This is a genomic window from Microbacterium sp., from assembly GCF_041641055.1.
In the GTDB taxonomy this organism is placed as follows: domain Bacteria; phylum Actinomycetota; class Actinomycetes; order Actinomycetales; family Microbacteriaceae; genus Microbacterium.
On sequence record NZ_JBEPZB010000006.1, the window covers coordinates 112,041 to 167,525 of the forward strand.

Genomic DNA, 55,485 nt, shown 5'->3' on the forward strand with positions numbered 1-55,485 from the left:
AGGCCTCAGTCGAAGATGGGCGAGAGGCCGTGCGCCGGGCGCTTCGCCGCGACGGGCTGCGCGTGTTCACCTGGTCGGATGCCGCCCTTGCCCTGCGCCGCCGCCTCTCCCTGCTTCGGCGCGAACTCGGCGGCCCTTGGCCCGATGTCTCGGATTCCGGTCTCGTCGAAAACCTCGACGCCTGGTTGGCGACAGAGCTCGATGCCCTGGCGGGCGGCACCCCCGCCAGCCGGTTGGAGCTGTCATCCGCGCTGCGTCGGCTGCTGCCCTGGCCCGAGGCGGCACGCCTCGACGAGCTCGCCCCCGAGCGTCTGGAGGTGCCCAGCGGTTCACGCGTCCGCATCGACTATCCGGACACCGACGACGACACGGCGCCCCCTGTCGTCGCGGTCAAGCTACAGGAGTGCTTCGGCTGGGCCGACACCCCTCGGCTCGTCGATGGGCGGGTCCCCGTCCTGTTCCACCTGCTGTCCCCGGCGGGGCGTCCGCTCGCGGTGACGGACGACCTCGCCTCGTTCTGGTCCGGCCCCTACTCGCAGGTGCGCGCCGAGATGCGCGGACGCTACCCCAAGCATCCGTGGCCCGAGGATCCCTGGGCAGCCGCGCCGACCAGGCACACCAAGAACCGCTCCGCGCGCTGAGCCCGACGCCGGCGTTCAGCCGAGGCGTGCCACCGGCAGCGCTCATGCAGTACGGCGTCGCAGGGTCAGCGAGGCGAGCACCAGCGCGCCCACCCCGAAGGCGACGACCACGAGCACCGGGCCGTACACGTCGCCGCCCTCCTCCCCTGCGGTGACGGCGTTGATCGCGTCGATGGCGTGACTCAACGGCAGCCAGTCAGAGACCGCGTGCAGCACGTCGGGCATCTGGTCGCGCGGCATGAAGAGGCCGCCGAGGATGATCTGCGGGAACACCAGCAGCGGCATGAACTGCACAGCCTGGAACTCGGTCTGCGCGAACGCGCTGGCGAGGAGTCCGAGTGCGGTGCCGAGCACTGCATCCACGACGGCGACGAGTCCGAGCTGCCACAGCTCCCCCTCGACCTCCAGGCCGCAGACCCCGACGGCGAACGACACGGTGATCACGGCCTGCAGGAACGCCATGAGCCCGAAGGCGAGCGCGTAGCCGAGGATGAAGTCGGCCTTGGCGAGCGGTGTGGTCATGAGCCGCTCGAGGGTTCCCGAACGGCGCTCGCGGAGGGTGGTGATCGAGGTGATCAGGAACATCACGATGAACGGGAACAGGGCGAGGATCGCGCCGCCGAACTGATCGAACACGCCCTCCTGATCGCTGAACAGCCACGCGAAGAGGCCGACCAGCAGACTGGGGGCGATGAGCATCAGCGCGATCGACCGCGGGTCGTGCCGCAGCTGCCCGAGCACCCGCCGCGCGGTCGCCAGCATCCGGAGGCCGTTCATTCCGAGGCCTCCCGCCGTGCTCGACGCGAGCGCAGGGGCGGGGGCGGGGTCTGGGGATCCGCCGCCCGCCGGCTGTCTCGTTCGACGAGAGCAAGGAATGCCGCTTCCGGGTCGGCGGCTCCGGTCTGCTCCCGCAACCCGGCCGGCGTCGTGTCGGCGATGATCCGCCCCGCGCGCATGAGCACCAGCCGATCGCACCGCAAAGCCTCGTCCATCACGTGGCTGGACACGATCATGGTCACGCCTCGCTCCGCGAGCCCGCGGAACAGCCCCCACAGCTCCCTCCTCAGCACGGGGTCGAGGCCGACGGTCGGCTCATCCAGGACGATGAGCTCGGGTGATCCGACGAGCGCCATGGCGAGCGACACCCTCGTGAGCTGGCCGCCGCTCAGCGAGCCGACGAGCTGCCGCGCCTGTCCGCCGAGTCCCACCTCGTCGATGACGCGATCGACGTCGCCCTTCGGCGCCTTCAGCACGGCCGCCAGGTACGACAGGTTCTGACGCACGGTGAGGTCGTCGTAGACGGCGGCTCCCTGCGTGCCGTAGGCGACCCGATGGCGGAGCTGCTTCGACCCACCCGGCTCGCCGAGCACCACGACCGTCCCGGAGGCGATGCGCTGCACCCCGACGATCGAGCGCATGAGCGTCGTCTTGCCGCATCCTGACGGACCCAGAAGTCCGGTGATCTCGCCGCGAGGGATCTCGAGATCGACGCCGTCGAAGACCTGGGTCGCACCGCGGCGCACCCGGAGTCCCGAGATCGCGACAGCCGGAGTATTCATCATGTGATGAATTATGCGCGCAGCGGCTGGCGTGGTCAATGGTCACTCGTCTCGACCGGGCACAGCTTCGGACTTCGGCACCGACACGCCGCCCGCGGACGGGACGGGTCCGGGTGTCGAGCCCCGGCTCCGAAGCTGTGCCCGGATGGGGAGGGCAGGGGGCAGGGGGCAGGAGGAAGGGGGAAGGGCAGGGGGAAGGGCAGGGGGGCAGGGGGCTTGGTCAGTCGAAGAGGTACCGCTGCACGGTCGGCCCCACGCGTGCGGTGAGCTCGTCGACGGATGCCGCGGCGATCGGCGCCAGCCTGAGGACGTATCGGGTGATCAGCAGTCCGGCGACCTGAGACGCCACGAGCGTCGCGCGCAGTTCGGCGTCCGGCACCTCGAGCGTCTTCGCGATCTTGCCGATCAGCTCTCGCGACAGGAAGCCCGCCAGCAGCGGGGTCGTGAGACGACTGCCGATCGCGGTGCGGATCAGCATGACTCCCCGCCGTCGGATGTCGGGCTGCTCGAACGCATCGAGGATGTAGCGGACGAGCCGCTGCCCGACCTCGTCGCGCGGACCGGCGACGATGCCCGGCACGTCGATGTCCGGTCGGAGAGGGATGCCGACGGCCTCGGCGAACAGGTCGGCCTTGGTACCGAAGTAGTGATGCACGAGCGCCGAATCGACCCCGGCCCTGGTGGCGATCGAGCGGATCGTCGAGGCGTCGTACCCGCTCTCGCCGAACTCGTCGACGGCCGATGCGATGATGCGCTCACGGGAGTCGGAGCCGCCGCGAGGGCGACCGCGCTTCCTCGGAGCACGCTGGTCGGTCATGGCGTCAGCCTACGACCCGCGCCGCCCTCGCCGCCGCGCCCCCTCAATCGAGGAGGTGCCGGAGATAGCGCGCCGGATCCTGCAGGAACGAGCGCCAGTGGTTCACCAGTTCGAGGTCTCCCCACTCCGCCGGCCGGATGCCCCAGTCCCCCACCTCGAGGATGTGCGCGCCCGGCAGCGCCGCCAGCACCGGCGAATGCGTCGCGCACAGCACCTGACCGCCGTCGTCGACGATGCGCTGCAGCACGGCGATGAGGGCGAGCGTGGACTGGAACGAGAGCGCGGCCTCCGGCTCGTCAAGACAGTAGAAGCCCGGCGAGTCGAAGCGACTGTCGAGGAGGGCCAGGAAGGACTCGCCATGACTCATCTCATGGAACGGGACGTCCGGCCCGCTGGTCGAGGGGTTCGCCTCGAGATACGTGTAGAACGAGTGCATCGTCTCGGCGCGAAGGAAGAAGCCCCACCGGTCGGCGCCGACGCCCCGTTGCAGTCGCAGCCACTCGGACAACGGCGATTCGGTCGGTCTGGTGCTGTGCATCGCCTGCCTCGACCCGCCCTCCGGCGAGAGCCCGTACGCCCCGGCGATGCCCTCGACGATGGTCGATTTGCCGCTGCCGTTCTCGCCGACGAGGAATGTGACGCCGGGCGCGAGATCGATCCCCTCCCGCAGCACCTGGGCGACAGCCGGGATGCTCGTGGGCCAGAGCCGCCCCGGCTCCGGCGCATCGTCCGCCGCCCTGACCGCGACGATCGGCTGCTCGCGCCGACGACGACTGCCCGAAGCCCAGATCGATTCCATGCGCACCTCCTCCGATCGGAGGCTACCCGGTGCCACCGACGCCGCGACAACGGCAGGAGCGCGTCAGCATTCGATGACGTTCACCGCGAGACCGCCCTCGCTGGTCTCCTTGTACTTCGTCGACATGTCGATGCCGGTCTGCCGCATGGTCTCGACGACCGCGTCGAGCGAGACGTAGTGACTGCCGTCGCCACGCAGGGCGAGGCGGGCGGCCGTGACCGCGGTCGAGGCAGCGATGGCGTTGCGCTCGATGCAGGGGATCTGCACGAGCCCGCCGATGGGGTCGCACGTGAGTCCGAGATGGTGCTCCATGGCGATCTCGGCGGCGTTCTCGATCTGCCTGTTCGTACCGCCCATGACGGCCGTGAGTCCGCCGGCGGCCATCGCGCAGGCGGAGCCGACCTCGGCCTGGCATCCGCCCTCGGCCCCCGAGATCGAGGCGTTCGCCTTGAAGAGCGACCCCAGCGCGGTCGCAGTGAGGAGGAAGCGTCGGATGCCGCGGCGGCGGTTCGCCTCCGCGACGGCCTCGTCGCCCTCCGACTGGTCGGACTCGATCGCGCGAGTGCCGTCGAAGCCGAGCAGCGCGCTGCCCACGAGCTCTCCGTACGGGGTCACGGCGTTGCCTGCTCCGAGCCCGGAGTCGGCGAGGAACCGCCACCAGTACATCGCGACGGCCGGGAGGATGCCGGCAGCACCGTTCGTGGGCGCCGTGACGACGCGACCACCCGCCGCGTTCTCCTCGTTGACAGCGAGTGCGAAGGCGCCGAGCCACTCTCCGGGAAGCTCGCGGTGCCCGTCCGCCTCCGCCTCTTCGAGCTGTCCGCGGATCGCACTGGCGCGACGCTTGACCTTGAGCATCCCCGGGAGCACGCCGTCCGAGTGCAGGCCGTTCTCGACGCAGGCGGCCATGGCGTCCCAGATCGCATCGAGCCCCGCGGCGACATCCTCTTCCGAGCGCTCGGCGGTCTCGTTGAGCCGGGCGACCTCCGCGATCGACAGGCCGTGCTCGTCGCACAGCGCCAGCAGCGACGCGGCATCCGCGTACGAGTAGGGAAGCGGGGCGGCGGCGAGCTTCGCCTCCTCCCCGTCGCGCCGGATGAAGCCGCCGCCCACCGAGTAGTAGGTCTCCTCCGCCACGGCGACGCCGTCAGCATCCCACGCGGTGATCGTCATGGCGTTCGGGTGGCCGGGCAGACGGGTGCGCGGCTCGAACACGATGTCCGTCTTCGAGAACGGGATCTCGTGGACGCCGTCGATCCGCACGGTCGCCCCCTCGCGAAGGTCGGTCCAGGCGGCGCGCACGTCGGCGGGGTCGCACGACTCGGGCGCGAGACCTCGAAGGCCCGCGACGACGGCATCCGGCGTTCCGTGTCCGATCCCGGTGGCGCCCAGCGACCCGTAGAGCGTGCATCCGATGCGGGCGACGCGATCGACGGCTCCTGTCGAGCGCAGTCGGCGCGCGAACTCGAGTGCCGCCCGCATCGGCCCGACCGTGTGGGAACTCGAGGGGCCTACTCCGATGGAGAAGAGGTCGAAGGCCGAGACGTACGCTGTCACCCGTCCAGCGTACGTCCTGCGTCGCACGGCGGGGGATCCGGATGCCGCCGTCAAGGCCCTTCGCGGTTCCGGCTCGTATGGCCATCCTGGTGATGCACTCGATGCGAAAGGGAAGACCATGACGAACAGCACTCCAGAGCAGGACCCGACCTCCGACCTCTCCCCCGAGGCTCAGACGCCCACACCGACCCCCTCGTCGGGTGACGCGGGCGAGCTCACCGATCCTTCGCAGACCGCCGAGAAGCCCGAGCAGGCGGAGTCCCCGGAGGATGCCGACCCGGACGAGGTCCCCAGCAACGACGAGCTCGAGGAGCCGAGCACTGAGAAGGAGCCGTCCGAGGAGCCGAAGGCCCCCGCACGCAACGACCCCGAGCCCGACCATGAGGCGGTCGGGATCGGGGTCATCGACGGTCCGGAGACCGACGAGAACGACTGAGCGACTCCTACCTCGCTCCGCCGTCCTCCTCCCCCGAGGCGTCCTGCCGCCCCGGGGGTGGGTTCGCGTGACTACTCGACGAGCTTGCCCTCGGTGTCGACGTCGCGCATGAGCTCGGCGATCTCGGCGGGGATCTCCGGAATCGGCTCATGGGTCACGCCGCCGGACGGCGACCACACCAGGTTGACCTGCAGAGTCGGATCGGTGTCGGGATAGTCGCTGCGGTTGTGGCATCCGCGGGTCTCGCGACGCTCGAGCGCGGCCTCGAGGGTGGCGCGTGCCGCCAGTGCGGAGGCCTTGAGGTCGAAGGCATGCGCGAGGTCCTGGAACCCGGCGATGTCGGGGTGGATGCCGATGTCCTCCATGCGTCCCTCGATCATGTCGAGGTCCGCGAGGCCGGCGCGCAGACCTTCCTCGGAGCGGACGACGCCTGCGTGCTCTGTCATCGTGTTGCGGATCGCGCGCTGCAGCGCGCGCACGTTCTCGCGTCCGTCCGCGGCGAGGAGGTCGTCGATCTCCGCGCGGGCCTGCGCGACGGCATGCGCTGACCGACGCTGCGCGTCCAGTCCTGCGGCGTGAGCCATGGCCGCCTGACCGACGATGCGGCCGTAGACGAGGAGTTCGATGAGCGAGTTGCCGCCGAGGCGATTCGCTCCGTGCAGTCCGCTGGATGCCTCGCCGATCGCGTACAGTCCGTCGACGTCGGTCTGGTGGTCCTCCGGACGAACCCACACACCTCCCATCGAGTAGTGCGCGGTGGGCGCGATCTCGATCGGATCGGTGGTGATGTCGAGCATCTGCAGCTCCATCATCGTCTGATAGACGCGGGGCAGACGGGTCATGATGGTCTCGCGCGGCAGATGCGAGACGTCGAGCCAGACACCGCCGTTCTCGGTGCCCCGCCCCTCGGCGATCTCGGTGTAGGCGGCGAGCGCGACGCGGTCGCGGGTCGAGAGCTCCATCCGCTCCGGGTCGTACTTCGACATGAACCGCTCGCCGAGAGCGTTGCGCAGGATGCCGCCCTCGCCGCGGGCCGCCTCGGAGATGAGCGTGCCTGCCGCGTTCTCGGGCTCGATGATGCCGGACGGGTGGAACTGCACGAGCTCGGGGTCGCGCAGGCGGGCTCCGGCGTCGACCGCGAGGCGGAACGAGTCTCCGGTGTTCTCGTCGCGCCGCGAGGAGGTGCGACGCCAGATGCGGTTGTGTCCGCCGGCGGCGAGGATCACGGCATCCGCGTGGATCAGGTAGCGCGTGCCGTCGGCCTGGTCGAAGCCGTAGGCGCCGAAGACGACGTTGTCGCGCACGAGCAGGCGGGTGATGTAGACGTGATCGAGGATCGGCACCTCGAGCTGCTCGGCCTTCGCGACCAGGGTGCGCTGGATCTCGAGGCCCGTGTAGTCGCCGGCGAACGCGGTGCGGCGGAAGGTGTGCGCTCCGAAGAAGCGCTGCGAGATGCGTCCGTCGTCCTCGCGGGCGAAGTCCATCCCCCAGCGCTCCAGATCGCGGATGCCGCACTCAGCCCCTTGCGTCACGATCTCGACGGTGTGCGGGTTGGCGAGCAGGTAGCTCTCCTTGATGGTGTCGGCCGCGTGCTGCTGCCAGGTGTCGTCGTGGTCCATGGTCCCGAGCGCCGCGTTGATGCCGCCGGCGGCGAGAGAGGTATGCGCATCCTGACGCGGGCGCTTGCCGACCGCGAGGACGTCGATTCCGTGCTCGGCGACCTCGATGGCCGCGCGCAGGCCCGACCCGCCGGTGCCGATGACGAGGACCGTGGTGGAGATCTGGCGTTCGCGTGTGCTCATGGATTCCACGCTAGGCACGGCGATCCGATAACTCCAATGCATTGTTCTACTGGTATCGATACACTGCAGGCATGAACCTCGAGCAGCTCCGCGGGTTCGTCGAGGTCGCCCGCCTCGGCCATTTCACCCGCGCCTCCGAGCACCTGCACCTCGCCCAGCCGTCGCTGAGCCGACAGATCTCGACGCTCGAGCGCGAGCTCGGGGCCGAGCTCTTCCATCGCGCGCGCGGGCACATCAACCTCACCGCCGCCGGGGAAGCACTGCTCCCCCGCGCCCAGCGGATGCTCGCCGAGTCGGAGGCGATCCGCGAGGAGATGGCGGAACTCGCCGGGCTCCGACGCGGCCGGGTTCGCCTGGGCGCACCCCCCACCCTCTGCATCAGCCTCGTCGCCGAGGCGATCAGCACGTTCCATGCGGCGCACCCTGGCGTCGATCTGCACCTGACCGAGAGCGGATCGCGCCTGCTGGTGGAACAGCTGGCCGTCGGGGCGGTCGACATCGCCCTGATCACCGAATCCGAGGGGCCTCCGCCCTCCGGCTTCAGCCTCGCCAGGATGCCGCTGCTCACCGAGGAGCTGGTCGTCGTCTCCGCCGCATCCGAGCCGCCGGTGTCGACCCTGCCGTCGATGAGCCTCGACCACCTCGCGACGCTCCCCCTGATCGCCCTCGACGAGACGTACGAGCTGCGGGCGACGACCGATGCTGCCTTCCGATCGGCGGGGCTGACCCCGAACTTCGTCCTGGAGGGTGCTGAGATGGACGCCCTGCTCCGCTTCGTCGAACGAGGCGTCGGCGTGGCCGTGGTCCCGGCGATGGTGCTGCTCGATCAGCCGGCGCTGCGGTCGGTCAGGATCTCGCATCCGATGATGAGGCGCACCGTGAGCCTGGCCCACCGTGCGGATGTCACTCCGGCCGTCGCCGTGGCCGCGATGCGTCATGTGATCGTCGGCACGGCGGGAGAAGTCGCCCGCCGAGACCCCGCCATCACGAGCCTGCTCGACTGAGGTCGCTCAGCCGCGCTTCCGCGAACTCTCCCATCGAAGGAGATCTCACTCAACGAAGGACCGGATTCCCCATTCGCTCCTTCGCAGCGAGAGTTCTCCTTCGCAGCGCGTGGGAAACGACAGCCCGGGGAGCGGCGTACTCGTGAGACACGGTCGCCAGGATGCCGCACACCAGACCGGTCACATGCCACACCCGGTTGCTCTGGGTCTGCTCGGGAAGCGTCGTGAGCACGAGCCTATCGAGCACAATGGCGCGACGGGCGGGCAGGACCCTTCGTCGGTTCAGACGGTTGAGAGCGCGATTCTGCCGATACGCCGGTGGTCCTGCTCGAAGGTCACAGGGTAGTCACCGGCACGATCCCGTCGCCCTTCCAGCAAGACAGCAGCAAGTCCTCCCAGTCGCCGCCCCCGTGGTCCGTGACAAAACCCCGAAAGCGCGTGTAGTTCTTGCCGATATTCTTTCCTCCGAGCGTGACGAGCCGGTCGCCGAGCGGCACGCCGCGTGAACGACCGCCAAGCTGATCCTGCGCATCCAGAAGCTCCACATCTGCACCTGCTTCACGAAGTCGCCATGCGGAGGCGATACCGGCCCAACCACCGCCGACGACAACCGCATGCCTACCTGCCAATGGCCTACCGTTCATCGGAACTCCTCCGTTCGTGATCAGCAGGAGCGATGAAGTCGGGGTCGGACAACCACTCGATAATCTGCGGGACCACGCCCGGCACGTCCCGAGCCCAGGTGAAGTGCGAACCCGGTCTTCTCCTCGCCCGGCGGGGGGAGTATGTGGCCCGTCGCAACACCGCGGCGCCCGTACGATCGGTGAGGCGAGTTGTCGTCGATGGTGGAGCGAGAAGGTCCCCGGCTATATTGATCACCGCCAATGGCCCGCGGAAACCCCGGAGAGCAACGCCATAGTCGAACGACGAGTTCCGCGAACCATACCGACCGGTGCGGACGTTGCGCGCCCAGTCGCACATGGTGCGCCTGGTCTGACGCCCGGCGAATCCGAGCCTGTGTCCCGGCCATGATCCGAGCAGCACCGACAGACCGGCAATCGCTTGCGACACGATCAGGTAGACCCATTTACGTGGGGCTGCGAATCCTCCGAAGAACGCGGATCCGCTACCGATCAGAATCACCGGTACCTCGGGCTCGAATCCGCCCGCGAAGACGAGTCCGAGTTGGCCCCCGAGACTATGTCCCAGCACAACGACGCGACCTGTCGGGACCGACGCCTCCGCCACGCGAAACCTACTACGGATCCGGTCTTCCACAATCTCTGCATACCCACCTCGACCCGCCGAACCGGTCGCTTTCGAGGAGATATCGCAGTCGACGAACGTGACGGGGTAACCCCGAAACTCGAGTTGCTCAACAAACGGCCTGTAGTACGTCGCTGGCACCCCCATCGCTGGCACGAAAAGTAGGGCTGGAGAGTGGCTGGATACGTGGTCTTCCGACGACGCCGATCGCGTGAACATCTTGCCCCCATACGTTACGTATAAGTATGGAACGCAACCCTCTTGGCGAGCTATAGCCGTCGGTGGAACATATTGGTCCGACGATTACGCTGAGGTGGCACTCGCGCGCAGGTCTGCGAGCGCCGCGTTCACCGTAGCCGCCGCCAGATCTTCGTCAAGCGGCCCGATCTTGGGAAACGTGCAACGCATCACCAGCGGACCTGACATCAGGTCGCACACCCAGTCCACGTCGACCGGCCGCGGAATCTCCCCGCGAGCGACCCCTCGCAACAGCGCGTCGCGCGTGACCGCCCGCCTCGGCGCGAAGAACCCGGCATGGAAAACCTCCAGGAGGTTCGCATCCGTCTGCAGTGAATCGAGAAATCCGGATAGACACCGGCGAACCAAAGGATGATTGAAGAGTCGCACCTGTTCGCTCTGAATCACCAGCAGATCGCCGTAGACGGAGCCCGTGTCAGTGATGGGACCGTCTCCGAACTTGCGAAACAGCATCTCGAGCAGCAGTGCCGGGATTCCCGCATACCTGCGATAGAAAGCGGGCCTCGAAGTTCCGGCGCGATGAACGATCGCATCAATCGTCAAACTCGAGTAACCCGACTCGAGAAGGATCGCTTCGGCAGCTTCGAGGATCTTTGCGTCCAGCGTCGAGTCCCGAGGCCGACCGGTCACCGCTGAGCTAGACATACAGGCGAGTGTAGTAGTTGCCGAGCGTTCCGGCGCCCCGGGCTCCGCCTTGATAGACACGCTGTGCCTCACAAGAAACACGAAACCCCCGCCGCTTTCGCGACGGGGGTTTCTCTCGTGATGTGCGCCCGAAGGGACTCGAACCCCTAACCTTCTGATCCGTAGTCAGATGCTCTATCCATTGAGCTACGGGCGCTCCTGGACCGCTCAGCGGGCCGTAGAACAGCCTACAACAGTCGCGACGGGAATGCGAAACGAGGGGTCAGTCGTCCGCGTCGGCCGACTTCTGCTTCTTCTTCCGCTTCGCCTTCGCACGTTGCAGCGACGACAGCGCCTGCAGGTCGACGAGCCGCAGCGCCTGCATCCGCGCCTCGCGCATCCGCTCGTAGTCGGGGTCCTGGTCGGGGCGCATGCCCTCGACGCGCAGCCGACGGTCGAGGTTGTGGCGCACATCGGCCCATGCCCCCTCGCGCGCCTCCTCGACGATGACCCGGAGTGCCTCGTCGTCTTCCATCATGTCGCGCAGCTTCGTCGCGACGCCGTGGGACTGCTTGGCGCGTCGGCGCAGATTGCGGACATCGCGGTCACGGTAGTCGTGGGTGCCCGACGGGTCGGAATGACGTCCGCGGGCGCGCTTGCGCAGCTGCGTGAGGTTGCGTTCGACCTCTTCGGACTCCTCGGCCATCGCCCGCAGCGCCTCGCGCGCGTCGGCGACGTACTTGTCCGTGTCGAAGATCCCGTTCTCGGCGATCGTGCCGATGAGGATGTGATTCTTCACGGCGAGGCGCGCCGCAGCGGTCGCGATCGCAACGCCCTCGGCGATGGCATCCGCAGTTCGTCCCACTGCTACCTCCTCCCTTCGAGAGTACCGGTACCGCTCCCCGATCCACTCGGCCAGAATGGATCGGAATCGCCCGGCTCCGACGACCCAGGAGGACTGCAATGAAGCGTCTCACCCTCTCCGGGAGCACGACCGTCATCACCGGTGCCGCGAGCGGCATGGGTGCGGCCATCGCCCGGCTGCTGGCTGCGGACGGCGTGCACCTCGCCCTCCTCGATCACGATGCCGCCGGGCTCGCCGCCCTGATCGGCACCCTCCCGTCCACCGCCGTCACGACGCACATCGTGGATCTGCGCGACGACGAGGCCGTCTTCTCCGCGGCGGAGGAGATCATCGCCGCGCACCCGCGCATCAACGCCCTCATCACGTGCGCGGGTTCATCGATGCTGGGGACGCTCGAACAGCTGACCATGGAGGAGATGCGCTGGCTCACGGATGTGAATCTCTGGGGCACCGTCTCGATCACGAAGGCGCTGCTGCCTGCGCTCCGCGCGATGCCCGCCGCGCACATCACCCACCTCGCGAGCGTCTATGCGCTGGCCGCTCCCGCCGGCCGCATCCCGTACTCGCTGAGCAAGTTCGCGGTGCGCGGGTTCTCCGAGGCCCTGCGACACGAGCTGGAGGGCACCTCGGTGTCGGTCGGCGCGGTGTACCCGGCGGGCGTGCGCACCGGGATCATCCTGCACGGACGCTACGCCGCCGCGATCGATCCGGCCGTCGCCGCACGTGCCGCCGCCGCGCAGGCCGCGATGTATCACACCGAGCCGGCCGACGCCGCGGCACAGATCGTGCGCGCGACAGAGCGGCGCCGGGCGCGCACCATGGTCGGACGGGAGGCACGCCTCATCGACACGCTCGTACGTCTGGCACCGAGCGGCTACTGGCGCGTGATGCGGCGACCGCTCCGTGAGGCGATCGACACGACCACGCCCGTACGGTGACTCACCGAACGGTCCCCACCCAGATCGCAGACGCCCAGGCCTGCTGCGAGGCGTCGCATCCGACCGAGCCGGGATAGCCGCGCACCACGGCCATGCAGTTCGCCAGGAACTCGGGGTCGCCGCCGAACAGGGAGTGATAACTCGCGGACGACGTCAGCGCACCCCAGACGCGGAACTGGTAGATGTGCCCGAGTTCGTGCGCCATGGCCCAGTTCAGGCGGTCGGCGCTCCACTGCGCGATGTCCGCGCGGTACTTGATGAAGCCGTTGCTGTTCGCACACGCGGGAGCGGTGCCCCCCGCGCACGAGGCCGATTCGTACAGTCCCACTCCTGCGCCACCGACCCGGTCGAGTGCCGCGCGCACCCGCGCGAAGCCCTCAGGACCGCTGGAGGACCACGCGGGTCCACCGGGCGCCGCGTACTGCGCCGTCTCCCACCCCGAGACATCGTCGCCCACCTTGTCGATCAGCGAGTGCACGGTCGCAGTCGCCGCCACGACGGTCGCCGGGTCGTCGCGTTCGGCGAGCACCACCTCCTGCGCATCGATCGCCGCAGCCCGGTGCGTGGAGGTGTCGACCTTTCCCTCCGCGCCGGTCATCGCCGCATTCAGTGCGTCGATCTCGTCGACGAACGCGCCGCGAACCTCGAGCACCGCGGCGCGCGCAGCGGTGTCCTCCTCCGCAGCGGCGACCGCGCCGTCGAGGTGATCGGTGCGCATCTGCGCCGACCTGGTCGACTCCGACAGTGTCTGCAGCTCGGCGATCGCATCCGCCCTGTCCTGGTCCAGCCCGACGGCCCGCGCCGCGACGCCGGAGGCGAGCAGCACCGCCGTCACGACGGTGACGGCGAGCGCCCTCCTCATCACGAGAGCCCCGTCATTCCAAGAATCCCGTGGTGTCCTCGAGCTGCGCGTCCTGCTCGGCGATCGTCGCACGCAGGGCCGTCAGGCGCTCCGCCAGGCGATAGTTCTCGGCTCGGGTCGCGTCGAGCTGCTCCTCCGCCTGCACGACGGCGGCTCGCGCCTCATCGAGCGCCTCGACGCGCTGCTGGTCGGCGACGACGAGGAGCACCGTTCCCCCGACGAGGAGGAGTCCTCCGGTGACGACCGCGAGAGCCCTCATGTCGCTCCCCAGACCAAGACGCAATGTCGGAACGATTCCGCAGTGTCAATATATCTCGGCGCGGGGGCCGCTTCCAGATCACCGCACAGGAGCGGCGCTGCGGAACCGACGCAGTCGAAGGCTGTTCAGCACCACGAACACACTCGAGAACGCCATGGCGGCGCCGGCGAGCATCGGGTTCAGCAGCCCGAGTGCGGCCAGCGGGATGGCCGCGACGTTGTACGCGAGCGCCCAGAAGAGGTTGCCCCGGATCGTCGCCAGCGTGCGCCGGGCGAGACGGATCGAATCGACCGCTCCCCACAGGTCGCCCCTCACCAGGGTCAGATCGGATGCTTCGATCGCGGCATCCGTGCCCGTGCCCATCGCGATCCCGAGGTCCGCCCGCGCGAGCGCTGCGGCGTCGTTGACGCCGTCGCCGACCATCGCGACGACCCTCCCCTGCCGCTGCAGCGAGATGACCTCCTCGACCTTGCCCTCGGGGAGGACGCCGGCTCGGACCTGTTCGATCCCGATGCTCTCGGCCGTGCGCCGTGCCGCGCGCTCATTGTCTCCCGTGAGCAGCACCGGCCGCAGTCCGAGGCCCCGCAGGGCACCGATGGCCGCTGCGCTGGTGGGCTTGATCTGATCCGCGACGACGAGCACTCCGCGCACCCGCCCATCCCAGGCGACGGCGATCGCGGTGCGGGCATCGTCTTCTGCGGAGTCGAACGCCGACGCGAGCTCTGCATCGAGTTCCAGCGCCCAGTCGGCGAGGAACGACGGCCGCCCCGCGATGACCGCGTGCGAGTCGACGATGCCGGTGACACCGCGCCCCCGCACGTTCTGGAACTCGTGGACGACCGGCAGCTCGCCGATGCGTTCCGTGGCCGCGCGGACGACGGCCTGGGCGATCGGATGCTCCGAGGCGTCCTCCACCGCGGCGGCGAGGCGCAGCACCTCGGCGGCGTCCTCGCCCTCCGCGGGGACGATGTCGAGGAGCGTCATGCGCCCGGTGGTGACGGTTCCGGTCTTGTCGAGCACGATGGTGTCGACCCGACGCGTGGATTCGAGCACTTCAGGCCCCTTGATGAGCACGCCGAGCTGGGCGCCGCGTCCCGTCCCGACGAGCAGCGCCATCGGGGTGGCGAGACCGAGCGCGCAGGGGCAGGCGATGATCAGCACGGCGACGGCCGCGGTGAACGCCGCAGCGGCGCCCCCGCCGGCCAGCAGCCAGGCGACGAGCGTGAGCGCGGAGATCGCGAACACGATGGGGACGAACACGGAGGAGAGCCGGTCGGCGAGGCGCTGAGCCTCGGCCTTCCCCGACTGCGCCTCCTCGACCAGGCGTGCCATGCGCGCGAGCTGCGTGTCGGCGCCGATCCGAGTGGCCGTCACCAGCAGTCGTCCGCCGACGTTGACGGTGGCTCCTGTGACGGCGTCGCCGGCACACACCTCCACCGGCACCGGCTCCCCCGTGAGCATGGAGGCGTCGACGGCGGATACGCCCTCCGCGACGACGCCGTCCGTGGCGATCTTCTCGCCGGGGCGCACGACGAAGACGTCGCCGACGGCCAGGCGGTCCAGCGGCATCCGCTCTTCGCGCCCGTCTCGGAGGACCGAGACGTCCTTGGCTCCCAGCTCGCCGAGCGCCCGCAGCGCGGCACCGGCGCGGCGCTTGGAACGCTGTTCGAGGAATCGCCCGAGCAGGAGGAACAGGGTCACGCCTGCCGCGACCTCGAGGTAGATGCTGCCGAGGCCGTCTCCCCGTTCGATCGTGAACCGGAACGGATGGGTGATGCCCCACATCCCGGCAGTCCCGAAGAAGAGGGCGTAGATCGACCAGAGGAAGGCGGCCGTCACTCCGACCGAGATGAGCGTGTCCATGGTGACAGCACGGTGGCGGGCGTTCAGCACGGCGGCTCGGTGGAAGGGCCAGGCCGCCCAGGTGACGACCGGGGTGGCCAGGACCAGTGACGCCCACTGCCACCCGGGGAACTGCAGCTGCTCGAACATCGCCAGGGCGATCACCGGGATCGCGAGCACCGCAGCGATCACGAGACGCAGACGCAGACGCCGGTAGGCGGGGTCGGTGCCGACCGCCTCCTCCTCACGCGGCAGCGCGGCCGAATACCCGGTGCGCACCACCTCGGAGATGAGGTCTTCGACGGCGATGCCGTCAGCGACCTCGACGTGGGCCTTCTCCGTCGCATAGTTGACGGAGGCAGCGACACCGTCGATGCGGTTGAGCCGCTTCTCGACGCGCGCCGCACACGACGCGCACGTCATTCCCCCGATCTCGAGATCGTACGATGCAGTCCCGCCCGACACGGCCATCTCAGGCGCGGGTGGCGCTGTAGCCGGCCTCGTCGACGGCGGCCAGCACGGCGGCGTCGTCGAGCGCGGAGTCGGAGGTCACCACGAGGGTTCCGGACGCGGCGCTGACGTCGATGGCGGTGACTCCGTCGAGCTTGGCGACCTCACTGCGGACCGATCCTTCGCAGTGCCCGCAGGTCATCCCGGTGACGGCGTAGGTGGTGGTGCTCATGATGTGTCCTCTCGAAGTGCGATAGTTCCTGTCGGAATACCCCCCTGGGGTATCCCTCCGAGGATAACCATACCCCCCGATCCGCTATTCCCTCAACGGGGGATCCTCAGAGGGATGCTCAGATCGAGCGCGATGCGGAGCTGAGGCGGCGCTCTGCGGCCGCCTGCCCGCTGGCGAGGTGACGCGGGATGATCTCGCGGAGTGCGTCCACATCCCGCGCGGCTACCGCCTCGAGGATGATGCGGTGCTCCTCCGCCATCGCGAGGAGGTCGTCGTGCTGGCCGAACAGCCACCTCAGGCGCGTCACGAAGACGCCGATCAGCTCGCCGAGCATCTCGTTGCCGGCCAGCTCCGCCGAGATCTCGTGGAACTCACCGGCCGCGATGCGGGCGGCTTCCGTGCGCCCTTCAGTCGCGGCCGCGTGCTCGCGCTCGTAGGCGTCGCGCAATCGGGCGATGCCGTCAGAGGAATGCCGTTCGGCGGCGAAGACGAAGATCAGCGTCTCGATGGCCTCTCTGACCTCCCCGAAATCCTGGATGTCGCGGTGGGTGAACTCGCGCACGACCGCCCAGGTCCGCGGCCGCGCCACCACGACGCCCTCGCCCACCAGGGTCCGGATCGCCTCGCGCACCGGGAGACGCGAGACGTTGAGCTCGGCGGCGATGTCACGCTCGACCAGCCGGGAGCCCGGCGCGCGACGACCGAGGATGATGTCGTCGCGCAGAATGCGCGTCACCCTGACCGACTCGAGTTCGCCGGCTGCCCCCACCCCCGCCATATCGGGATTCTCTCACCCTGGCCACCCCACGACAAGTTTGGTATCCCAACGGAGCGCATATATTACGACCGCGCCCCGGTCGGGACCGCGCGACACGCAGACGAGGGGCGGATGCCGCAGCATCCGCCCCTCGTCTGTGCGCGATGTTCAGGGCAGGCGATTCGCCTTCGCCAGGTTCGCCGTGAGCTCCTCGGCGTTCTGCTTCACCACGTAGGCGGGACGGTCGCGCTCGACGCGCCACGACTCGCTCAGCGGACCGACGTTCACGGTGTCGAATCCCGCCTCGTCGTAGAAGCGGGTGACGAAGGCCACCGCCTCCGCATCGTCGCCGGCCGTCGCCAGCGCGCGCCGACCGGGAGTGCCCGCAGGCGTGCCGTCGGTCGTGATGTCGGCGGCGAGGATGTGGTTGAAGGCCTTCGCGATCCGCGACGTCGGCAGCTGCTTCTGGAGCAGCTCCGAGGTCGTCGTCTCCCCCTTGTCGAGTGCTTCGATGTGGCCATCGCGCTCGAAGTAGTAGTTGTTCGTGTCGAGGACGATCTTCCCCGCCAGCTGCTCGGTGGGCAGCTGGTCGATGGCGCCGAGCGGCACCGTGACGACGACCGCTTCCCCTGCCTCTGCGGCCTCGACGGCGGTGGCCGCCTTCGCCTGCGGGCCGAGCTCCGTCACGAGGTCGGCGAGTGTCTCCGGTCCGCGCGAGTTCGCGATCACGACGTCGTATCCGTTCGCCACCGCGACGCGCGCGATCTGGCTGCCGATGTGTCCTGCACCGATGATTCCGAGAGTTGTCATGTTCGCCTCAACGTGTGCGGGCTGACGCTATTCCCGAAGTGTCGCCACGTGTCCGGTCACACCGAGAGGAGGAAGCGCTCCTCCAGACGGCGGTAACCGAGGCTCTCGTACAGTCGGATCGCACCGGTGTTGAACCCGAAGACGTGCAGACCGATCGACTCGGCCCCGAGGCGGACAGCCTCCCTTTCCGCTGCCTGCATCATCGCGCGCCCATACCCCCGGCGACGGTGCTCGGCGCCGACCTCGATGTCGAGGATGAAGGCGTGCGGACGACTTCCGCGGGTGCGCATGCCGAACCACAGCACACCCACCTCGACCCCGTCGACCTCGGCCACGAACAGCTCCTGCCCCGGCGATGCGACGCCGTCGGGGAGTTCCAGCATCATCTGCCGGTGCGACTCGACCGCGGCATCCTCCGGGGAATAGCGGCCGGACGCCACGAGGTCGTCGGCGAAGGCGGCCTCCGACGCCGCCGCGAAGCTGGTGAAGCGCTCCGGCGTCATCGGCACGACTCTGACCTCCGGCACGGTGTCACGGTGCGGCACGGGTTCGAGAAGCATCTGGATCGAGGCCACCTCGAACCCGCGGCCCACGGCGAACGCCCGCCCTCCGGCATCCGAGGCGAAGACCGCGATGCTGATGCGGTCGACCCGATGCTCCGCAGCGAGGCTGCGGAGCGCCGCGAGCAGTCCGTCGCGCTGCCGCTCGTCCGGCGTCACCTCCCACGCGAGATCGACGACGAACAGGATGCCGTTGTTCGCCGCGATCCACGCCGTGCCCAGTCGACGTCCGCCATCGTCGACCGTCAGGATCACCGACGTCAGGGTCTCGAGCCCCTGAGCGAGCATCTCTCCGAGGAACAGGTCGACTGCGGCATCCGCATCCGTGCCGACGAGGGATCCGGAGTCGTGCCGGAGTGCGATCAGTCGCTCGCGAGTCGCCGCGAACCAGTCGTCGTAGCGGTCGGACGGCAGGGGCGCGAGCTGGACTGTCATACCTCCATCCTCTGCGCTCGAGCATCCGTCGTCGAGTCGACCGAACGGCGACCCGACGCGGCAGGGACGCGGCGCACACGGCGCCGCCGCCGTCAGGCCCTGTGCAGCGCGTCCTCGACCGCGACCCAGGCGAGCATCGCGCACTTCACCCGCGCGACGTAGCGGGAGACGCCGCCGAGTGCGGCGACGTCACCGAGCAGCTCCTCGTCGGGCTCGATCGTGCCGCGGGAGCGCATCGCCTCTCGGAAGGCGGCGATGCGGATCTCCAGTTCCGGCACCGAGAGTCCCTCGGCGAGCTCGGCGAGAAGCGATGCGGACGCCTGGGAGATGGCACAGCCGTGCCCCTCCCACGCGATCGCCTCGATGCTGCCGTCTTCGGCGCGATGCACCTGCAGCGTCACCTCGTCGCCGCAGGTCGGGTTCACCTGATGCGACTGCGCGGCGATCTCCTCTCGCAGCCCGAACCCGTGCGGCGTGCGCGAGTGATCGAGGATGAGTTCCTGGTACAGATTCTGCAGGTCGCTCATGCGCCCCTCCGGAAGAATTCGATGGCCGCCTGCACCCCGCCGATGACGGCATCGACTTCGGCCTCGGTCGTGTAGAGATACGTGCTCGCCCGCGTCGAGGAGATGATCCCCAGGCGGCGGTGCAGTGGCTGCGCGCAGTGGTGCCCCACCCGTACCGCGATTCCCCGATCGTCGAGGAACTGACCGACGTCGTGCGAATGGATCCCGGCGACATCGAAGCTCGCGAGTCCCACCCGTGGCAGGTCGATCCCCGCTCCGAGCACGCGCACACCGTCGATGCTCGAGAGGCCGTCGACGAGGCGTCGGCCGAACGCGGCTTCGTGCGCGGCGATGCGAGGCATCCCCACGGCTGTCAGATAGTCGATCGCGGCGGCCAGCGCGACGGCCTGCGACACCCGCTGAGTGCCCGCCTCGAAGCGCTGAGGCGGCGGCAGGTACTCGGCTTCTGTGGTGGTGACAGTCGTGATCATGGAGCCACCCGTGAGGAACGGCGGCATCGCCTCGAGCAGCTCCCGGCGACCGTACAGCGCGCCGATCCCGGTCGGACCCAGCATCTTGTGGCCGGACAGCACCGCGAAGTCGACATCGAGCGCGCGGACGTCCAGCGGCAGGTGCGGCGCGGACTGGCAGGCGTCCAGCACGACGAGCGCGCCCACCTCGCGCGCCAGGGACACGACCGTCGAGACCGGATTGATGACGCCGAGCACGTTCGAGACGTGAGTGAGGGCGATGAGCCTGGTCCGCGAGCCGATGAGCTCGGCCGCGACGTCGAGCCGGAGGGCGCCGTCGTCGTCGAGCGGGATGACCCGCAGGGTCGCGCCGGTCCTCGCCGCGAGCTCCTGCCACGGGATCAGATTCGCGTGATGCTCCATCTCGGTCGTGACGATGTCGTCGCCCTCTCGGAGCCGGAATCGCTCGGCGGCCGCTCCCCCACGACCGGAGGAGGCGTTGGAGAGGGAATAGGCGATCAGATTGATGGCCTCGGTGGCGTTCGATGTCCAGACGATCTCGCCGTCATCCGCTCCGATGAATCGAGCGACCGCGGCTCGGGCGTCCTCGAACACCTCGGTGGCCTCGGCGGCCAGGGTGTGCGCCCCACGGTGCACGGCGGCATTGAGCGTGGTGGCGAAATCGCGTTCCGCATCGAGCACGGCGAGCGGCCGTTGCGAGGTCGCGCCGGAGTCGAGGTAGGCGAGCGGATGCCCGTTGACCTGCGTCTGCAGGATCGGGAAGTCCTCTCGCAGACGTCGCACCTCGGGATCCGTCAGTGCGGTGTCTCTGCGCGCGGCCACGTCGGTCCCACCGGAGATGCTCATCCTTCTAGCTTCTCATCCGAGGAGCCGATCAGGGTCACCCACGGCTCCGTCACACATGCTCAGGGAACCACGACGATCCGCTGCGGCGCTCCCAGACCGAGGTCTCCGGTGACCGGGTCGACGTAGCGCACCACGACGTCGTGGTGGCCGAGCGGCACGTCGAGCACCGTCGCGGTCGCGGACCCGGTGGTCGACAGCGCGTTCGTCGAGGACACGCCGCCGATCGTGACGGCGACGGTCGCACCCGCGATGCCCTGAAGCGTCACCTCGACATCGTCGGCTCGGCCATCGCCGTCCGCATCGCTACGGGTCGTGTGGATGTCGGAGGCGACGATGATCGGCACGGCGAACTCCCACGGCCCGACCGCATCGCTCGTGGTCTGCGCCCCCGTGAGGGGTGAGGTCTGTCTGGCCGAGATCGACATCCCCTGATACAGGCTGTCCGCATCCGGGCGCACCGAGAAGTCGCCGGCTCCATCGGCCGTCGTGGTCGCGATGACGGCCCCCGCGTCGTCGAGGATCTCGATCTGCGCGCCGGGGGTCGCCGTCCCCGTGATCTCCGGTGGCACCGCAGACGCTGCGGTCACCGGCCACACGATCGTCACGACACGCTCGAGCGGCTTCGGGATCACAGGGGCGGTCGGCCCCGACGCCGGCGGGATGCTCGGTCCGACCGGACCGGAGGGCACGCCCGGCACGGTCAGGAGGTCGGACAGGAGGTCGCGCGCGGGCGGGTCCTCCCTCTGTGGGACCAGCGGCGAGGGAGGCGTCGGTTCGGCGATCGGTGCAGGCTCGACGCTCGGTGCAGCTTCCGCCACCGGTGCAGGTTCTGCGACCGGTGCCGGCTCTGCGACCGGTGCCGGTTCTGCGACCGGTGCCGAGATCGACGACGGCGATTCGACGACGAGCGCCGACGACGTGCCTTCGTCGACCGGCGCGGCGTGACCGACGATCTGGGCGGCGACGGCCACGACGCCCACAGCGAGTGCCCCAGCCAGGATCACGCCCCCGGTCACGACGCCCCAACGGGTCGCTGTTCCTGCGGGGTCGACGGCAGCGTGTGCGGGCGCGGGACTGCCCGCCGAGTACGCCGCAGCCGCCGACCCGCCGAGGACCGCCGGCAGCAGCACAGCCCTGAGCTTGCTCGATGCCTGAGCCACCTCGGCGCTCGCCATGGTGCAGCGGCGACAGTCGGCGAGGTGCGCCTCGAAGCGCCGTCGGTCGGCGCGAGCGATCTGTCGCCTGCGCTCCTGAGCGACGATGCGCTCGCACGCCCAGCGGCACTCCGCATCCCTCCCCTCGTCCTTGATGTGCGCGTGGAGCCATGCGACCTTGAAGCCCTCGCGCGCCCGCGCGGCCAGCACCGACACGGCATTGGGCGTCATGCCCATGAGCGGAGCGATCTCTCGGGGCTTCATGCCCTCCACCTCGAGGTACCACAGCAGCGTCCGCCACCGCTCGGGCAGGTCCTTGAACGCGGTCGACAGCAGCGACCTGTCCGAGAGCAGGTCCAGGGAGTCCTCGGAGGCGTCGACCGGCAGGTCGTCGATGTACTCGAGGGGGATGTCCTTCTGCTTGCCTCCCCAGGTCGCCGCCGCGCTGCGGACTGCGGCGAAGAGATACGGGCGGAAGGCGTCGGTCGGACCACCGCCGTTCCGGATGGCGCTGAACGTCTTCGCGAACGCCTCGCTGACGAGATCCTCGGGGTCGATGGAGCTCGTGATGGCCCGAGCAGCGCGCTTGGCGGCGGGCGCATGGCGATCCCAGAGGACGCCGTACGCGCCACTGTCACCGGCTCGGGTGGCGATCACGAGCTGGTCGTCGCTCGCATCCCGGGCGATTCGAGTGCGGGTGGGGACGTGCGATGCGGTCGTCATGAGCCGTCCTGCCTGAGTGAGGGATTCATCCGGACCCGCCGTCCACGAGGACCGTCACGCCCGTCCGGCCCGTGAGCGGATCGATGTACCGCGCAGCGATGCACGAGGCGGGCGCCTCGAGCACGACGGGTTCGCCCTCGCGTCCGCCCGGAGGTGCGTGCAGCACGTGGGTGTCGCCGTCGGCCTCGACGATCTCGACCCACGCGCCACGCTCGACGCGGACCTGCGTGCAGCCGTGCGCCGCACTGTGCGCGCACTGTTCCGGTCCGGTGGTCGAGAGTTCGGGAGCGGCGAACCGGAGCGGCCCGACGGTCTCGGCCAGGCGTAGCGCCCCGGGTTCGGGTCCGCTCTCCGCGGTGCTCACCGTCATGCCCTGGTGCAGTCGAGCACCGGAGACGTCGAGCGAGAAGGTGCCGTCCTCCCCGACCGCCGTCGCGGCGAGCGTGGCGCCCGTCTCGTCGAAGGCGACGACGATGGCCCCCGGAAGACCGATGCCCTCGATGAGCGCAGGCACCAGCGAGTTCTGCGCGATGTTCCGGGTGATCTGGAGGACCATTCTGCGCTGAGCGTCGTACGCGGACTCCGACTCCTCCGTCCCGGGCTCCGAATCCGTCGGCTGCGGGGCTGGAGTCGAGGTCGATGCCGGCGCTGGTGCTGCAGGGGCTGGCGCCGGATTCGGAACGTGCCGGTCGCTCTCGATATCCAGCGGGACGTGCCGCAGCTCGTCGGCATCCGTTCGCTCGGTGTGGTGCTGCTCGGACGACTCGGCCGGGGGCGGCGTGATCGGAGTCGCCGCGGGTGGGGCATCGGAATCGAGCCGATCGCCCGGCGCGGGGGACTGCGCGTGGATGACGGGAGCATCGTCCGACTCGGGGGGCGCCGCAGGAGCGCCGAGGACGCTCCCGGCGAGGACGACGGATGCCGTGACCACGATCGCAGCTGCGGCGAGGGCGATGACGCCGCCGATCGGGACCGCGACGGAGGCCGCGGCATGCGACCCGGTGACGGCGGCACCCACTGCCGAGGCTCCGGCCGCTCCACCCGCCGCCGATGCCGTATCCGGTGCACCCACGTACACCCCGGCGGCCGCCCCGCCGAGCAGCGCAGCCGGGAGGATGAACCTCAGTCGATGCGTGAGGTCGTCGATCTCCGCCGCGACGATCCGACAGCCGCGACACTCGGCGAGATGCGCTCGGAATCGCGTCGCGTCGCCGCCGCGAGTGGACGGCCCCCGCCGCGACACCAGATGTCCGCAGAACCAGCGGCACTCCTCCGATCGTGAGGGGTCGTGGATGTGAGCCTCCAACCACGCGCGTCGGAAGCTATCGCGCGCACGATGAGCCAGCGCGGACACGGCGTTGGGCGTGATCCCCATCAGCGGGGCGAGTTCTCGCGGCTTCATCCCCTCGACCTCGAGGTACCAGAGCAGCGTCCGGTGGCGGGTCGACAGAGTGGTGAAGACCGCCGCCACGCTCGACTGCTCTGCCATCCGCTCGATGGGGTCGACGAAGTCAGGGGCGAGGTCCGCTTCGGCCACGACCTCGATCGAGACCGTGCGGGCCGCGCGCCCCCAGCGGACGGCCGTGTTGCGCAGCACGGCGAACAGGTAGGGGCGGAAGACGTCGCGTGGGCCGCCTCCGGCCTTGGTCACTCGGAGGATCGATGCGAAGGCCTCACTGACGAGGTCGTCGGGTTCGGTCGTCGGCGCGATCGCTTTCGCGGCGCGATGTGCAGCGGCGACGTGACGGCGCCAGAGCAGGGCGAAGTCGCCGATGTCGCCCGTGCGCACGGCAGCGAGGATCTGCTCGTCGGACGGCTCGGGCGGCAGCTCGCCCTCGCTGTCGGTCCTCGTCGATGCGTTCATGCGATGCCGATCTCGGATGACCACCGTGTCACCCGTGCCGCGGAGCGCGCGGCGGACGGAAGCGGGACGAGGCGTTGGGGGCGCCTCGTCCCGTCGACTCTCGTGAGGGTCGAATCCGCCGGACGGGATTCGGCCGGGGAGGAACGAATCACGCGAAGCGGGGCGCCGGCCGGGTGACCGACGCGAGGCCTGGGGCCATATCTACAGGACCCGGGCACTCCGGAATCGTGACGGGGATCGAGCAACTTTCTCCCCGCGACGCTCATCGGTCGCCCTCCGAGGAGGACTCCGCGGGCGCGAGCGCGAGGAACCGCATCCTGTTCTCGCCGTAGAAGCAGGTCTGGACCATGAACTCACCCGACATCCCGACGAGCGCGTCGATGTTCGACCACTTCGGCGTATGACGCTCCTCGACCACCTCGTACACCGTGTCGGAACCCGCCACACTGACCCGCTGGCCGAGCTCCCAGCCGAGGATGACGTCGCCGCCGCAGTTGTTGTGGGCGGCGAACAGCGGGGGGACGCCCTCGATCCGGTACGTGATCATCTCGGTGAACGTCCCGTCGCAGTGGTCGAGTTCGACCATCCCGCCTTCGCCGCCGAGCCGGATCTCCGGCAGCTCGTCAGGCGCCAGCAGCTGATGCAGCTGCTCCTGCACCGCGACCTTGATGTCGCCCGTGGTCCGGTCGACCAGGTCGGGCGCGAACACCGACGCGCCCAGGAACACCGCCCCGAGCGTCACCAGCGCGATGCTGGTCGGCAGCAGTGGCGTCAGACGTCTGCGCACGCGACGGGCGGCCCTCGGGCTGTCGTCCACCGGAGGCGAGTCCTCGGTGACGACCGGTGTCGTACGAACGTCCGTCGTCATGATCCCGTCCGTCCCTCGAGGTGCGTGGTCCGGCGCGTCGCGCCCCGTCGACGGGCCCGCCGAGCAGATGCACGGGACGGGCGCGACCGGCGTGGGGTGAGGATGACGACGGTGAGCGCAGAAACGCCGATCACGAGCAGCGCCCACCAGGGGAACCCGGCGGGGTCCGTCGTGTCGGCGATCGTGGTGACGCCGGAGGCCTCCGCGGGGGCCTCGACGCGCTCCGCCCGCACCAGGAGGCGATGCGTGTTGACCCCGGTGGGCGTGCACGTCACGAGCGTGATGTAGTCCTTGCCCGGCACCTGGCGAAGCGCCTCCGTGTCATCCGGCAGCACCGTGTCGATCTGATCGACCTCGTAGTAGAGGTCCTCGCCGAGGGTCGTCACGATGATGACGTCACCGGGCACGAGCTGGTCGATGTCATCGAACAGCGTCGCCTGCACGAATCCGTTGTGACCGGTCAGCACCGCATGGGTTCCAGCCCCGCCCACGGGCAGCGACGACCCGTAGAGGTGTCCGATCCCCCGGGACAGCGTCTTCTCATCGGTTCCGTGGAAGATCGGCAGATCGACGTGGATCCGAGGGATCCGCACGCGCGACATCGCGTCGGTCCCGTCGAGGTGGAGCGTGTCGAAGTATGCCGAGGCGCCCTCGCCGATCGCCGTCTGCTGCCCGTCGGCGCCGAGTGCGTACGGGTCGCGCAGCGGACCGGCAGGGAGGTCCTGGTTGTATGCCTGCGCCTCGGCGAGCATCTCCGAGATCGCCCCCTCGGGCGCCTGCTCGATCGACTGCACATATCCGTCGACATCCGTGTCGTGGCTCCACGCGGAGAACCAGGATGCGGCCGTCGGGTACACGAGCACCACGATCCCCGCCGTCGCGATGAGCATGACGATGGTCTGACTCCACCCCCAGCGAGCGCGCTGTGCGCGGTCGGTCGACGGAGGCGGCGCGGGGGCATCCGGAGAGGCGGTGTCGAGAAGGGTCATCAGGGCTTTCGGGGTGGGGGGGTGGAACGCGAATGGGCCGTGCGGGGGAAGGAACCTCTTCACCTCCCCCGCACGGCCGGTCTGCGGCTTACGCCTCGATGGCGGCCTTGCGGCGGCTGCGGATGGCGAGCAGGACCGCTCCACCGAGCAGCAGCACTCCGCCGGCGATGAACAGCGTGGTGCCGGCGCCACCGGTCAGCGGCAGCTTGAATCCGGCGTTGGAGGGCACGTTCACGACCTCGAGGTCGACGCCGACGGCGGTGGTGGCTGCGGTGACGGTGAACTCGATCGGCTCGGCGAGGAGCTCGAACCCGTCGGGCGCGACGATCTCGGCGAGCCAGTACGTCTGGTACCCGGCTTCGCCCGCGGCGACTGCGGCGTTGTTCGCCCAGTCGGAGTAGCGCAGACCCGAGACGGTGACGGTGCCGTCAGCAGCGACGGCGAACTCCGTCGCGCCGCCGAGCGCGATCGCGTTGGTGCCGTCCACGGCATCCTGCTGGGTCGGGTACACCGAGAACACGGCACCGGTCAGCGATGCACCGGCCTTGTCGGTCTTCTCGATCGTGATGTCGCCCCACTTGGTGATGACCTCGGGGGTCACCGTGGGGCCGCCGGGCTCACCGGGGGTGACGGTGAAGGATCCGAGGTTCGGGTACAGCACCGCCGTGTTGGCGATCTCGCCGACCTCGTTCACGGCCGCCGTGATGACGACCTGGACCTCGGTGGTGCTGTGCGCGGCGAGGACTGCGCGGCCGGCGGCCGTGAACTCGACGGTCACGGCGTTGGTGGCCGGGTCGTGCGTGATCGTGTAGTCGGCCGCGGCGAGCGCCGTGCCGTCAGCGAGGGTGACGGCAGCACTCACGTAGTCGAGCTTGCTGTCGAGCGTGTCGACCACCTTGTAGCCGTCGATGACCTCGACGTTGGGGATGTCAGCGGTGATCGTGAAGTCGATCTCGTCGCCGAGCTTCACGTCGGCCGAGTCCTCGACGGTCTTCGTCGCGGCGGTGAGAGCGTTCTTCGGGTAGACGTGCACGTCGTAGAGCCATGCGTCGTCATCGGCCGGGTCGGTGAGCGGCACCGTCACGAGGAACGGAGCGACTCCGGTGGAGCCCGCAAGCGGCGAGGTCTCGACCACGAAGTAGACGCCGAGGTCGAGGTCGGTCAGTGCGATCTCGCCGTTCGCGTCCGTCAGCGTCTCGCCACCGACGGCGCTGGCGGTGTAGCCGGCCGCGGTGATGTCGGCGACGCTGTCCGGGTCAAGGTCGGCGAGATCGCTCGCATCGATCCAGCCCTGGTTGCTCGTGAGATCGATGGTGTCGACCTTGTAGACCGTGAAGCCGACGCCCGCGAGCGGCGGCAGTGCCACGTTCTGTTCGGTTCCGTCATTCGGCAGACCTGTGGGGGTCTCCGGCGCCTCGTACTTGTGGATCGTCAGCGATCCCACGGCGTCGGGGTCGACGAGGTTGGGCGTCGCCGCACTCGCGGGAGCCGACAGGGCCAGTGCGGCGATGCCTGCGACGAGCAGGCCGGCCGCGACGCGGGAACCGCGTGGGGTGTTCGGAGTGTTCACTGTGTCTCTCTCTCGGTGGCCAGGTCTCCCTGGCAGGTGTTCAGCTGGTGATGGTCGGGTCGTGCAGATCAGCCCTGCGGATCGTGCGTCTCTGCGCGGACACGTCGACGGCGGATGCGGAAGGCCAATCCACCGGCGAGCAGGACGGTGAGGGAGCCCGCGAGGAGGTAGGGCGCGGGCCCTGATCCTCCGGTCGTCGGAAGGAGCATCGCGGGGACATCGCGCACGGTGATGAGCTGTCCGGCGGCGGTGACGGATTCGCCTCCGCCCGAGACGATGCTCACGGTGCGGTCGGCGTTGATGACGAACTTCACCGGAGCGGCCAGCAGCGCGAATCCGTCGGGCGCGGTCACTTCGCTCAGCCAGTAGGTGCCCGCCGGGATGCCGTCGATCTGGAACAGTCCGGTCTCGACGTCGTCGAGCGTGAAGGGAAGCGTCGTGCCCGGCTCGCCGTTCACGTCGTCGAGGATCGCGAAGGACGAGCCGTCCATGCGCACCCACGTGTCGTCGCTCGACTCACCGATCTTCTCGATCTGCAGCGGGATCCGGAACGCCTCTACCGGCGTTCGGGTGCTGTCGTCATTGGAGCGCACGGGCCCGCCGTCGGGATCGGTGCCGGTCGAGTGGGCCGTGTTCAGAACCTCTCCCGCATCGACGTCGGCCTGCGTGAGGACGTACGGGGCGTTCGCGACGCAATGTGCGATCTGGGTCGGTGCGATCGTGGTCGGAGCGCAGGTCACCGTGATGCCGCGCTGCGTGAGCCGGTCGTCGACCACGGTGATTCCTGCGACCGTGACGTTGCCGGTGTTGGTGACGTCGAAGGCGTACCGGAGGTGGTCGCCGAGCCCCGTTGCCCCGTCCTGGTCGACATCGACGATCGACGCCGTCTTGTCGAGCAGCAGTGCCGGAGTCCACACGGCGGGGATGATCTCGTCGTCGGTGTCGGTGACGTTCGGGCCCGTGACCGGAGTGCCCGTGGCACGCGCCACGTTCGTCAGCGGTGCGTTGTCGAGGTCGCCCTGCTGCACGACATAGGTCGCCGTGCAGGTCAGCTTCGCCCCGCTCGCGAGCGTGACGGGGGCGGGCTTGTCGCACACCAGAGTGCTGATGTCGCCGATACCCGAGAACGAGTCCTCGGTGATCTTCACATTGGTGAGGCTGGTGTTCGCGACCGTGTTCGTGACCGCCTTCGGAGTGGTGTTGGTGGCGACGAACGTGTACGTGGCGATGTCCCCGACGGAGTCGTAGTCGGCGATGTTCGAGGTCTTCACCAGGTCGATGGACGGCTTGATGAACTCGACCGATGCGTTCTGGGGTGGGTTCAGATTCGTCGTGATGTTCGCGGGCCCGTTGACGAAGGTGCCGTTGACCGTCGACGTCACGTCCACGGTGATCGTGCAGGACGCCTGGTTGAGGGCGAGGTCGCCGCCGCTGACGGAGACTGTCGTGCCGCCGGCCGGCGCCGTGACCGCGTACGGGGCGCCGGTGCGCTGGACGCAGGTGCCGCCGACATTCGGCACGGCCGCGATCTTCAGATTGGTCGGAAGGGCATCCGTGATGAACCAGTCGTTCTTGGCCATCAGGTCGTTCGTGTTCGTGACCGTCAGCGTCATCTTCGAGGTCGAGCCGGTGGTGACCACCGCCGGGCTGAACGCCTTGTCGAGCTGGGGCGTCACGTCGACGATCTGCGGCAGATCGAAGGCGACGTCGTTGCCCGATCCCGTCGCGGTCGCGTTGAACAGCGAGAGTCCGAGGTTCGCGGTCGTCCCCACCGGCACCTGGTACGCCGCGGACTGGAGCTTCGCCGTCTGGGTCTCCCAGACCGTGCTGTTGGTGCACGGATTGAGGCCGGCGCTGAGCACGGTCGGCGTGCCGTTCACGATGAGGCTGAAGGTCTCCTTCGGCTGGTTCGCACCCCCCGCCGCAGGGCAGTTGACAGCGGCGAAGTAGGCGGACACCGCGTAGTAGTGCCCGCCGACGGCGGGGATCGTGTTGACGGTGCGGAACTGGGTTCCGGCGGCGATGGCACCGGTCGGCGAGTTCGTGTACGACGTCAGCACCTGATTCGTCGCGGCCTGGGCCGTCGTCTGTCCCTGGGCCACACCGAGTGCGCGCGCCATCTGCTGCAGCCCCGGCCAGGTCGTCGTGGCGTTGTTGGCGCAACCCAGGTCGCTGACCGGCACGGTCGGCGTCGCGCCGCTCATGACCCAGCCGTTGCACTGGTTGCCCGCGGGCGTGTACTGCGTCGATGCCGTGTACGTCGAGTTCGCGGCCGCCGGTCCACCGGTGTAGTTGAGGATGCTGATCGGCACCAATGCGGCACTCTGGTTCGAGAAGTTCTCGGTGTAGACGGGCGTACCGGGCTGCGGCGTCCCCGGAGTCCCCGGCACCGTGGCCGCGGCCGTCATGCCCGAGTCGGGAGCGAAGGTCGTTCCGGCCACCAGCACGCCCGCGACGGCGAGAAGGCCGAGCAGCCGCGTGATCGCCCGTCGACGAGCGGCAGCAGTGCGGGGTGGCGTCCCCCGTCGATGTGAGCGAGTGCTCATGTGCGTCCCGATTCCGGCGATCCTCCGCCCGCCGTGTACGACGAGACGGCGATGCGATCGCCTGTCCCCAAAATTGCGTCCAGTCCCCAGTGCAAGACAGGTGGCCGAGGCTGCCCGTCATATATCCAGACTCGAGTGGGGGAGTTTTATGACGGGGGCACCGATATTCCGTTGATCGGATCGTGTCGGGGAGCCGTAGGCTCACAGCATGTTCAGCATCGAGACCCTCGCCGCCTTCGTCGTGGCGGCGTTCATCATGGTCGTGATCCCCGGGCCGACGGTGCTGTTCACCATCGGAAGGGCGATGGCGCTCGGCCGCATGGGCGGGTTCCTCAGCATCCTGGGCACCGCGCTCGGTTCGATCGTGCTGGTGGTCGGGGTCGCTCTGGGGGTCGGAACCGTCGTCGCTCAGTCGATCGTCCTCTTCACCATCGTGAAGGTGCTGGGCGCCGGATACCTGGTCTTCCTCGGCATCCAGGCGATCAGGCATCGGAGGGATGCGGCGGCCGCAGTGGCCGGCGCTCCGCAGAAGCGGTCCGGTGTCCGTCTGCTCGGCGAAGGGTTCGTCGTCGGGGTCACGAACCCGAAATCGATCGCCTTCTTCCTCGCGATCCTGCCCCAGTTCGTCGACCTGCACGCGGGCTCGGTGCCGATGCAGCTGTTCGTCCTGGGCGCGATCGTGGTCGCGATCGGGGTCTCGTGCGACGCCGTCTGGGTGCTCCTCGCGAGCGGCGCACGCGAGTGGTTCGGCCGCTCACCTCGCCGCCTCGAGGCGATGAGCGCCACCGGCGGCGGGCTGATGATCGGACTCGGAGCGTTCCTGCTCGTGTGGAGCGAGAAGCCGGCGACCGCCTGAGCCGCGGCGCCTCACATCCGGGCGAAGCGCGCCCGGACGAAGGAGAAGACGCCGTAGATCGCGAGGCCCACTCCGACGAGCCAGAGGATCGCGCGCCCCAGCGGCAGATCGATGAGGCTGCGCAGCGCGGCATCCAGTCCCGCCGCCTTCTGCGGGTCCTGCGTCCACGCCGCGACGATGAAGAGCACTCCCGTGACCGCCACCGCCACACCCTTCGCGATGTAGCCGGCGACGCCGAGACCGACGATCGCCGGTCGCGACGCCCCCTCGGGCACGTCCATGGTCTTCTCGAATCCGCGGGTGAATCCGATCACGATGAAGCCGATGCCCACCCCGCCCACGGTGAGACCGAGGATGATGAGCGCCACCACGCCGCCGGGCGCCGCGAGCACGACGGCGCTCAGGGTCTGCGAGGTCTGCTCCGATTCGACGTGCCCGCCGAATGCGAAGATCAGCGCCAGCCCGGCGATCACGAGGTATGCGGCCGCGATGCCGATCAGCTTGATCCGCATCCCCCACTTGCGGGCCTCCTTGCCCGCAGCGAGCAGTCCGCTCGCGATCTGCCAGCCGGCGAGCGCGATCAGCGCGACAGCGATCACACCGAGCAGGAGTCCGCCGACGGGCGTCGAGCGGATCTGCTCCATCGCGCCGTCCTGATCGGCATCCCCGCCGCCGCCCGAGGCGATGGACACTGCGATGGCACCGATGATGATGTGCACGATCCCGACGACCACGAAGCCGGCGCGTGCGATACGGCGGAAGGAATCGGAGCGCTGCGCCGTGCGCGCGGCGTCCTTGGGGGTACTCATCTGTGCAGGATATCGACCGCGAGGATCTTCCTCAGGGGGCTTGCGCGACACGAGGTCGGAACGCAATGGACATCAGGAGTCAGACGACGCGCTCGACCGGCTGTCGCAGGATCGTGCGCAGCTTCGACGCATCGACCCGTCGGACGTCGCTGAGATAGACCTCGTGGTGCAGACCCGTCATCCGCAGTCCGCTCTCGGGGATGAATCCGTGGTGCAACCTCTCGAGCACCGGCGCCTCGTCGTCGTACGAGCCGACATGCAGCGTCTGCACGCAGAGCCCCTCGGCGAGGGTCTCCAGTCGCACCGAGCGCAGCGATGACGAGGACTTCTTCTTCGCGGTGAGCTTCGCCTCGACCGTGTCGACCGCCGACGCGAACATCGCGGGGGTGACATGGTCGGGGACCAGGATCATGAGCGTCCACAGCCAGGCCGACTTGTCGCGCCGCGAGGTGAACGACTCCATGTCGGGGGCGTGCCAGAGCCCCTCCAGCGGCATGACGACCGTGTCGATGCCCAGCTGCTCCCTGCTCGCGAACTTCAGGGTGTACGCGATCGGGAAGAGCGCGGCGACCGCGTCCGCATACGCAGGCGAGCTGTTCGGGTCGCCGGCGCCGTCGATCATCAGGTACTGCATCGGGGGGACATCGAGGACGCGGAACTCGCCCGCCTTCGCCCGATACGCATCGATCGTCTTCTTCGGATCGATCGCCATCGTGTCTCCTTCTCCCGGGCGGACCGCAGCGGACCGTCGCCGAACCGCAGGCTGTCGGCACAGTGTGGCACGGACGCCCGACATCGAGTGGCGGCGCGTCTCGCGCCGCCACTCGACCGGGTTCAGGCCGGTTCGATCGCCAGCCGCAGTTCGCACGACGCGTGTATGCCGGTGAACTCGAGATAGCGGACGATCGACGGCCCCGGGCGCAGTCGCCACGAATTGGACGGGAACCATTCGGTCGCCGTCGCCGCCCAGAGGCTCTGCAGCGTCTCGGGGAACGGACCGGTGGCGGCGAAGACCGCCCATGCCCCCGGCTCCACCCGCAGGACGTCGAGATCCGTCGGCACCGGCGTCGTCGGCCGCAGCGAGACGCCGTGCAGATACGTCAGCTCGGTGCCCTCCGGGGCGTCGGGAGCGACGTCGGCGGTCACGGCGAGGATGCCGCGCAGCTCCGTATCGTTCAGCTGCTTGAGCCTGGAGTGCTCCTGCGGCGGGATCGAGGCGATATGGGCCTGGATATGCGGATTCGCTCCCTCATGGATGAGCGGAACCCGTGCGGCGTGGCCGACGAGGACCAGTTCGGGGGTGGTGGTGATGGTGACGTCCATCGGGATGCTCCCTTCGACGCTCAGGCGGAACCGGAGCGTGGGTTGTGTGCGGAGAGGACCCCCGTCTCGTCGCGCGTCGGCGGGACCGATGCCGTGCACGGCACGGAACGCCCGACCGAACGCCTCGATCGAGCCGTATCCGTGGCGCACCGCGACATCCAGGATGTGCGGGGCCCCGGCTGCGAGCTCCGCACCGGCGAGGGTCATCCGCCGACGACGGACGTACTCCGACAGCGGCATGCCCGCCAGCGCGGAGAACATCCGCCGCAGGTGGTACTCGGTCGTGCCGTGCGCGCGGGCGAACCCGCCGACGTCGAGGTCCTCCGCTCGGTCGGTCTCGACGAGATCGACCAGGGCGTTGAGCGTTCCGATCATGGGATCCTCCTTTCCTGACCATCGTGCCGACCGCGCAGGGCCACCCACCCGACTTCTCCGGTCCGATCCGATCATCCTCGCGAGAGGATCAGCTCCGCGAGGATCAGCTGCGCTCGCCCGGATCCGCGAGCAGGTCGGCGAAAGCCAGTTCCGCCGCACCGATCAGCAGACGGTCGGCGCCCAGGGCCGCCTGCCGGATCTGCAGCCCTTCGGCGCTCTCGGCCATGGCGAGATCGCCGACGGCATCCGCGATCTGCGCACCGCGCAGCTCCACGAGGGTCGCGAGGAACCCTCCGAGCACGATGAGTGCGGGGTTGAGCACGTTCACAGCGTTCGCGAGCGCGCTCGCGAGCACGTGCGACTGCCGGGTGATCTCTTCGGTGACCGTCGACGACTCGGCCGCAGACAGCGCGGTGTCGAGCGTCTCGTCGTCAGCAGCCTCCAGGCCCACCGCGTCGAGCAGCAGCCGACGGCTCACCTCCGCCTCCAGCACGCCGTCGGCGGTGCGGCGGTCCTCGTCGGCGGAGATGCGCGGGCGGTTCTGGCCGAACTCCCCGGCGTATCCGCCGGCGCCGGCGACCGGCCGACCGTGGATGACGAGACCGCCGCCGATGCCCGACGCCCCGCCGTTGAGGTAGACGATGTCGTCGATGCCACGGCCGGCGCCGTACCGGTGCTCCGCGATGGCTCCGAGGGTCGCATCGTTGTCGACGACCGTCGGCAGCGAGGTCGCGGTCGCAACGAGCTCGGCCAGCGGCACGTCGGCCCATTCGAGGTGAGGGGCGTTGCGCACCACTCCGTCGGAGGAGCGGACGAGCCCCGGCACCGCGATCCCGATCGCTTCGACCCGGGAACCGGCGAGCGGACCGCGTCGCCAGGCGGCGATCCGATCGACGATCGTCGCGGCCACGGCGTCGGGAGTGGGCAGCGCCTCGTTCAGCAGGCGCTCGCGGACGAGGATGCTGCGGTCGAGCCCCACCGCGGCGATCTCGATCGCATCCACCTCGGGGTTCACCGCGACGGCGACGACCTGCGCCGACGCCGTCACGACGGGAGACGGTCGTCCGACGCGACCCGCGACATCGGGGACACGCTCGTCGACGAGCCCCCGCCGCACCAGCTCTGCCACGAGGTCGGCGATGGTCGAGCGATTCAGTCCCGTGCGCTCGGTCAGCGCCGCTCTGGACTGCGCGCCGTCCTCGTGCACGAGGCGCAGGACACGCGCGAGATTGTTCGCACGGGTGCCCGGTGCGGGAGTCGGCGAGGACGGCATCCCTTCACTGTAAGGGCTGGACGACCCCCGTGTCATGAGATATGTTGTGAAGCACAACTTATCCGATGACCTGCACAGGAGCAGCCATGCCCACTCCCACTCGCGACGACAAGTTCTCCTTCGGCCTCTGGACCGTCGGCTACAACGGCGCAGACCCGTTCGGCGGACCGACGAGGCCCGCACTCGACGTGGTGCACGCCGTCGAGAAGCTCGCCGAGCTCGGGGCCTACGGCCTGACCTTCCACGACGACGACCTCTTCGCCTTCGGGTCGACGGATGCCGAGCGCCAGAGCCAGATCGACCGCCTGAAGGGCGCACTCGCCGACACGGGTCTCGTCGTGCCGATGGTGACCACCAATCTGTTCAGCGCACCGATCTTCAAGGACGGCGGCTTCACCTCGAACGACCGCGATGTGCGCCGCTACGCCCTTCGCAAGGTGTTCCGCCAGCTCGACCTCGGCGCCGAACTGGGCGCCAAGACGTTCGTGATGTGGGGTGGCCGCGAGGGAGCGGAGTACGACTCCGCCAAGGACATCCGTCAGGCTCTGGAACGCTACCGCGAGGCCGTCAACCTGCTCGGCGACTACGTGACCGACAAGGGATACGACATCCGCTTCGCGATCGAGCCGAAGCCCAACGAGCCCCGCGGCGACATCCTGCTGCCGACGCTCGGGCACGCGATCGCGTTCATCGACTCGCTCGAGCGTCCGGAACTGGTCGGGGTGAACCCCGAGGTCGGCCACGAGCAGATGGCCGGGCTCAACTTCACCGCCGGCATCGCGCAGGCGCTGTTCCACGGCAAGCTCTTCCACATCGACCTCAACGGCCAGCGCGGCATCAAGTACGACCAGGACCTCGTGTTCGGCCACGGCGACCTGCACAACGCGTTCTCGCTCGTCGATCTGCTCGAGAACGGAGGCCCCGGTGGCGTGCCCGCCTACGACGGCCCCCGCCACTTCGACTACAAGCCGAGCCGCACCGAAGACGAGAACGGCGTCTGGGAGTCCGCCGCAGCCAACATGCGCACCTACCTGCTGCTCAAGGAGCGCGCCGCGGCGTTCCGCGCCGACCCCGAGGTGCAGGAGGCGCTCGCCGCCGCCCGCGTCGATGAGCTCTCGACGCCGACTCTCAATCCGGGTGAGACGTACGACGACTTCCTCGCCGACCGCTCGGCCTACGAGGACTTCGACGCGGACGCCTACTTCGGCGGCAAGGGCTTCGGCTTCGTCCGCCTGCAGCAGCTCGCCACCGAGCACCTGCTCGGCGCTCGCTGACGGCCGTGGCGCTGGTCCTCGGGGTCGACTCGTCGACCCAGTCGTGCAAGGTCGTGGTGGTCGACACCGCGACCGGATCCGTCGTCCGCTCGGGCCGGGCGTCGCATCCGGACGGGACGTCCGTCGACCCCGAGGCCTGGTGGCACGCGCTGCATGCGGCGATCGGCGACGCCGGCACACTCGACGACATCGCCGCCTGGTCTATCGGCGGACAGCAGCACGGACTCGTCGCACTGGACCAGTCCGGTCGCGTCATCCGCGACGCGCTGCTGTGGAACGACACCCGCTCCGCCGGTGCGGCGCAGGACCTCATCGACGAGTTCGGCGCGAATGTGCTCGCGGAGCGCACGGGTCTCGTTCCCGTGGCATCCTTCACGATCACGAAGCTGCGCTGGCTGCGCGATCACGAGCCGGAGAACGCGGCGAGAGTGGCCGCCGTGGCGCTGCCGCACGACTGGCTGACCTGGCGGCTGCGCGGCTTCGGACCGGACGACCCCGCGCTCGATGAGCTCGTCACCGACCGGTCGGATGCGTCAGGCACCGGCTACTGGAATCCGCGGACCGGGGAGTACGACCGCGAGCTGCTGGTCGCCGCCCTCGGCCACGACGTCGTGCTTCCCCGCGTGCTCGCGCATGACGAGGCGGTGACGGACGCCGCAGGGCGACGGGTCGGTCCCGGTGCGGGTGACAACGCCGCGGCGGCGTTCGGACTCGGCGCCTCCCCCGGCGACGTCGTCGTGTCGATCGGGACCTCCGGCACGGTGTGCGCGATCAGTACGGACCCGGTCGGCGACCCGAGCGGGACCGTCGCCGGATTCGCCGACGCCACGGGGAACTTCCTGCCGCTCGTCGCGACACTCAACGCCGCGCGCGTCGTCGACGCGACAGCGGCGCTGCTGGGCGTGAACCATTCCGAGTTCAGCGATCTGGCGCTGCGGGCAGAATCGGGCGCGGGCGGGCTGACGCTGCTGCCCTACTTCGAGGGCGAGCGGACGCCGAACCTGCCGGATGCCACCGCATCCCTCACCGGCATGACGCTCGCCTCGACGACCAGGGAGAACCTTGCCAGGGCTGCCGTCGAGGGGATGCTGCGCGGGCTCGGCGCCGGCCTCGACGCGCTGCGGGCGCTCGGCATCCCGCTCGGAAGAGCTCTGCTGATCGGCGGCGGCGCGCAGTCCGAGGCCGTGCGACGGATCGCGCCCGAGGTGCTCGGGCTGTCCGTCGAGGTGCCGGAGCCCGGCGAGTACGTCGCGCTCGGCGCCGCACGCCAGGCCGCCGCGCTCGTCGACTGACAGCATCCTGTCGCGTGCAGCGAAGGAGATCTCACGCTGCGCAGGAGTTCTCCTTCTGCGAAACCTGTCGCGGGCAGCGAAGGAGATCTCACGCAACGAAGGAGATTCTGACTCAAATCGACCTTCGGAGTGCGAGATCTCCTTCTCAGCGTGAGCGACCGGATGCCGCCAGCGCGAGGGACCGGATGCCGTCAGCGTGGGAGATCTCCTTCTCAGCGCGAGGGACCGGATGCCGTCAGCCGGCGAGCACCCTGGCGTCGCGCTGCGCGATGATGCTCAGCTCTGCCGCAGCGAACGCGTGCGATTGGGTCATCGCATGCTCCGTGCGGTCGAGGCAGTCGCGGATCAGCTGCCCGAAGAAGGGGAACCCGGTCTTCCCGGTCGCGTCGAAGCGGAACTGCCCGTCCTGATCGACGAGCAGCACCTGTCCGCCGCCGTTGTCGGTCGTGATGTCGGTGTACTTGCGCAGCTCGATATACCCGTCGGTGCCAAGCAGTACCGTGCGCCCGTCCCCGAACACGTCGAGCCCGGCCGGGGTGAACCAGTCCACGCGCACGTAGCCCGTCGCGCCGTTGTCGAGCACGACGTGCGCGTCGCCGAAATCCTGCAGGCCCGGCGTCTCGGGATGCGCGTAGTTGGCCACCGTGGAGCTGACGATCTCGCCCGACGCCGCGCCCGTGTAGTGGAGCATCTGCTCGAAGTTGTGACTGCCGATGTCGCAGATGATGCCGCCGTACTGCTGAGGATCGTAGAACCAGTCCGGTCGCCCGGAGCCGATCCGGTGCGGACCGAACGACGCGACCTGGAGCACCCGGCCGATCGCCCCCTGATCGATCAGCTGTCCCGCGAGGATCGCCGCCTCGGAATGCACCCGCTCGCCGTAGTACACGGCGAACTTCCGACCGGTGCGGTCGACGGCGTCGCGCGCGGCCGCGAGATCCTCCATCGTCGTGATCGCGGGCTTGTCGGCGAAGAAGTCCTTGCCCGCATCGAGCACGCGGACCCCGAGCGGAGCGCGCTGATTCGCGATGGATGCGCTCGCCACCAGCCGCACGTCGAAATCGTCGAGCACCTCGCGCTCGCTCGCGGCCGCGCGTGCCTGCGGGAATCGCGCGATGAAGTCCGCGACCTTCACAGGATCCGGGTCGAAGACCAGTGAGAGGGTGGCGCCGGCCTCGATCAGCTGCTCGACCATGCCGACGATATGGCCGTGGTCGAGCCCCACGGCGGCGAAGACGAACTCGCCGGGGCCGACGACAGGCTCGGGCAGCGGATCGAAGGTGTAGTCGCGGGTCATCGGTCGGTCTCCTCGTCGCTCAGGTCGTAGGTGCGCAGTCGTCCGCACATCCCGAATCCCCGCTCCCCCACCGAGGGTACGGCCTCGTGCACGCGGGCGTCGGCGAGGTGGAGGACGGAGCCGGATGCCACGGACTCGGCGAGTTCGAGAGATCGCTCGGCCTGGGCGAGCGGACGCGCGCGCACGAGGTCGCCCCATCCTCCCGCCCTGTCGCGCACCAGCGCACCGGCGGCACGATGGAAGGCGTCGAGCTCGGTGCGGTCACCGGTGAGAACGGCATCCCGCAGCGCCTCGAAGCCGGCGACCGCCAGGTCACGGCGACGCGAGGCGCGCTCGGCCCGGCCGTCCGAGTCGCCCAGAGACGCTGCGGCCGCGTAGGCCGCGGCGTCGGCGACGATGTCGGCGGGGAAGGTCATCACGGCGTCGCCTGCTTCCGGCAGCCCGGCGTCGCTCATCAGCACGACCACCTGCAGGTCCCCGTGGTTCACGGCTCGGTGGATCGTGCCGGGGGTGAACCACACGACGGCGCCCGGCGCGAGCGGTGTCTCGCGGAACCCGTCGGCGTCGATCGACTGCAGCGCCCCACGGCCCGCGATCACCACGTAGGCCTCTGTCGAGACGAGATGCATGTGCGGGCTGCCGCCGCAGACCCCGTCGGCGGCGGCATCCGCATAGACGTCGAGATGCGACAGCGACGTGCCTCCGGGGAAGGAGGATGCGGTCATGACGCCGCCTCGATCAGCGACGTGCTCTTCTCGAAGAAGTGCGGGGCGACCGAGACGAGGTGACCGGCGCGATAGTAGGGATCGGATGCGGCGATGGGCAGCGAGACGAACCGCCGCTCGAACCCGGCCTGGTAGATGGCCGTCACGACCTCGACGGCAGTCCGGCCATCCGCACCGTCGGCGATCGGACGCCGCCCCTCCCGCATCGCAGCCAGCAGATCCCCGATCTGGCCCGCATGGCCGACGTGCGTCAGCGGAGTGCGCCCCTCGACCAGAGCGCGGATGCGAGAGACGACGTCGGGGTCCCCACCGTCCTCCGGGAACCCATCTGCCCGTGCACGCTCCGCTGCCACGGCGAAGGGCAGGGACACGCGAGCGTTCGCCCCCTGGATCACGATGCCCTGCTCCTGGCCGTGATGCACGACCGAGCTGGTCAGCTGCGCGAGCGCCCGGTCGTAGCGGAGTATCGCGACCGAGAGATCCTCGACCTCGGCGTTGTCATGCTGCGCGTTCGCGAGCATCGCGGTGATCTCGGTCGGACGGCCGAGCAGCCACAGCAGCAGATCGATGTGGTGGATGGCGTGGTTGAGCGTGCATCCGCCGCCCTCCTTCTCCCACGTGCCGCGCCACCAGAGGTCGTAGTAGGCCAGCCCCCGCCACCAGGCCGAGTCGACGTCGACGTGCGAGATCGAGCCGAGGAGGCCGGAGTCGACGACGTCCTTCAGCGCGGCGAGGTCGTCGCGGAACCGGTTCTGCGCGACGACCGAGAGCATCCTGCCCGACCGCTCCTGAGCGGCGAGCATCGCGTCGCACTCCTCGAGCGAGGGGGCCATCGGCTTCTCCACGAGCACGTCGATGCCGGCGTCGAGTGCCGCGATCGCGAGGGCCGCGTGAGTCGAGGGAGGCGTCGCGATGCTGACCAGGTCGAGGTCGGCCCGAGCGAGCATCTCCAGGGGGTCGTCGAACGCCACCGCGCCGACGAGCCCGAGGTCGGCCGCCTTCTGCGCGGCCTTGCCCGGCACCACGTCCGCGAGCGCTGTGATCTCGCACTCCTCCGGGAAGGCGAGATACCCGGCGATGTGGGCGTCGGCTATGCCGCCGGTGCCGATGATCCCGACCTTGCGCATGCTGCACTCCTCACTGAGTCGATTCTCGGATTACTACGTATTACTAAGACGTAGTAGATACTATCGATACGCCGCCGCGTTCCGTCAAGCCCGAGAGGAGGATGCCGTGGAGAAGCGTCCGACCAGCCACGACGTGGCCCACCTCGCCGGGGTCTCGCAGTCGACCGTCTCCTTCGTCTTCACCGGACGCACCGGCATCTCGGAGGCGACACGCCAGAAGGTGCTCCGCGCCGCGACCGAGCTGAACTACCGGCCGAACCTCGCCGCCCGCTCGATGCGCACGCAGCGCACCGGGCGTCTGGCGGTCGTGGTGCCGATCGCCACCATCAACCCCCTCACGCTCCTGTCCGGCGCGATCGCCGCGGCGCGAGACGAGGGGTATGTCGTCGAGGTCGTCAGTCTGCCCGAGGGGGTCGATGCTCGCGCCCAACGCCTGTCCGAAGTCGTCGACTCCGGCCAGTACGAGGGAGTGCTCTCCTTCACCCCGGTGCCCGAGGTCGACACGGCGGCCGGCGCCACTGTCGTGCTCTCGGTCGGCGAATTCGACGAGGCCATGCATATGACCGGGGAGTTCACCGACGCACGCCCGATCGTCGAGATGATCGAGCACCTCGCCACGCACGGCCACCGCCGCTTCCTCCACCTGGCCGGCGATGAGGACTTCCCCTCAGCACGCGCCAGGCGCGCTGCCTACCTCGACACCGTCGAGCGACTCGGGTTGGAATCGCTCGGCGTCGCCGAGGGCGATTGGAGCGGCACGGCGGGTGAGACCGCGATCGCCGCGCTGCCCGACGATGCGCCGCCTCTCGCCGTGATCGCCGCCAACGACGTGATCGCCGCCGGCGCCATCAGAGCCGCCACCCGCCGAGGATGGCGGCTGCCCGGCGATGTCGCCGTGACAGGCTGGGACGACATGCACCAGAGCGCGTTCCTCGTTCCGTCGCTGACCAGCGTCGCGCAGGACCGAGAGCGCCTCGGCGCGTACTCGATGCAGAGACTCATCGCGGCCGTCCGCGGTGGCGACGGACCCGAGCGGCCGACCGATCTGCTGACGGTCGTGTGGCGTGAGTCGACAGAATCCCCGCAGTGAGAGACCGTGACGTGGAGGCGCACATGAAGATCCTGATCCCGAACACCATCGAGCTCCCGGTGACGGCCGACGTCGAGAGCGTCGTCTACGACATCGACGAGCCGATCCCCACCGAGCATCGCGACGCGGAGGTGCTCGTCGTCTGGCACAACTCCGCGTCATGGCTGCAGGAGGCCGCCCGCATTCTGCCCGATCTCCGGCTCGTCCAGGCTCTCGCCTCGGGAGCCGATGTGGTGCTGGGCGCCGGCTTCGGCGACGACGTGCGCATCTGCTCCGGCCGCTCGCTGCACGACGGCCCGGTCGCCGAGCACGCGCTGGCGCTGATCCTGAGCGCCGTACGACGGCTCGACCGCCTGCGCGATGCGCAGCGCGATCACCACTGGGACAAGCAGTTCATCGACGAGCAGAGCGCACCCCGCACCCGCGCGCAGCACACGCTCGCCGGGGCCAGAGTCACGATCTGGGGCTTCGGATCGATCGCCGCGACCCTCGCTCCCCTGCTGACGGCGCTCGGTGCAGAGGTGCAGGGCATCGCACGCGCCGCGGGAGAGCGCTCGGGGTTTCCCGTGCACGCCGATGCGGATGCCGCGGCGATCCTCGCCGACACCGACGTCCTCGTGTCGATCCTCCCCGCCACCGAGGACACCGCGGATCTGTTCGACGCGACGGTCTTCAGTGCACTCAAGGCCGGTGCCGTGTTCGTGAACGTGGGCCGCGGCGCCACTGTCGACGAGCAGGCGCTGATCGGCGCTCTCGAATCGGGGCAGCTGCGCGCGGCAGCCGTCGACGTCATGAAGTCCGAGCCGCTTCCGGCATCCGACCCCCTCTGGGACGCGCCGAACCTCCTGATCACCCCGCACATCGCCGGGAACCGACCCGTCGGTGCCGCGCGACTGGTCGACGACAACGTCAGACGCCTGCTCGCGGGCGACTCTCTCGTCAATCAGGTGCGCCCGTAGGGGTGGACAGCGCGCGCGGACCGGCGCATGCTGATCGCATGACGGCATTCCAGACCACACATGCGTTCAGCGGCTTCAGCGTCGACGACATCGACGCGGCTCGCACCTTCTACGGCGACACCCTCGGCATGGATGTCACCACCAACGCCATGGGCTTCCTCGACATCGCGCTGCCCGACGGCGGTTCGATCCTCGTCTACGCGAAGCCGAACCACACGCCCGCGAGCTTCACGATCCTGAACTTCCCCGTGGATGACGTCGAGGCCGCGGTGGACGATCTGAACGCGCGCGGAGTCGTGACGAAGATCTACGACGACTCGGAGTTCGCCACCGATGAGAAGGGGATCCTGCGGGGCGGCCCCGAACGTGGGCCGGACATCGCCTGGTTCACGGACCCCGCCGGGAACGTGCTCGCCGTGCTCTCAGCCGGCTGAGCGGCGACCGCCAGATGTGAAGCCTCGTCCCAGCGATCTGGGACGAGGCTTCACAACCGGTCAGCGGAGGAATCGGTCGAACAGGGCGTTCATCTCGGGGTCGACGCGCTGGAGCTCCGGGTGGGCGTCATGCCAGTCGATGATCTCGCGCGCCGCGGTGTGCAGCGGGATCACCGGGGCGAAGTCGGGCACGAGTCGACGGATCTTCGTGTTGTCGAAGATCACCGAGTGCGCCATGTCGCCGGTGAGCTGACCGGCGCGCTGCGGAGCCGCTTCCTCGATCGCCGCGCTCGTCGCGTAGCGGATCTTCGGCTCGGCTCCTGCGGCATGCCCGAGCATCGAGTAGATCTCGTTCCAGGTGTAGACGAAGTCGCTGGTGATCTGGAACGTGTCGCCGTACGCCAGCGGATTGCCGAGCAGTCCGGCGAAACCGACCGCGAAGTCATCGGAGTGGGTCAGGGTCCACAGCGAGGTGCCGTCGCCGTGGACGATGATCTCCTCACCGCGGCGGATGCGATCGATCGCCGTCCACCCTCCGAACGCCGGGATCGTCCACTTGTCGTACGTGTGCGAAGGGCGAAGCACCGTGACGGGGAAACCGCGGTCGCGGTACGCCGCGGTCAGCAGGTCTTCGCACGCGATCTTGTCGCGGGAGTACTGCCAGTGCGGATTGCGCAGCGGCGTCGATTCGGTGATCGGCAGACGGGAGACGGGCTTCTGGTACGCGGATGCCGAGCTGATGAAGACGTACTGCCCGGTACGACCCTCGAAGCGATCGATGTCACGCCGGACCTGGTCCGGGGTGAACGCGATCATGTCGGCGACGACATCGAACTCACGCCCGGCGAGTGCCGCATCCACCGCCGAATCGTCCGAGATGTCAGCAGTGAGCACTTCGACACCCTCGGCCGGGGCCCGACGGGACTGCCCGCGGTTCAGGAGCGTGACCTCCATGCCCCGAGATGCGGCGAGCGCACTCGCCGCAGAGGAGATGATCCCCGTTCCACCGATGAACAACACCTTCGTCGCAGTCATGCGTCGACTCTATCGAGGCCATGCGACATGGGGTCCGCGAGCACGTCCACACCTGCCGTCGAGCGGCGAAGGAGAGGCGTCTATCTCACGATCTCGATCGTGACTCGGCCCTGTTCGAGCAGGGCGAGCTCGTCGGCGGTGGCCTCGTACGTTCCGATGTGCAGTGTCGCCTCGGAGTACCCGATCCCGGAGGCGTCGTAGTAGAACCCGAGGTTGCCCCACGGCGTGTAGTAGATGAGATCCCCGTCCTCCGGATCGGATCCCGCTGAGCTGCCGATGTCCAGCGCACGCGGCAGGTACGCGATCTTCTCCCGTCCGCCGAGGTCCTCGAACTCCAGCTCGAGCGGAAGCAGCGCGAGGAAGTCGCGCACCGCCGGGGTGTCCTGGTCGATCGTCACATCGACCGACGCGCTATCCGAGGCGAACCTCACCACCGTTCCCACGACCGCGTCCTGCGCGGGCGCGTCCTGCGCGCTCACGTCGGGCGTCGGCCCCGCCGCGGACGGGTCCGGGGCGGGCTGGGCTCCCGACGTCTCCGCCGGTTGCGGCGCTGCCGCGCAGCCCGCGAGCACGGCGGCGGCGAGCACTGCGGTGACCATCATCGCTCTGGTCCTCATCACGGTTCCTCTCCCTCGTGCGAACCCGATCCCGATCGGGGCCAGGCATCACCGGCCCCTTCAGCCTGGCGGCGTCGTGCGGCGCAAGGGAGTCCCTGACGAGGGGTGTACCGCCAGGGAGTCGGTGAGGTCGACCCGAGCGGGGAGGACCGCGAGATCCGGAGAAAATGGGCCGCCGCGTAACATATCGCGCGTTTCGCAGTCTCTACAGATGTGCCCCCGCACGATGCGGGGGTCGTCGACCGAGGAGAAGACCGATGGAGTGGACACTCGCCGTGGCGCTGATGAGCTTCTGCGCGGTGATGATCGTGGTGGCCATCGCGACCGCGATCATCGGCGGACGCCGCTGATCCGAGTCTCGGGCATTCGCCGGACGACACCAGGCAGCCCAGAAACCGAGAAATCCCCGCCGAGGCGGGGATTTTCACTGCGGAGACGAGGGGATTTGAACCCCTGGTCCCCGTGAGGGGACTCCACCTTAGCAGGGTGGTGCACTCGGCCGGACTATGCGACGTCTCCAGGCATCCGGACCGTGAAGAACGGATGCACCCTGCAATCATAACGGGTTCAGGGAGCAGCCACGAATCGGTGATCGCAGCGGACGGATCAGTCCTGGCCTCCGCTCGACTCCCGCACGACGAGCTCCGGCTGGAACCGCACCCGACGGTCGTGATCCACCCCGTCGAGCTGTTTGAGCAGCAGGTCGACCCCCGTCCACCCGAGCAGCCGCGCCGGCTGGCGCACCGAGCTGAGCGGCACGACGGTCGCTGAGGCGAAGTCGATGTCGTCGTAGCCCACCATGGCGATGTCCTGCGGCACGCGGATGCCCGAGCCGAAGCTGAAGGCCTGCAGCAGCCCGACCGCGAGCAGGTCGTTCGCGGCGAAGACCGCATCCGGACGCGACTCCTGCGGGCGTGCGACGATCGCCTCACCGGCGGCGCGGCCCTGCAGCACGGTCAGCGCCGACTGCTCGAAGACCTCCAGGGAGGAGTCCGGATGGTGAGCGACCGCAGCTCTCACTCCCCGCAGACGATCGGCGACCTGCTGCACCGACGAAGGCCCGCCGACGAAAGCGAGTCGACGCCGACCGCCTGAGAGCAGGTGCTCGGCCGCGAGCCGCCCTCCCTCGACGTCATCGACCGAGACCGAGGGCAGCACGCCCTCTTCGACCTCGCGGTCGACGAGGATCACCGGCATCCCGCCGGCAGCGAAGCGGTGCACGGCGGCGAGGTCGTCCGAGGCGGGGGTGAGCAGCACGCCGTTGACCCGCTGCTCCTGGAACAGCTCGAGGTGCGCGACCTGGCGTTCGTCGCGCTCGTCGCTGTTGCCGAGCAGCACGGTCATGCCGGCATCCGCGGCTCTGTCCTCCGCGCCGCGCACCACCTCGGCGAAGAACGGGTTGCCGATGTCTGGGACCACGAGACCGATGCTGCGACTACGACCCGCGCGCAGCTGCCTGGCCGCATCGTTGCGCACGAAGCCGAGCTCCTGGATGACGCGCTGCACGCGTTCGACCGTGCGCGCAGAGACTCGCTCCGGCTGGTTGAGCACGTTCGAGACGGTGCCGACCGAGACGCCGGCCGCGGCAGCGACGTCCTTCACCCCTACCGCCATGGCGTGCCTCCGTCCGTCCGCGCTCGTGCGCCAACGACTACCTTCTCATCCTGCGTGGTGCACTCCGCGCCTACGACGCGCGGGCACGGCGACGACGGCGAGCGCCGCGCAGCCGATCCCGGCGATGAACAGCGGTGCGAGAGCCCAGGTCACGACGCCCGTGAAGACGGCTGCGGCCGCGAGGTACGCGGCGCCTGCGGCATCCGCCCGCACGATGGACGGCACCGCGCGGACCGCTCCGATCCAGCCGAGCGCGGGCGACCAGGCGCCGGCCGCGGCGAGCAGGGCGACGCAGAGGACGAGCAGACCGGCCCAGCCGACCACGGCGATCGCCTGACCGCCGGGCAGTGCACCGGAGCCGGCGACGACGATGTCGATCGTGAGCACCGCCGCGATCACAGCCGCGGGCACGCCGACGACGAGGGACGGCAGGATGCCGGCGCGCACGTCCTCCCAGAACAGTCCGGCGCGGGAGTCCTCGGCCGCGACGAACCGTCGCAGATGCCGGATGCCGGCGGCGAGCGCGATCGGCAGGGTGACGACGCCGAGCGCGACGACCGTCATCATCAGTCCGATCGTGAGCACCTCGCCGAAGAGGCCGAACTTCGCGGACGCTCCGGGGTTGACTCCCGGCTCGACGCCCGAGACCGTGGGTCCCGCACCGGAGCGCGCCTCGCGCGTGGCCGCCCGTCGCGCACGACGCTCCTCGCTCATGACGGACACGGTCAGCCCTTCAGTCCCTGCGTCGCGACGCCGTCGACGAGGAAGCGCTGGAAGACGACGAAGAACAGCAGCACCGGCACGAGTGCGACGAAGGATGCCGTGACCGTCGCACCGTAGTCGGACGACGAGGTCTGGTCGTTGTAGAGCCGCAGCGCGATGGGCAGCGGATAGTTCTCGGGGCTCGTGAGGTAGAGCAGCGGACCGAGGAAGTCGTTCCACGCCCAGATGAACGAGAAGATCGCGCAGGTGATCAGCGCCGGCTTGATGAGCGGCAGGATGATCGACCAGAAGATGCGCAGGTGCCCCGCACCGTCGATGCGCGCGGCCTCATCCATGTCGCGCGGCATCTGACGGATGAACTGCACGAGCAGGAAGACGAAGAACGCCTCGGTGGCGAGGAACTTCGGCAGGATCAGCGGGATGAACGTGTCGACCCAGCCGAGCTGGTTGAAGATGATGTACTGCGGGATGATCACCACGTGGAAGGGCAGCAGCAGCGTGCCGATCATGGCCGCGAACAGCACCCCGAGTCCCTTGAACTGCACCCGGGCGAACGCGTATGCGGCGAGCGCCGACGACAGGACAGTGCCGACGACGGCGGATGCCGCCAGGATCAGCGAGTTCAGGAAGAAGCGCCACATCGGCACTCCGGCGATGCCCTCCATGACCTTGCCGTAGTTGTCGAGCGTCGGCGCCTGAGGCAGGAGGCCGGGGTTCTGTCCGAATTCGGAGTTCGGCTTGAACGTCGACAGGAACAGCCACAGCAGCGGGTAGAGCACGACGGCCGTGAGGACCAGCAGACCGATGAACCAGATGACGGTCTGCCACGTCTTGCGCTTCACGCGCGGACGGGAGGAGGGAGCGGATGCCGTGACGACGGCTTCGGTGGTGGTCATCGGTCGTCTCCCGAGTAGTGCACCCACGACCTCTGGGTGCGGAACAGGATGAAGGCGATGATCGCGACGACGATGAGCAGCACCCACGCGATCGCGGCCGCGTAGCCCATCTGCCCGTCGGAGAATCCTCGCTTGTACAGGTACACGGTGATGAAGTTGGTCATCCCCGCGGGGCCGCCGGTGCCGTTCGAGATGATGTACGCCGAGGCGAACACCTGGAAGGCGCCGATGAGGCCGAGCAGCAGGTTGAAGAACATCACCGGGGAGAGCATCGGGATGGTGACGGCGGTGAAGCGGCGGAACGCGTTCGCACCGTCCATCTCGGCCGCCTCGTACAGCTCCTTCGGGATCTGCTTGAGGCCGGCGAGGAAGATCACCATCGTGGATCCGAACTGCCAGACGGCGAGCAGGATCATCATCGGGAGGACGAGTCCGGGGTTGCCGATCCACCCGCCGATGTCGACGCCGAAGATCTGCAGGCCGCTGTCGACCGGACCGTCGGAGGAGAACATCGCCCGCCACACGATCGCGACCGAGACCGAGCCGCCGATGAGGGACGGCGCATAGAAGGCGGAGCGGAAGAAGCCGGCGCCCTCTTCGCGGTAGTTCAGGAGCATGGCCACCCCGAGCGCCGCGGCGAGGGTGATCGGAGTGCCGATGAACACGTAGACGAGCGTGATCTGCGACGATTGGATGAAGTTCGGGTCGTTCGTGAACAGGCGGACGTAGTTGTCCAGTCCGATCCACTTCGGGGGCTGGAAGATGTTGTACTTCGTGAAGGAGAGGTACAGGGAGTAGATCATCGGCACGGCCGTGAGGCCGAAGAACCCGATCAGCCACGGCGTCAGGAACGCGTAGCCCGTCGCGGTCTCGCGGCGCAGTCGCGCACGCTGGCCAGGTCGCTCCAGGTCGTCCTCTGGGCGGCGTCCGCTGTGCAGCGTCCGCCCGCGTCCGGGCTTCGTGCCCGTGACGATCGTCCTCGTCGCCGTCGTGCTCATGACAGCTCCTTCCGAAGTGTGCGGGATGCGGTGGGCCGGGCGGAGTCGCCCGGCCCACCGACGGGGTCACTGGTTGAGGACGACGTCCATCTCGGAGAAGAACTGCTCCACGGCCTCGTCGACCGTCGTGGTGCCGAAGTTCAGCTCGGTGCCCAGCACGCGGAACTTCTCCTCCAGCGTGCCGTAGCCGACGATCGGGACGGGAGGCGCGTCGCCGAGACGGTCGGCGATGGACTCCTCGTAGTCCTTCACGAGCTGGCTCATCGGGTCGAGCTCGGCGGCGTCGAGAGCGGTCTCGGATGCCGGCAGGCCGCGGTTGGTGCCGAAGATCTCACCGGACTCCGGCGAGTTGACCAGGAAGTTCACCAGGGTGGCCGCAGCCTCCGGGTGGTCGGTCTTGGCGGAGATGGTGTGCAGCATCGAGGGCTTGAGGTACAGGTCCTTGGCGCCTTCCTCGGTGATGGGAGGAGCGACGAGCCCGAGCTCGGTGTAGCTCTCGCCGAGGTTGGCGAGGTAGCCGGCTCCGAAGTTGTCCCAGGTCAGCTCGCTGGCGTTCTGGGCGGCGTCGAACGCGGTGAGCGGCGTGAGCTCCTCGACGACCTGCTGCGGCACCACGACGCCGTCGCGGATGTCATCGCCGGACTCCCAGAACTCCTTGAGTCGCTCCTCGTCGAATCCGGGCTTCCCGTCCTCGTCGAACAGGTTCTTGCCCTCGCTGCGCAGCTGCAGCTCGAAGTTCTGGATTCGGCCGGTCCAGTCGGACCCGCCCCAGAACTCACCGTTGCCGGCCTCGGTGATCTCGCCCATCCACTCGTCGTAGTCCTCCCAGTCGCCGCCGGCGAACTGTTCGACGCCCGCCGACTCGAGCAGCACCGGGTTCGTGAAGACGCCCCACGCGTTCGTGGAGGTGGTGATGCCGTAGGTGGTGTCGTCGACCACGCCGATGTCGAGGATGTTCTCGGACAGGGGCTCGGTGTCGATGATCGAGCCGAGGTAGGGCTCGAGGTCGAGCAGCAGACCGTTCTCGGAGTACTGGCGGAGGTACGAGTAGTCGAACTGCATCACATCGGGCAGTCCACCGCCGGCCGCCTCCGTCTGACGCTTCTCCCAGAACTCAGGGAAGCCGAGGAACGTCGCGTTGACCGTGATGTTCGGGTACTCCTCGTTGAACGCCTCGATGGCCTGGTTGTACAGGTCCGCACGAACGTCGTTGCCCCAGAACGCGAGGTCGAGCGTGACCTTCTCGTCGGGGTCGTAGGTGGGCTCACCCTCGGGGCTGCCGCCGCCGGCGCAGCCGGCGAGTACCAGCGCTGCGCTGGTGGCGACGGCCGCTGCGGCCGCCAAACGCTTCTTGCTGAACATCGTTGTCCTCTCTGGTGAACGTCCTCGTTCGGCAGGGCCGCGGAACGCCTGTGTCCATGTGGTGCGGGGTGCGAACTCCCACTCGGGGAAAACGCTTACCTGCACGCTAATCCAGATTGAAACGTTTCGCAACCGGCAATTCGGACGTGGGGATTACATCGATTACCGTCCGGTCTTCGATCCTCTCACGACCGGATCGTCGCGCTGTGCGCGGAGGTCGGTGACAGGGCTCTCGAAGCCGGCCCGGTGGGTGGGGTGCGTCCCCAGGAGTGCAGGCGTCACGACGACGCCGTCGGCCGCAGCCGAGGCGTAGATGGCCGCAACGATCTCGAGCGACCGGGCCGGAGCATCAGCCGTGGCCGGCAGCGGCTCCCCGGCCAGCAGAGCGTCGAACACGTCGCGCAGCAGCGGTGCGTGATCGCTGCGCTCCTCGGCATCCGGGAACGCCCACGCGTCCGCCTCCGCCTCGAAGCCGGGCGCGGGGGTGATCCGCCAGTTCTCGTGGCCGTGCCCGTAGAGGTGATCCACCGTGATCGAGGCCTTCTGGGTGTCGATGCGGATCGAGCTCGTCTCCCGTGGCGACACGGCGCTCGTCACCACCTGCGCGACCACGCCCTGATCGAACACGATCGTCGCTGTCGAGACATCTTCGGTCTCGGTCTCGCGGTCCAGCCGCCACAGTCGTCCCTGCACCGACGACCAGTCGCCCAGCAGATGAGCGAGCAGGTCGAGCTGGTGGATGCCGTGGCCCAGGGTCGTGCCGCCGCCCTCCGTCTCCCACCTGCCGCGCCACGGCACGGCGAAGTAATCGGAGTCGCGGAACCAGAGCGTCTGGCACACCGCGACGAGCGGCCGACCGAGCGCGCCGCTCTGCAGCAGCTGCCGCACGTGCGCCGCGGCGGTCCCGGTGCGCTGCTGGAAGACGACGGCGAGCCGCCGGTCCGCGGCGTCGGCCGCAGCCCGCATCTCGTCGAGCTCGTCGAGTGAGGGCGCCGGCGGCTTCTCGACGATCACGTGCGCACCGGCGGCGAAGGCGGCGAGGGACTGCTCCCGGTGAGGTGCCGGCGGCGTGCAGATGAGCACGACGTCGGGATGCTCGGCCGCGAGCATCCCGTCGAGGTCGTCGTAGGCGGCGGCGATGCCGTAGGTGGCAGCGAATCCCTCCGCCTTCTCGCGGCTGAGATCGGCGACGGCGACGAGGTCCGCTCGAGGGTACGCGGCCACCGCGCGGGCGTGCGCATGGGCGACTGCGCCGGTGCCCACGAGGGCTGCGCGCAGAGTCTTCCGGGATGTCATCGGTCCTCCTCAGGACGGTGGGGGTCGGTCATGCCCTGCCGTTCTGCACCAGGTGCAGCCGAGCGTATCGCCCGTCGGCGGCGAGGAGCTCGTCATGCGACCCCTGCTCGACGATACGTCCGCGTTCGAGCACGACGATGCGGTCGGCCTGGCGGATCGTCGACAGCCGGTGCGCGACGACCAGGGTCGTGCGCCCGCGCATGAGACGTTCGAGCGCCTCCTTCACGAGACCCTCGGATTCGGGGTCCAGAGCACTGGTCGCCTCGTCGAGGAGCAGGATCCGCGGATCCCGCACGAGCGCCCTGGCGATGGCGAGCCGCTGACGCTGACCGCCCGACAGCCGTGCGCCGCGCTCCCCCACCACGGTGTCCCACCCGTGGGGCTGCTCCCGCACGAAGTCCCAGGCGTTCGCCGCGCGCAGCGCCCGCTCGACGCGGTCGGGGGTGAGATCGGGCATGCCGTAGGCGATGTTGTCGAAGATCGACCCCTCGAACAGCACGGATTCCTGCGGCACCACCGAGATCGAGCGGCGCACCGTGCGCAGGTCGAGCTCCTGCATGTCGTTGCCGTCGAGGAGGATGCGGCCGCTCGTGGGCCGGACGAAACCGAGCACGAGGTTCAGCAGGGTCGACTTCCCGGATCCGGACGAGCCGACGAACGCGACCGTCTCACCCGGCGGGATGCGCAGGTCGATGTCGATGAGGGCGTCGTCGTCCGCATCCGCATACCGATGCGTGGCGGACTCGAGCACGATCTCGCCCGACACCGCCGAGACGACGCGCTTGCCGGAGTTCTGCTCGACATCCGGCTCCTGCAGCACCTCGGCGATCGATCGCACCGACTCGATGCCGCGCGCGCCGACCGGAATGAGCATGAGCAGCTGCGTGAGCCCGCCGGTGAGCAGGGTGAAGTAGCTCGAGAGCATCACGACCTCACCGGGTGTGATGGGGAGGAAGCCCGTGAGCGCGCAGACGGCAGCCAGCATCAGGCAGGCGACACCGAGCAGCTGCATCGCCACCCAGGAGACCGACGCGACCCGTCCGTTGAGCAGATCGAGGTCGAGTCCGGCCCTGCGCACACCGTCCGCACCGCCGGCGACACGATCGATCGCCGTCTCCTCGAGTCCGTGCGCGCGGGTCACCGGGATCAGCGACGCCATCTCCCCGACCCGAGCGGAGAGCGTCTCGATCTCGCGTCGGAACACCTCGTTGCGGCGCTGCGACCGCTTGCGCATCCCGTAGCGGATGCCGATGGCGATCGGCACGGCGAGGGCGTAGACCGGAAGGAACTGCGGAACGGTCACGGCCGTCATTCCGAGGGCGCCGAGCATGACCATCGTCGACGACAGCAGCGGATGCGTGACCTGCTGGAGCATGAGTTCCACGTTCTCGACGTCACGCACGACCTTCGTCTGCACGATCGAGGAGCTCATGCGCGTGTGGTAGCCGATCGAGAGACTCTGCAGCCGCGCGGTGAGAGCATTGCGCAGATCGGCGCCGAGGTCTCGGACGACCGTCATGAAGTTCTTCGTGTAGATGATGTGGTTCGGGTAGTTCTGCAGGAGCAGCAGCGCGGCGAGCGCGAACCACCACAGGACCTCGGTCACGTCGCCGTCGCTCGCCACGACATCGATGATGGCCGCGGTGATGACGGGGAGGAACCAGAGCGGGATCTCCTTGACGGCGAAAGCGGTGATCGCGAAGGTGAGTCGCCAGGGTCGGCGGCCGAGCAGCCGCAGCACAGAGCGCACCGGACGATGTCCGTCGACGAGCGCGGCGGGGTGGGAAAGCGCTTTCTGTGCCATGGTCCTATCGTAGAGTCAGCAGCGTCGCCGGGGAAGTGCGACGATCCGATCACCGGGAGCACACATGACCTTCGACGCCGCATTCGACTGGGCTCGCCGCCACGTCACGGACGGACGCCTTCCGACCGCGGTCGTCGGCATGGCGACAGCCGACGGGATCGTCGACCTCGAAGGATTCGGAGTCGCGACGGATGCCGTGTACCCGCTGTTCTCGATCACCAAGATGCTCACCGGCATCACGGCGGCGAGGGCCATCGAGCGCGGGCTGCTCACACCGAACACCCCGCTCTCCGCCGCGCTGCCCGATTTCGGGGCGGCCCGCGACGACATCGTCCGGCTCCGGCATCTCGCCTCGCACACCTCCGGCATCTCGGAGCCCCCGCTCGACACCGCCATTCCGCTGCGCGACGAGCTGCTCACGCGCGGTCGCGACTTCGTAGCCGGAACGGCCTCGCGATACTCGACGCTCGCCTTCGAGGGCATCGCCGCCCTGATAGAGCATGCGACGGGCAGCACGTGGGACGAGGGCACGCTCGACTGGGCCTCCAGCCTGGGAGCGATCGGCCTGACACTCGACGCGACGCAGTCGGTGGGCGTCCCGGATGCCGCAGCGGGCGGGCTCGACCTCGACCGGTTCCACGCCACCCGCGCCCCCGGCGCCGGGCTGCTCGGACGCGCCGAGGATCTCCTCCACATCGGGGCCGAGCTCCTGCGCATCGGAGGCGGGCAGCGAGGCGGCATCCTCTCTCCCGCAGGTCTCGCGATGATGCGGCGTCCGCTGACCGGCGACATCCCGCGCCTGGACCCGTACCCCGACGAGCGAGGCCAAGACTGGGGCTTCACCTTCAACCTGCGCTCCCGCGCGCCGGGGCTGGTCGATCGCGACGTCTTCGGGCACGGCGGATGGGCGGGAACCGAGTTCTGGGTGCACCCGGAGGCGGGGATCTGCTGGGTGCTGCTCACCAATGCGGCCGTGCGCCCCGGGGTCGACGCCGACGAGCTCGACAACGCCGTGGTGGCTGCTCCGTAACCCTGCGACCAGAGCGATCCGGATCGCCGCGATCCGCGCTCGCTTGACAGTGCGGGTCGCCGTGTCTAATGTTGAGTCACAGCAAATGAAACGATTCAAACCTCAATGAAGAGAGACCGCATGACCCGCGTCGCGTTCCAGCTGCAGGTGCGCCCTGAGCTGCTCGACGAATACCTCGCCAGGCACTCGCCCGTCTGGCCCGAGATGCTCGCCGAGATCGCGGCCGCCGGCCGCCGCAACTACTCGCTGTTCCTCGCCGAGGGGGGAACGCTCGTCGGCTACTACGAGACCGATGACGACGCCGCGGCACAGGCCTACCTCGCATCCTCGGCAGTCGCGGCCCGCTGGGAGGCCGAGATGGCGCGATTCTTCGTCGATCTCGACGGCCGCCCCGACCAGGCCGCCACCGCTCTCGCCGAGGTGTTCCACCTCGAAGACCAGCTCGCCGACGTCGGCGACTCCCCCGCATCAGACATCGACAACCGCACCGACACCGAAGGCAGCGCCTCATGAGCATCCTCTCGACCGACCACCTCGCCGCCCTCGAACAGCAGGGCATCGAGCTCCCCAGCTGGGCGTTCGGCAACTCCGGCACCCGTTTCAAGGTGTTCGGCACGCCGGGCACACCGCGCGACCCGTGGGAGAAGATCGCGGATGCCGCGCAGGTGAACAAGTACACGGCACTCGCTCCGTCCGTCGCGCTGCACATCCCGTGGGACCTCGTCGACTCGTTCTCGGACCTCCGCAAGCACGCCGAGGACCTCGGCGTGACCCTCGGCACGATCAACTCGAACACGTTCCAGGACGACGACTACAAGTTCGGCGCGCTGACGCACGAGGACGCGGCGATCCGCCAGAAGGCGATCGACCACCACCTCGCCTGCATCGACGTGATGGATGCCACGGGCAGCCGCGACCTCAAGATCTGGCTCGCCGAGGGCTCGAA

The 55,485-nt window shown here is 69.1% G+C and carries 53 protein-coding genes and 2 tRNA genes (2 of these 55 running past the window's edge); 13 read left to right on the plus strand and 42 right to left on the minus strand.

Going from position 1 to position 55,485, the window contains the following annotated elements; genetic code table 11:
* A protein-coding gene (hrpB, locus tag ACESK8_RS05955; RefSeq protein WP_372967728.1) for an ATP-dependent helicase HrpB crosses the window boundary here: on the plus strand, positions 1–641 show its 3' portion. It extends 1,912 nt beyond the left edge of the window; only the last 641 of its 2,553 coding nucleotides appear in the window; the start codon falls outside the window, past its left edge; it ends in the stop codon at positions 639–641.
* A gap of 42 nt (positions 642–683) precedes the next feature.
* On the opposite strand, the gene ACESK8_RS05960 is transcribed toward hrpB, so the two are convergent.
* The 5 genes from ACESK8_RS05960 to ACESK8_RS05980 all read right to left on the minus strand — a co-directional run bounded on the left by ACESK8_RS05960 (position 684) and on the right by ACESK8_RS05980 (position 5,373).
* A complete protein-coding gene (locus ACESK8_RS05960) occupies positions 684–1,418 on the minus strand; it encodes an ABC transporter permease (RefSeq protein WP_372967729.1) in 735 nt (244 codons plus the stop codon).
* Positions 1,415–2,203, minus strand: coding sequence for an ABC transporter ATP-binding protein (locus ACESK8_RS05965; RefSeq protein WP_372967730.1), 789 nt, complete (start codon positions 2,201–2,203; stop codon positions 1,415–1,417). The genes ACESK8_RS05960 and ACESK8_RS05965 overlap by 4 nt, the downstream gene beginning before the upstream one ends.
* Before the next feature lie 217 nt (positions 2,204–2,420).
* Positions 2,421–3,017, minus strand: a complete 597-nt coding sequence (locus ACESK8_RS05970) for a TetR family transcriptional regulator (protein ID WP_372967731.1) — start codon at positions 3,015–3,017, stop codon at positions 2,421–2,423.
* Positions 3,018–3,060: 43 nt separating this feature from the next.
* Complete coding sequence (locus ACESK8_RS05975) at positions 3,061–3,816, minus strand: AAA family ATPase (RefSeq protein ID WP_372967732.1); 756 nt, start codon at positions 3,814–3,816, stop codon at positions 3,061–3,063.
* A 63-nt stretch (positions 3,817–3,879) separates the two neighbouring features.
* Positions 3,880–5,373 (minus strand): L-serine ammonia-lyase, iron-sulfur-dependent, subunit alpha, encoded by a 1,494-nt coding sequence (locus ACESK8_RS05980; RefSeq protein ID WP_372967733.1) that lies wholly within the window; start codon positions 5,371–5,373, stop codon positions 3,880–3,882.
* A gap of 118 nt (positions 5,374–5,491) precedes the next feature.
* Between ACESK8_RS05980 and ACESK8_RS05985 the strand changes: the two genes are divergently transcribed.
* Positions 5,492–5,809 (plus strand): hypothetical protein, encoded by a 318-nt coding sequence (locus tag ACESK8_RS05985; protein ID WP_060928091.1) that lies wholly within the window; start codon positions 5,492–5,494, stop codon positions 5,807–5,809.
* Between the two features lie 71 nt (positions 5,810–5,880).
* On the opposite strand, the gene ACESK8_RS05990 is transcribed toward ACESK8_RS05985, so the two are convergent.
* Positions 5,881–7,611, minus strand: a complete 1,731-nt coding sequence (locus ACESK8_RS05990) for an L-aspartate oxidase (protein WP_372967734.1) — start codon at positions 7,609–7,611, stop codon at positions 5,881–5,883.
* 71 nt (positions 7,612–7,682) lie between these two features.
* On the opposite strand from ACESK8_RS05990, the gene ACESK8_RS05995 reads away from it, so the two are divergent.
* Positions 7,683–8,615: a LysR family transcriptional regulator gene (locus ACESK8_RS05995; protein ID WP_372967735.1), complete on the plus strand. Its 933-nt coding sequence runs from the start codon at positions 7,683–7,685 to the stop codon at positions 8,613–8,615.
* Between the two features lie 335 nt (positions 8,616–8,950).
* On the opposite strand, the gene ACESK8_RS06000 is transcribed toward ACESK8_RS05995, so the two are convergent.
* The 4 genes from ACESK8_RS06000 to ACESK8_RS06015 all read right to left on the minus strand — a co-directional run bounded on the left by ACESK8_RS06000 (position 8,951) and on the right by ACESK8_RS06015 (position 11,628).
* Positions 8,951–9,259, minus strand: coding sequence for an FAD-dependent oxidoreductase (locus tag ACESK8_RS06000; protein WP_372967736.1), 309 nt, complete (start codon positions 9,257–9,259; stop codon positions 8,951–8,953).
* A 925-nt stretch (positions 9,260–10,184) separates the two neighbouring features.
* Positions 10,185–10,784 (minus strand): TetR/AcrR family transcriptional regulator, encoded by a 600-nt coding sequence (locus tag ACESK8_RS06005; RefSeq protein ID WP_372967737.1) that lies wholly within the window; start codon positions 10,782–10,784, stop codon positions 10,185–10,187.
* Positions 10,785–10,907: 123 nt separating this feature from the next.
* Positions 10,908–10,980 (minus strand) — tRNA-Arg (locus ACESK8_RS06010).
* Between the two features lie 66 nt (positions 10,981–11,046).
* Complete coding sequence (locus ACESK8_RS06015) at positions 11,047–11,628, minus strand: asparagine synthase (protein WP_372967738.1); 582 nt, start codon at positions 11,626–11,628, stop codon at positions 11,047–11,049.
* 98 nt (positions 11,629–11,726) lie between these two features.
* On the opposite strand from ACESK8_RS06015, the gene ACESK8_RS06020 reads away from it, so the two are divergent.
* Entirely contained in the window at positions 11,727–12,566 is an 840-nt protein-coding gene (locus ACESK8_RS06020) for an SDR family NAD(P)-dependent oxidoreductase (protein WP_372967739.1), read from the plus strand.
* A 1-nt stretch (position 12,567) separates the two neighbouring features.
* Here the strand turns inward: ACESK8_RS06020 and ACESK8_RS06025 are convergent, their stop codons facing one another.
* From ACESK8_RS06025 to ACESK8_RS06095, 15 genes are all read right to left on the minus strand, one after another.
* Positions 12,568–13,428, minus strand: a complete 861-nt coding sequence (locus tag ACESK8_RS06025) for a hypothetical protein (protein ID WP_372967740.1) — start codon at positions 13,426–13,428, stop codon at positions 12,568–12,570.
* Between the two features lie 13 nt (positions 13,429–13,441).
* Complete coding sequence (locus ACESK8_RS06030; protein ID WP_372967741.1) at positions 13,442–13,687, minus strand: hypothetical protein; 246 nt, start codon at positions 13,685–13,687, stop codon at positions 13,442–13,444.
* A gap of 78 nt (positions 13,688–13,765) precedes the next feature.
* On the minus strand, positions 13,766–15,952 hold the full coding sequence (locus ACESK8_RS06035; RefSeq protein ID WP_372967742.1) for a heavy metal translocating P-type ATPase: 2,187 nt from the start codon (positions 15,950–15,952) through the stop codon (positions 13,766–13,768).
* Positions 15,953–16,001: 49 nt separating this feature from the next.
* Positions 16,002–16,211 carry a heavy-metal-associated domain-containing protein gene (locus ACESK8_RS06040; protein WP_372967743.1) on the minus strand — a complete coding sequence of 70 codons (210 nt, stop codon included), beginning with the start codon at positions 16,209–16,211 and terminating at the stop codon, positions 16,002–16,004.
* A gap of 118 nt (positions 16,212–16,329) precedes the next feature.
* On the minus strand, positions 16,330–16,989 hold the full coding sequence (locus tag ACESK8_RS06045) for a GntR family transcriptional regulator (protein WP_372967744.1): 660 nt from the start codon (positions 16,987–16,989) through the stop codon (positions 16,330–16,332).
* Positions 16,990–17,136: 147 nt separating this feature from the next.
* A complete protein-coding gene (locus ACESK8_RS06050; protein WP_372967745.1) occupies positions 17,137–17,778 on the minus strand; it encodes an NADPH-dependent F420 reductase in 642 nt (213 codons plus the stop codon).
* 56 nt (positions 17,779–17,834) lie between these two features.
* Positions 17,835–18,773: an N-acetyltransferase family protein gene (locus ACESK8_RS06055; protein ID WP_372967746.1), complete on the minus strand. Its 939-nt coding sequence runs from the start codon at positions 18,771–18,773 to the stop codon at positions 17,835–17,837.
* Between the two features lie 92 nt (positions 18,774–18,865).
* Positions 18,866–19,300 (minus strand): Fe-S cluster assembly sulfur transfer protein SufU, encoded by a 435-nt coding sequence (gene sufU / locus ACESK8_RS06060; RefSeq protein ID WP_372967747.1) that lies wholly within the window; start codon positions 19,298–19,300, stop codon positions 18,866–18,868.
* A complete protein-coding gene (locus tag ACESK8_RS06065) occupies positions 19,297–20,616 on the minus strand; it encodes a SufS family cysteine desulfurase (protein WP_372967748.1) in 1,320 nt (439 codons plus the stop codon). The genes sufU and ACESK8_RS06065 overlap by 4 nt, the downstream gene beginning before the upstream one ends.
* A 59-nt stretch (positions 20,617–20,675) precedes the next feature.
* A complete protein-coding gene (locus ACESK8_RS06070; RefSeq protein WP_372967749.1) occupies positions 20,676–22,493 on the minus strand; it encodes a sigma-70 family RNA polymerase sigma factor in 1,818 nt (605 codons plus the stop codon).
* 25 nt (positions 22,494–22,518) lie between these two features.
* Positions 22,519–24,357, minus strand: a complete 1,839-nt coding sequence (locus ACESK8_RS06075) for an RNA polymerase sigma factor (RefSeq protein ID WP_372967750.1) — start codon at positions 24,355–24,357, stop codon at positions 22,519–22,521.
* Positions 24,358–24,619: 262 nt separating this feature from the next.
* Positions 24,620–25,225 carry a hypothetical protein gene (locus tag ACESK8_RS06080; RefSeq protein ID WP_372967751.1) on the minus strand — a complete coding sequence of 202 codons (606 nt, stop codon included), beginning with the start codon at positions 25,223–25,225 and terminating at the stop codon, positions 24,620–24,622.
* Entirely contained in the window at positions 25,222–26,214 is a 993-nt protein-coding gene (locus ACESK8_RS06085; RefSeq protein ID WP_372967752.1) for a class C sortase, read from the minus strand. The genes ACESK8_RS06080 and ACESK8_RS06085 overlap by 4 nt, the downstream gene beginning before the upstream one ends.
* A gap of 88 nt (positions 26,215–26,302) precedes the next feature.
* On the minus strand, positions 26,303–27,784 hold the full coding sequence (locus ACESK8_RS06090) for a SpaH/EbpB family LPXTG-anchored major pilin (RefSeq protein ID WP_372967753.1): 1,482 nt from the start codon (positions 27,782–27,784) through the stop codon (positions 26,303–26,305).
* Positions 27,785–27,852: 68 nt separating this feature from the next.
* A complete protein-coding gene (locus tag ACESK8_RS06095; protein WP_372967754.1) occupies positions 27,853–30,330 on the minus strand; it encodes a prealbumin-like fold domain-containing protein in 2,478 nt (825 codons plus the stop codon).
* 208 nt (positions 30,331–30,538) lie between these two features.
* Here ACESK8_RS06095 and ACESK8_RS06100 point away from each other — a divergent pair, with 208 nt between their 5' ends.
* Positions 30,539–31,186 carry a LysE family translocator gene (locus tag ACESK8_RS06100; protein WP_372967755.1) on the plus strand — a complete coding sequence of 216 codons (648 nt, stop codon included), beginning with the start codon at positions 30,539–30,541 and terminating at the stop codon, positions 31,184–31,186.
* 11 nt (positions 31,187–31,197) lie between these two features.
* On the opposite strand, the gene ACESK8_RS06105 is transcribed toward ACESK8_RS06100, so the two are convergent.
* From ACESK8_RS06105 to ACESK8_RS06120, 4 genes are all read right to left on the minus strand, one after another.
* Entirely contained in the window at positions 31,198–31,995 is a 798-nt protein-coding gene (locus tag ACESK8_RS06105; RefSeq protein ID WP_372967756.1) for a DUF1206 domain-containing protein, read from the minus strand.
* A gap of 79 nt (positions 31,996–32,074) precedes the next feature.
* Positions 32,075–32,707 (minus strand): GyrI-like domain-containing protein, encoded by a 633-nt coding sequence (locus ACESK8_RS06110; RefSeq protein ID WP_372967757.1) that lies wholly within the window; start codon positions 32,705–32,707, stop codon positions 32,075–32,077.
* A 122-nt stretch (positions 32,708–32,829) separates the two neighbouring features.
* Positions 32,830–33,693 carry a GyrI-like domain-containing protein gene (locus ACESK8_RS06115; RefSeq protein ID WP_372967758.1) on the minus strand — a complete coding sequence of 288 codons (864 nt, stop codon included), beginning with the start codon at positions 33,691–33,693 and terminating at the stop codon, positions 32,830–32,832.
* 103 nt (positions 33,694–33,796) lie between these two features.
* The gene (locus ACESK8_RS06120; RefSeq protein ID WP_372967759.1) at positions 33,797–34,966 is read right to left on the minus strand and encodes an ROK family protein; all 1,170 of its coding nucleotides are present in this window, start codon (positions 34,964–34,966) and stop codon (positions 33,797–33,799) included.
* 86 nt (positions 34,967–35,052) lie between these two features.
* Here ACESK8_RS06120 and xylA point away from each other — a divergent pair, with 86 nt between their 5' ends.
* Positions 35,053–36,240 (plus strand): xylose isomerase, encoded by a 1,188-nt coding sequence (xylA, locus tag ACESK8_RS06125; RefSeq protein ID WP_372967760.1) that lies wholly within the window; start codon positions 35,053–35,055, stop codon positions 36,238–36,240.
* A gap of 5 nt (positions 36,241–36,245) precedes the next feature.
* Positions 36,246–37,532, plus strand: coding sequence for a xylulokinase (xylB, locus tag ACESK8_RS06130; RefSeq protein ID WP_372967761.1), 1,287 nt, complete (start codon positions 36,246–36,248; stop codon positions 37,530–37,532).
* Between the two features lie 235 nt (positions 37,533–37,767).
* Here xylB and ACESK8_RS06135 read toward each other — a convergent pair whose 3' ends face one another.
* Genes ACESK8_RS06135 through ACESK8_RS06145 form a run of 3 tightly spaced genes read right to left on the minus strand, consistent with a single transcriptional unit; the run spans position 37,768 to position 40,681 of the window.
* Positions 37,768–38,829, minus strand: a complete 1,062-nt coding sequence (locus ACESK8_RS06135; RefSeq protein WP_372967762.1) for a Gfo/Idh/MocA family protein — start codon at positions 38,827–38,829, stop codon at positions 37,768–37,770.
* Positions 38,826–39,554 (minus strand): cupin domain-containing protein, encoded by a 729-nt coding sequence (locus ACESK8_RS06140; RefSeq protein ID WP_372967763.1) that lies wholly within the window; start codon positions 39,552–39,554, stop codon positions 38,826–38,828. The genes ACESK8_RS06135 and ACESK8_RS06140 overlap by 4 nt, the downstream gene beginning before the upstream one ends.
* The gene (locus tag ACESK8_RS06145) at positions 39,551–40,681 is read right to left on the minus strand and encodes a Gfo/Idh/MocA family protein (protein WP_372967764.1); all 1,131 of its coding nucleotides are present in this window, start codon (positions 40,679–40,681) and stop codon (positions 39,551–39,553) included. The genes ACESK8_RS06140 and ACESK8_RS06145 overlap by 4 nt, the downstream gene beginning before the upstream one ends.
* Positions 40,682–40,787: 106 nt before the next feature.
* On the opposite strand from ACESK8_RS06145, the gene ACESK8_RS06150 reads away from it, so the two are divergent.
* From ACESK8_RS06150 to ACESK8_RS06160, 3 genes are read left to right on the plus strand one after another with little or no spacing between them, the layout of a single operon-like run.
* On the plus strand, positions 40,788–41,771 hold the full coding sequence (locus tag ACESK8_RS06150; protein WP_372967765.1) for a LacI family DNA-binding transcriptional regulator: 984 nt from the start codon (positions 40,788–40,790) through the stop codon (positions 41,769–41,771).
* Entirely contained in the window at positions 41,768–42,730 is a 963-nt protein-coding gene (locus ACESK8_RS06155; RefSeq protein ID WP_372967766.1) for an NAD(P)-dependent oxidoreductase, read from the plus strand. Before ACESK8_RS06150 ends, ACESK8_RS06155 begins: the two co-directional genes overlap by 4 nt.
* A gap of 38 nt (positions 42,731–42,768) precedes the next feature.
* Positions 42,769–43,164: a VOC family protein gene (locus tag ACESK8_RS06160; RefSeq protein ID WP_372967767.1), complete on the plus strand. Its 396-nt coding sequence runs from the start codon at positions 42,769–42,771 to the stop codon at positions 43,162–43,164.
* Between the two features lie 60 nt (positions 43,165–43,224).
* On the opposite strand, the gene ACESK8_RS06165 is transcribed toward ACESK8_RS06160, so the two are convergent.
* The 10 genes from ACESK8_RS06165 to ACESK8_RS06210 all read right to left on the minus strand — a co-directional run bounded on the left by ACESK8_RS06165 (position 43,225) and on the right by ACESK8_RS06210 (position 53,509).
* Positions 43,225–44,199: an NAD-dependent epimerase/dehydratase family protein gene (locus ACESK8_RS06165; protein WP_372967768.1), complete on the minus strand. Its 975-nt coding sequence runs from the start codon at positions 44,197–44,199 to the stop codon at positions 43,225–43,227.
* An 80-nt stretch (positions 44,200–44,279) separates the two neighbouring features.
* Entirely contained in the window at positions 44,280–44,801 is a 522-nt protein-coding gene (locus ACESK8_RS06170) for a cyclophilin-like fold protein (RefSeq protein ID WP_372967769.1), read from the minus strand.
* A 445-nt stretch (positions 44,802–45,246) separates the two neighbouring features.
* A tRNA-Ser gene (locus ACESK8_RS06175) sits at positions 45,247–45,335 on the minus strand.
* Positions 45,336–45,422: 87 nt separating this feature from the next.
* Entirely contained in the window at positions 45,423–46,430 is a 1,008-nt protein-coding gene (locus ACESK8_RS06180) for a LacI family DNA-binding transcriptional regulator (RefSeq protein ID WP_372967770.1), read from the minus strand.
* 45 nt (positions 46,431–46,475) lie between these two features.
* A complete protein-coding gene (locus tag ACESK8_RS06185) occupies positions 46,476–47,144 on the minus strand; it encodes a hypothetical protein (protein ID WP_372967771.1) in 669 nt (222 codons plus the stop codon).
* Between the two features lie 11 nt (positions 47,145–47,155).
* The gene (locus ACESK8_RS06190; RefSeq protein ID WP_372967772.1) at positions 47,156–48,049 is read right to left on the minus strand and encodes a carbohydrate ABC transporter permease; all 894 of its coding nucleotides are present in this window, start codon (positions 48,047–48,049) and stop codon (positions 47,156–47,158) included.
* Positions 48,046–49,047 carry a carbohydrate ABC transporter permease gene (locus ACESK8_RS06195; RefSeq protein WP_372967773.1) on the minus strand — a complete coding sequence of 334 codons (1,002 nt, stop codon included), beginning with the start codon at positions 49,045–49,047 and terminating at the stop codon, positions 48,046–48,048. Before ACESK8_RS06195 ends, ACESK8_RS06190 begins: the two co-directional genes overlap by 4 nt.
* A 66-nt stretch (positions 49,048–49,113) precedes the next feature.
* Positions 49,114–50,409: an ABC transporter substrate-binding protein gene (locus tag ACESK8_RS06200; protein ID WP_372967774.1), complete on the minus strand. Its 1,296-nt coding sequence runs from the start codon at positions 50,407–50,409 to the stop codon at positions 49,114–49,116.
* A 162-nt stretch (positions 50,410–50,571) separates the two neighbouring features.
* Entirely contained in the window at positions 50,572–51,705 is a 1,134-nt protein-coding gene (locus tag ACESK8_RS06205; protein ID WP_372967775.1) for a Gfo/Idh/MocA family protein, read from the minus strand.
* A gap of 28 nt (positions 51,706–51,733) precedes the next feature.
* Positions 51,734–53,509: an ABC transporter ATP-binding protein gene (locus ACESK8_RS06210; RefSeq protein WP_372967776.1), complete on the minus strand. Its 1,776-nt coding sequence runs from the start codon at positions 53,507–53,509 to the stop codon at positions 51,734–51,736.
* A gap of 64 nt (positions 53,510–53,573) precedes the next feature.
* On the opposite strand from ACESK8_RS06210, the gene ACESK8_RS06215 reads away from it, so the two are divergent.
* The 3 genes from ACESK8_RS06215 to rhaI all read left to right on the plus strand — a co-directional run.
* Complete coding sequence (locus ACESK8_RS06215; RefSeq protein WP_372967777.1) at positions 53,574–54,539, plus strand: serine hydrolase domain-containing protein; 966 nt, start codon at positions 53,574–53,576, stop codon at positions 54,537–54,539.
* A 120-nt stretch (positions 54,540–54,659) separates the two neighbouring features.
* A complete protein-coding gene (locus ACESK8_RS06220; RefSeq protein ID WP_372967778.1) occupies positions 54,660–55,052 on the plus strand; it encodes an L-rhamnose mutarotase in 393 nt (130 codons plus the stop codon).
* Positions 55,049–55,485 carry the beginning of an L-rhamnose isomerase gene (rhaI, locus tag ACESK8_RS06225; RefSeq protein WP_372967779.1) on the plus strand. It continues 730 nt past the right edge of the window, so the window shows 437 of its 1,167 coding nt (coding positions 1–437); it begins with the start codon at positions 55,049–55,051; its stop codon lies beyond the right edge, outside the window. Before ACESK8_RS06220 ends, rhaI begins: the two co-directional genes overlap by 4 nt.

What these genes read in the sequence shown, in the direction of transcription:
- ACESK8_RS05960 (WP_372967729.1), bottom strand. Translation starts at nt 1,418, where the DNA reads ATGAACGGCCTCCGGATGCTGGCGACCGCGCGGCGGGTGCTCGGGCAG.
- ACESK8_RS05965 (WP_372967730.1), bottom strand. Translation starts at nt 2,203, where the DNA reads ATGATGAATACTCCGGCTGTCGCGATCTCGGGACTCCGGGTGCGCCGC.
- ACESK8_RS05970 (WP_372967731.1), bottom strand. Translation starts at nt 3,017, where the DNA reads ATGACCGACCAGCGTGCTCCGAGGAAGCGCGGTCGCCCTCGCGGCGGC.
- ACESK8_RS05975 (WP_372967732.1), bottom strand. Translation starts at nt 3,816, where the DNA reads ATGGAATCGATCTGGGCTTCGGGCAGTCGTCGTCGGCGCGAGCAGCCG.
- ACESK8_RS05985 (WP_060928091.1), top strand. Translation starts at nt 5,492, where the DNA reads ATGACGAACAGCACTCCAGAGCAGGACCCGACCTCCGACCTCTCCCCC.
- ACESK8_RS05990 (WP_372967734.1), bottom strand. Translation starts at nt 7,611, where the DNA reads ATGAGCACACGCGAACGCCAGATCTCCACCACGGTCCTCGTCATCGGC.
- ACESK8_RS05995 (WP_372967735.1), top strand. Translation starts at nt 7,683, where the DNA reads ATGAACCTCGAGCAGCTCCGCGGGTTCGTCGAGGTCGCCCGCCTCGGC.
- ACESK8_RS06000 (WP_372967736.1), bottom strand. Translation starts at nt 9,259, where the DNA reads ATGAACGGTAGGCCATTGGCAGGTAGGCATGCGGTTGTCGTCGGCGGT.
- ACESK8_RS06005 (WP_372967737.1), bottom strand. Translation starts at nt 10,784, where the DNA reads ATGTCTAGCTCAGCGGTGACCGGTCGGCCTCGGGACTCGACGCTGGAC.
- ACESK8_RS06020 (WP_372967739.1), top strand. Translation starts at nt 11,727, where the DNA reads ATGAAGCGTCTCACCCTCTCCGGGAGCACGACCGTCATCACCGGTGCC.
- ACESK8_RS06025 (WP_372967740.1), bottom strand. Translation starts at nt 13,428, where the DNA reads ATGAGGAGGGCGCTCGCCGTCACCGTCGTGACGGCGGTGCTGCTCGCC.
- ACESK8_RS06030 (WP_372967741.1), bottom strand. Translation starts at nt 13,687, where the DNA reads ATGAGGGCTCTCGCGGTCGTCACCGGAGGACTCCTCCTCGTCGGGGGA.
- ACESK8_RS06035 (WP_372967742.1), bottom strand. Translation starts at nt 15,952, where the DNA reads ATGACGTGCGCGTCGTGTGCGGCGCGCGTCGAGAAGCGGCTCAACCGC.
- ACESK8_RS06040 (WP_372967743.1), bottom strand. Translation starts at nt 16,211, where the DNA reads ATGAGCACCACCACCTACGCCGTCACCGGGATGACCTGCGGGCACTGC.
- ACESK8_RS06045 (WP_372967744.1), bottom strand. Translation starts at nt 16,989, where the DNA reads ATGGCGGGGGTGGGGGCAGCCGGCGAACTCGAGTCGGTCAGGGTGACG.
- ACESK8_RS06050 (WP_372967745.1), bottom strand. Translation starts at nt 17,778, where the DNA reads ATGACAACTCTCGGAATCATCGGTGCAGGACACATCGGCAGCCAGATC.
- ACESK8_RS06055 (WP_372967746.1), bottom strand. Translation starts at nt 18,773, where the DNA reads ATGACAGTCCAGCTCGCGCCCCTGCCGTCCGACCGCTACGACGACTGG.
- sufU (WP_372967747.1), bottom strand. Translation starts at nt 19,300, where the DNA reads ATGAGCGACCTGCAGAATCTGTACCAGGAACTCATCCTCGATCACTCG.
- ACESK8_RS06065 (WP_372967748.1), bottom strand. Translation starts at nt 20,616, where the DNA reads ATGAGCATCTCCGGTGGGACCGACGTGGCCGCGCGCAGAGACACCGCA.
- ACESK8_RS06070 (WP_372967749.1), bottom strand. Translation starts at nt 22,493, where the DNA reads ATGACGACCGCATCGCACGTCCCCACCCGCACTCGAATCGCCCGGGAT.
- ACESK8_RS06075 (WP_372967750.1), bottom strand. Translation starts at nt 24,357, where the DNA reads ATGAACGCATCGACGAGGACCGACAGCGAGGGCGAGCTGCCGCCCGAG.
- ACESK8_RS06080 (WP_372967751.1), bottom strand. Translation starts at nt 25,225, where the DNA reads ATGACGACGGACGTTCGTACGACACCGGTCGTCACCGAGGACTCGCCT.
- ACESK8_RS06085 (WP_372967752.1), bottom strand. Translation starts at nt 26,214, where the DNA reads ATGACCCTTCTCGACACCGCCTCTCCGGATGCCCCCGCGCCGCCTCCG.
- ACESK8_RS06095 (WP_372967754.1), bottom strand. Translation starts at nt 30,330, where the DNA reads ATGAGCACTCGCTCACATCGACGGGGGACGCCACCCCGCACTGCTGCC.
- ACESK8_RS06100 (WP_372967755.1), top strand. Translation starts at nt 30,539, where the DNA reads ATGTTCAGCATCGAGACCCTCGCCGCCTTCGTCGTGGCGGCGTTCATC.
- ACESK8_RS06105 (WP_372967756.1), bottom strand. Translation starts at nt 31,995, where the DNA reads ATGAGTACCCCCAAGGACGCCGCGCGCACGGCGCAGCGCTCCGATTCC.
- ACESK8_RS06110 (WP_372967757.1), bottom strand. Translation starts at nt 32,707, where the DNA reads ATGGCGATCGATCCGAAGAAGACGATCGATGCGTATCGGGCGAAGGCG.
- ACESK8_RS06115 (WP_372967758.1), bottom strand. Translation starts at nt 33,693, where the DNA reads ATGATCGGAACGCTCAACGCCCTGGTCGATCTCGTCGAGACCGACCGA.
- ACESK8_RS06120 (WP_372967759.1), bottom strand. Translation starts at nt 34,966, where the DNA reads ATGCCGTCCTCGCCGACTCCCGCACCGGGCACCCGTGCGAACAATCTC.
- xylA (WP_372967760.1), top strand. Translation starts at nt 35,053, where the DNA reads ATGCCCACTCCCACTCGCGACGACAAGTTCTCCTTCGGCCTCTGGACC.
- ACESK8_RS06135 (WP_372967762.1), bottom strand. Translation starts at nt 38,829, where the DNA reads ATGACCCGCGACTACACCTTCGATCCGCTGCCCGAGCCTGTCGTCGGC.
- ACESK8_RS06140 (WP_372967763.1), bottom strand. Translation starts at nt 39,554, where the DNA reads ATGACCGCATCCTCCTTCCCCGGAGGCACGTCGCTGTCGCATCTCGAC.
- ACESK8_RS06145 (WP_372967764.1), bottom strand. Translation starts at nt 40,681, where the DNA reads ATGCGCAAGGTCGGGATCATCGGCACCGGCGGCATAGCCGACGCCCAC.
- ACESK8_RS06160 (WP_372967767.1), top strand. Translation starts at nt 42,769, where the DNA reads ATGACGGCATTCCAGACCACACATGCGTTCAGCGGCTTCAGCGTCGAC.
- ACESK8_RS06165 (WP_372967768.1), bottom strand. Translation starts at nt 44,199, where the DNA reads ATGACTGCGACGAAGGTGTTGTTCATCGGTGGAACGGGGATCATCTCC.
- ACESK8_RS06170 (WP_372967769.1), bottom strand. Translation starts at nt 44,801, where the DNA reads ATGATGGTCACCGCAGTGCTCGCCGCCGCCGTGCTCGCGGGCTGCGCG.
- ACESK8_RS06180 (WP_372967770.1), bottom strand. Translation starts at nt 46,430, where the DNA reads ATGGCGGTAGGGGTGAAGGACGTCGCTGCCGCGGCCGGCGTCTCGGTC.
- ACESK8_RS06185 (WP_372967771.1), bottom strand. Translation starts at nt 47,144, where the DNA reads ATGAGCGAGGAGCGTCGTGCGCGACGGGCGGCCACGCGCGAGGCGCGC.
- ACESK8_RS06190 (WP_372967772.1), bottom strand. Translation starts at nt 48,049, where the DNA reads ATGACCACCACCGAAGCCGTCGTCACGGCATCCGCTCCCTCCTCCCGT.
- ACESK8_RS06195 (WP_372967773.1), bottom strand. Translation starts at nt 49,047, where the DNA reads ATGAGCACGACGGCGACGAGGACGATCGTCACGGGCACGAAGCCCGGA.
- ACESK8_RS06200 (WP_372967774.1), bottom strand. Translation starts at nt 50,409, where the DNA reads ATGTTCAGCAAGAAGCGTTTGGCGGCCGCAGCGGCCGTCGCCACCAGC.
- ACESK8_RS06205 (WP_372967775.1), bottom strand. Translation starts at nt 51,705, where the DNA reads ATGACATCCCGGAAGACTCTGCGCGCAGCCCTCGTGGGCACCGGCGCA.
- ACESK8_RS06210 (WP_372967776.1), bottom strand. Translation starts at nt 53,509, where the DNA reads ATGGCACAGAAAGCGCTTTCCCACCCCGCCGCGCTCGTCGACGGACAT.
- ACESK8_RS06215 (WP_372967777.1), top strand. Translation starts at nt 53,574, where the DNA reads ATGACCTTCGACGCCGCATTCGACTGGGCTCGCCGCCACGTCACGGAC.
- ACESK8_RS06220 (WP_372967778.1), top strand. Translation starts at nt 54,660, where the DNA reads ATGACCCGCGTCGCGTTCCAGCTGCAGGTGCGCCCTGAGCTGCTCGAC.